53 protein-coding genes and 2 pseudogenes (2 of these 55 cut by a window edge) are annotated in these 57671 nt (G+C 68.7%); 43 read left to right on the top strand and 12 right to left on the bottom strand.

Annotated features, from left to right (window positions below):
* Together QQZ11_RS00555 and QQZ11_RS00550 are read left to right on the top strand one after the other, a co-directional pair.
* On the top strand, positions 1–114 hold the 3' portion of the coding sequence (locus QQZ11_RS00555) for an NfeD family protein (protein ID WP_284548122.1). The gene continues 345 nt to the left of window position 1, outside the view; 114 of the gene's 459 nt are visible here — the last part of the coding sequence; its start codon lies off the left edge, out of view; the stop codon is at positions 112–114.
* A 79-nt stretch (positions 115–193) separates the two neighbouring features.
* Positions 194–1280: pseudogene (locus QQZ11_RS00550) on the top strand (SPFH domain-containing protein); the annotation flags it as partial.
* Positions 1281–1523: 243 nt separating this feature from the next.
* Here QQZ11_RS00550 and QQZ11_RS00545 read toward each other — a convergent pair.
* A complete protein-coding gene (locus tag QQZ11_RS00545; protein WP_446698794.1) occupies positions 1524–2582 on the bottom strand; it encodes a bile acid:sodium symporter family protein in 1059 nt (352 codons plus the stop codon).
* A gap of 63 nt (positions 2583–2645) precedes the next feature.
* Here QQZ11_RS00545 and QQZ11_RS00540 point away from each other — a divergent pair, with 63 nt between their 5' ends.
* A complete protein-coding gene (locus tag QQZ11_RS00540) occupies positions 2646–3470 on the top strand; it encodes a TrmH family RNA methyltransferase (RefSeq protein WP_284548121.1) in 825 nt (274 codons plus the stop codon).
* Positions 3471–3499: 29 nt separating this feature from the next.
* Here QQZ11_RS00540 and def read toward each other — a convergent pair whose 3' ends face one another.
* From def to QQZ11_RS00525, 3 genes are read right to left on the bottom strand one after another with little or no spacing between them, the layout of a single operon-like run.
* Positions 3500–4138 carry a peptide deformylase gene (gene def / locus QQZ11_RS00535; RefSeq protein ID WP_284548120.1) on the bottom strand — a complete coding sequence of 213 codons (639 nt, stop codon included), beginning with the start codon at positions 4136–4138 and terminating at the stop codon, positions 3500–3502.
* Positions 4135–5379, bottom strand: coding sequence for an amidohydrolase (locus QQZ11_RS00530; RefSeq protein ID WP_284548119.1), 1245 nt, complete (start codon positions 5377–5379; stop codon positions 4135–4137). Before QQZ11_RS00530 ends, def begins: the two co-directional genes overlap by 4 nt.
* A gap of 18 nt (positions 5380–5397) precedes the next feature.
* Positions 5398–6432: a lactonase family protein gene (locus tag QQZ11_RS00525; RefSeq protein ID WP_284548117.1), complete on the bottom strand. Its 1035-nt coding sequence runs from the start codon at positions 6430–6432 to the stop codon at positions 5398–5400.
* 35 nt (positions 6433–6467) lie between these two features.
* Between QQZ11_RS00525 and QQZ11_RS00520 the strand changes: the two genes are divergently transcribed.
* Positions 6468–7385 carry a tyrosine recombinase XerC gene (locus QQZ11_RS00520; RefSeq protein ID WP_284548114.1) on the top strand — a complete coding sequence of 306 codons (918 nt, stop codon included), beginning with the start codon at positions 6468–6470 and terminating at the stop codon, positions 7383–7385.
* Between the two features lie 30 nt (positions 7386–7415).
* Here QQZ11_RS00520 and QQZ11_RS00515 read toward each other — a convergent pair whose 3' ends face one another.
* The gene (locus QQZ11_RS00515; protein WP_284548113.1) at positions 7416–8402 is read right to left on the bottom strand and encodes a M23 family metallopeptidase; all 987 of its coding nucleotides are present in this window, start codon (positions 8400–8402) and stop codon (positions 7416–7418) included.
* A gap of 310 nt (positions 8403–8712) precedes the next feature.
* On the opposite strand from QQZ11_RS00515, the gene rpsB reads away from it, so the two are divergent.
* From rpsB to rlmN, 6 genes are all read left to right on the top strand, one after another.
* Positions 8713–9672 carry a 30S ribosomal protein S2 gene (rpsB, locus tag QQZ11_RS00510; RefSeq protein WP_284548112.1) on the top strand — a complete coding sequence of 320 codons (960 nt, stop codon included), beginning with the start codon at positions 8713–8715 and terminating at the stop codon, positions 9670–9672.
* A 48-nt stretch (positions 9673–9720) separates the two neighbouring features.
* Positions 9721–10533: a translation elongation factor Ts gene (tsf, locus tag QQZ11_RS00505; RefSeq protein WP_284548110.1), complete on the top strand. Its 813-nt coding sequence runs from the start codon at positions 9721–9723 to the stop codon at positions 10531–10533.
* Between the two features lie 141 nt (positions 10534–10674).
* Positions 10675–11388, top strand: coding sequence for a UMP kinase (pyrH, locus tag QQZ11_RS00500; protein ID WP_022909832.1), 714 nt, complete (start codon positions 10675–10677; stop codon positions 11386–11388).
* A 50-nt stretch (positions 11389–11438) separates the two neighbouring features.
* Positions 11439–11993 (top strand): ribosome recycling factor, encoded by a 555-nt coding sequence (gene frr, locus QQZ11_RS00495; RefSeq protein WP_026377855.1) that lies wholly within the window; start codon positions 11439–11441, stop codon positions 11991–11993.
* 45 nt (positions 11994–12038) lie between these two features.
* Positions 12039–12920, top strand: a complete 882-nt coding sequence (locus QQZ11_RS00490; RefSeq protein WP_026377856.1) for a phosphatidate cytidylyltransferase — start codon at positions 12039–12041, stop codon at positions 12918–12920.
* Between the two features lie 88 nt (positions 12921–13008).
* Complete coding sequence (gene rlmN / locus QQZ11_RS00485) at positions 13009–14166, top strand: 23S rRNA (adenine(2503)-C(2))-methyltransferase RlmN (RefSeq protein WP_051139709.1); 1158 nt, start codon at positions 13009–13011, stop codon at positions 14164–14166.
* A gap of 18 nt (positions 14167–14184) precedes the next feature.
* On the opposite strand, the gene QQZ11_RS00480 is transcribed toward rlmN, so the two are convergent.
* The 3 genes from QQZ11_RS00480 to QQZ11_RS00470 all read right to left on the bottom strand — a co-directional run bounded on the left by QQZ11_RS00480 (position 14185) and on the right by QQZ11_RS00470 (position 17364).
* Positions 14185–14733: an NUDIX hydrolase gene (locus QQZ11_RS00480; RefSeq protein ID WP_284548108.1), complete on the bottom strand. Its 549-nt coding sequence runs from the start codon at positions 14731–14733 to the stop codon at positions 14185–14187.
* On the bottom strand, positions 14730–15872 hold the full coding sequence (locus QQZ11_RS00475) for an LOG family protein (RefSeq protein WP_284548106.1): 1143 nt from the start codon (positions 15870–15872) through the stop codon (positions 14730–14732). The genes QQZ11_RS00480 and QQZ11_RS00475 overlap by 4 nt, the downstream gene beginning before the upstream one ends.
* Before the next feature lie 82 nt (positions 15873–15954).
* Complete coding sequence (locus tag QQZ11_RS00470; RefSeq protein ID WP_284548105.1) at positions 15955–17364, bottom strand: serine hydrolase domain-containing protein; 1410 nt, start codon at positions 17362–17364, stop codon at positions 15955–15957.
* A 238-nt stretch (positions 17365–17602) separates the two neighbouring features.
* On the opposite strand from QQZ11_RS00470, the gene QQZ11_RS00465 reads away from it, so the two are divergent.
* The 10 genes from QQZ11_RS00465 to QQZ11_RS00420 all read left to right on the top strand — a co-directional run bounded on the left by QQZ11_RS00465 (position 17603) and on the right by QQZ11_RS00420 (position 30869).
* Positions 17603–19033: a purine-cytosine permease family protein gene (locus tag QQZ11_RS00465; protein WP_284548104.1), complete on the top strand. Its 1431-nt coding sequence runs from the start codon at positions 17603–17605 to the stop codon at positions 19031–19033.
* Positions 19030–20268 (top strand): 1-deoxy-D-xylulose-5-phosphate reductoisomerase, encoded by a 1239-nt coding sequence (gene dxr / locus QQZ11_RS00460; RefSeq protein WP_284548102.1) that lies wholly within the window; start codon positions 19030–19032, stop codon positions 20266–20268. Before QQZ11_RS00465 ends, dxr begins: the two co-directional genes overlap by 4 nt.
* On the top strand, positions 20268–21548 hold the full coding sequence (locus QQZ11_RS00455; protein WP_284548100.1) for a M50 family metallopeptidase: 1281 nt from the start codon (positions 20268–20270) through the stop codon (positions 21546–21548). The genes dxr and QQZ11_RS00455 overlap by 1 nt, the downstream gene beginning before the upstream one ends.
* 123 nt (positions 21549–21671) lie before the next feature.
* A complete protein-coding gene (locus QQZ11_RS00450; RefSeq protein WP_022909842.1) occupies positions 21672–21806 on the top strand; it encodes a hypothetical protein in 135 nt (44 codons plus the stop codon).
* Positions 21803–22951: a N(5)-(carboxyethyl)ornithine synthase gene (locus QQZ11_RS00445; RefSeq protein ID WP_022909843.1), complete on the top strand. Its 1149-nt coding sequence runs from the start codon at positions 21803–21805 to the stop codon at positions 22949–22951. Before QQZ11_RS00450 ends, QQZ11_RS00445 begins: the two co-directional genes overlap by 4 nt.
* Positions 22952–23104: 153 nt before the next feature.
* On the top strand, positions 23105–25750 hold the full coding sequence (locus tag QQZ11_RS00440) for an ExeM/NucH family extracellular endonuclease (RefSeq protein ID WP_284548099.1): 2646 nt from the start codon (positions 23105–23107) through the stop codon (positions 25748–25750).
* A gap of 332 nt (positions 25751–26082) precedes the next feature.
* On the top strand, positions 26083–27225 hold the full coding sequence (ispG, locus tag QQZ11_RS00435; protein ID WP_284548098.1) for a flavodoxin-dependent (E)-4-hydroxy-3-methylbut-2-enyl-diphosphate synthase: 1143 nt from the start codon (positions 26083–26085) through the stop codon (positions 27223–27225).
* Between the two features lie 157 nt (positions 27226–27382).
* Positions 27383–28216 carry a GNAT family N-acetyltransferase gene (locus QQZ11_RS00430; RefSeq protein ID WP_284548097.1) on the top strand — a complete coding sequence of 278 codons (834 nt, stop codon included), beginning with the start codon at positions 27383–27385 and terminating at the stop codon, positions 28214–28216.
* 117 nt (positions 28217–28333) lie between these two features.
* A complete protein-coding gene (locus tag QQZ11_RS00425; protein WP_022909846.1) occupies positions 28334–30079 on the top strand; it encodes a proline--tRNA ligase in 1746 nt (581 codons plus the stop codon).
* Positions 30080–30083: 4 nt separating this feature from the next.
* Complete coding sequence (locus QQZ11_RS00420; RefSeq protein ID WP_284548096.1) at positions 30084–30869, top strand: sulfite exporter TauE/SafE family protein; 786 nt, start codon at positions 30084–30086, stop codon at positions 30867–30869.
* Positions 30870–30896: 27 nt separating this feature from the next.
* On the opposite strand, the gene QQZ11_RS00415 is transcribed toward QQZ11_RS00420, so the two are convergent.
* The gene (locus QQZ11_RS00415; protein ID WP_284548095.1) at positions 30897–31877 is read right to left on the bottom strand and encodes a DUF4439 domain-containing protein; all 981 of its coding nucleotides are present in this window, start codon (positions 31875–31877) and stop codon (positions 30897–30899) included.
* A 109-nt stretch (positions 31878–31986) separates the two neighbouring features.
* Here QQZ11_RS00415 and rimP point away from each other — a divergent pair, with 109 nt between their 5' ends.
* The 7 genes and pseudogenes from rimP (at position 31987) to QQZ11_RS00380 (ending at position 39715) form a co-directional block, all read left to right on the top strand.
* On the top strand, positions 31987–32613 hold the full coding sequence (gene rimP, locus QQZ11_RS00410) for a ribosome maturation factor RimP (RefSeq protein ID WP_284548093.1): 627 nt from the start codon (positions 31987–31989) through the stop codon (positions 32611–32613).
* Positions 32613–33584 (top strand): transcription termination factor NusA, encoded by a 972-nt coding sequence (nusA, locus tag QQZ11_RS00405; RefSeq protein WP_284548091.1) that lies wholly within the window; start codon positions 32613–32615, stop codon positions 33582–33584. Before rimP ends, nusA begins: the two co-directional genes overlap by 1 nt.
* A complete protein-coding gene (locus QQZ11_RS00400) occupies positions 33545–33859 on the top strand; it encodes a YlxR family protein (protein ID WP_284548090.1) in 315 nt (104 codons plus the stop codon). The genes nusA and QQZ11_RS00400 overlap by 40 nt, the downstream gene beginning before the upstream one ends.
* Positions 33860–34088: 229 nt before the next feature.
* Positions 34089–37193 carry a translation initiation factor IF-2 gene (gene infB, locus QQZ11_RS00395; RefSeq protein ID WP_022909852.1) on the top strand — a complete coding sequence of 1035 codons (3105 nt, stop codon included), beginning with the start codon at positions 34089–34091 and terminating at the stop codon, positions 37191–37193.
* An 82-nt stretch (positions 37194–37275) separates the two neighbouring features.
* A pseudogene (gene rbfA / locus QQZ11_RS00390) lies at positions 37276–37698 on the top strand (30S ribosome-binding factor RbfA); the annotation flags it as partial.
* Between the two features lie 104 nt (positions 37699–37802).
* Positions 37803–38690 (top strand): tRNA pseudouridine(55) synthase TruB, encoded by an 888-nt coding sequence (gene truB / locus QQZ11_RS00385; RefSeq protein WP_284548086.1) that lies wholly within the window; start codon positions 37803–37805, stop codon positions 38688–38690.
* Between the two features lie 83 nt (positions 38691–38773).
* Positions 38774–39715: a bifunctional riboflavin kinase/FAD synthetase gene (locus QQZ11_RS00380; protein ID WP_284548085.1), complete on the top strand. Its 942-nt coding sequence runs from the start codon at positions 38774–38776 to the stop codon at positions 39713–39715.
* Positions 39716–39773: 58 nt separating this feature from the next.
* On the opposite strand, the gene QQZ11_RS00375 is transcribed toward QQZ11_RS00380, so the two are convergent.
* A complete protein-coding gene (locus tag QQZ11_RS00375; RefSeq protein WP_022909855.1) occupies positions 39774–40262 on the bottom strand; it encodes a GNAT family N-acetyltransferase in 489 nt (162 codons plus the stop codon).
* A gap of 252 nt (positions 40263–40514) precedes the next feature.
* Between QQZ11_RS00375 and rpsO the strand changes: the two genes are divergently transcribed.
* On the top strand, positions 40515–40778 hold the full coding sequence (gene rpsO / locus QQZ11_RS00370; protein ID WP_022909856.1) for a 30S ribosomal protein S15: 264 nt from the start codon (positions 40515–40517) through the stop codon (positions 40776–40778).
* Between the two features lie 208 nt (positions 40779–40986).
* On the opposite strand, the gene QQZ11_RS00365 is transcribed toward rpsO, so the two are convergent.
* On the bottom strand, positions 40987–41943 hold the full coding sequence (locus QQZ11_RS00365) for a type IV toxin-antitoxin system AbiEi family antitoxin domain-containing protein (protein WP_284548083.1): 957 nt from the start codon (positions 41941–41943) through the stop codon (positions 40987–40989).
* 514 nt (positions 41944–42457) lie between these two features.
* Between QQZ11_RS00365 and QQZ11_RS00360 the strand changes: the two genes are divergently transcribed.
* The 3 genes from QQZ11_RS00360 (at position 42458) to QQZ11_RS00350 (ending at position 46291) form a co-directional block, all read left to right on the top strand.
* Complete coding sequence (locus QQZ11_RS00360; RefSeq protein WP_022909858.1) at positions 42458–44677, top strand: polyribonucleotide nucleotidyltransferase; 2220 nt, start codon at positions 42458–42460, stop codon at positions 44675–44677.
* Positions 44678–44772: 95 nt separating this feature from the next.
* The gene (dapB, locus tag QQZ11_RS00355; RefSeq protein ID WP_284548081.1) at positions 44773–45510 is read left to right on the top strand and encodes a 4-hydroxy-tetrahydrodipicolinate reductase; all 738 of its coding nucleotides are present in this window, start codon (positions 44773–44775) and stop codon (positions 45508–45510) included.
* Positions 45511–45520: 10 nt separating this feature from the next.
* The gene (locus tag QQZ11_RS00350; protein ID WP_157438890.1) at positions 45521–46291 is read left to right on the top strand and encodes a hypothetical protein; all 771 of its coding nucleotides are present in this window, start codon (positions 45521–45523) and stop codon (positions 46289–46291) included.
* 36 nt (positions 46292–46327) lie between these two features.
* On the opposite strand, the gene QQZ11_RS00345 is transcribed toward QQZ11_RS00350, so the two are convergent.
* Positions 46328–46951: a GNAT family N-acetyltransferase gene (locus tag QQZ11_RS00345; protein ID WP_284548080.1), complete on the bottom strand. Its 624-nt coding sequence runs from the start codon at positions 46949–46951 to the stop codon at positions 46328–46330.
* Positions 46952–46990: 39 nt separating this feature from the next.
* Here QQZ11_RS00345 and QQZ11_RS00340 point away from each other — a divergent pair, with 39 nt between their 5' ends.
* From QQZ11_RS00340 to smc, 12 genes are all read left to right on the top strand, one after another.
* Entirely contained in the window at positions 46991–48673 is a 1683-nt protein-coding gene (locus QQZ11_RS00340; RefSeq protein WP_284548079.1) for a ribonuclease J, read from the top strand.
* Between the two features lie 300 nt (positions 48674–48973).
* Positions 48974–49159 carry a 50S ribosomal protein L28 gene (gene rpmB, locus QQZ11_RS00335; protein WP_022909863.1) on the top strand — a complete coding sequence of 62 codons (186 nt, stop codon included), beginning with the start codon at positions 48974–48976 and terminating at the stop codon, positions 49157–49159.
* A gap of 13 nt (positions 49160–49172) precedes the next feature.
* Entirely contained in the window at positions 49173–49337 is a 165-nt protein-coding gene (locus QQZ11_RS00330) for a hypothetical protein (protein ID WP_284548077.1), read from the top strand.
* On the top strand, positions 49304–51562 hold the full coding sequence (locus tag QQZ11_RS00325) for an ATP-dependent DNA helicase RecG (RefSeq protein WP_446698822.1): 2259 nt from the start codon (positions 49304–49306) through the stop codon (positions 51560–51562). Before QQZ11_RS00330 ends, QQZ11_RS00325 begins: the two co-directional genes overlap by 34 nt.
* Complete coding sequence (gene rsmD / locus QQZ11_RS00320; protein WP_284548074.1) at positions 51559–52182, top strand: 16S rRNA (guanine(966)-N(2))-methyltransferase RsmD; 624 nt, start codon at positions 51559–51561, stop codon at positions 52180–52182. The genes QQZ11_RS00325 and rsmD overlap by 4 nt, the downstream gene beginning before the upstream one ends.
* Entirely contained in the window at positions 52179–52667 is a 489-nt protein-coding gene (gene coaD, locus QQZ11_RS00315) for a pantetheine-phosphate adenylyltransferase (protein ID WP_284548072.1), read from the top strand. The genes rsmD and coaD overlap by 4 nt, the downstream gene beginning before the upstream one ends.
* 218 nt (positions 52668–52885) lie before the next feature.
* A complete protein-coding gene (locus tag QQZ11_RS00310; protein WP_022909868.1) occupies positions 52886–53431 on the top strand; it encodes a YceD family protein in 546 nt (181 codons plus the stop codon).
* A 49-nt stretch (positions 53432–53480) separates the two neighbouring features.
* Entirely contained in the window at positions 53481–53672 is a 192-nt protein-coding gene (rpmF, locus tag QQZ11_RS00305; RefSeq protein WP_026377862.1) for a 50S ribosomal protein L32, read from the top strand.
* Positions 53673–53728: 56 nt separating this feature from the next.
* On the top strand, positions 53729–54376 hold the full coding sequence (rnc, locus tag QQZ11_RS00300) for a ribonuclease III (RefSeq protein ID WP_084707700.1): 648 nt from the start codon (positions 53729–53731) through the stop codon (positions 54374–54376).
* A 6-nt stretch (positions 54377–54382) separates the two neighbouring features.
* Complete coding sequence (gene mutM / locus QQZ11_RS00295; protein ID WP_022909871.1) at positions 54383–55261, top strand: bifunctional DNA-formamidopyrimidine glycosylase/DNA-(apurinic or apyrimidinic site) lyase; 879 nt, start codon at positions 54383–54385, stop codon at positions 55259–55261.
* 66 nt (positions 55262–55327) lie between these two features.
* Entirely contained in the window at positions 55328–55921 is a 594-nt protein-coding gene (locus QQZ11_RS00290) for a GtrA family protein (RefSeq protein WP_084707701.1), read from the top strand.
* On the top strand, positions 55921–57671 hold the 5' end (the start) of the coding sequence (gene smc / locus QQZ11_RS00285; RefSeq protein WP_284548070.1) for a chromosome segregation protein SMC. It continues 1822 nt past the right edge of the window; the window shows 1751 of its 3573 coding nt (coding positions 1–1751); the start codon lies at positions 55921–55923; its stop codon lies off the right edge, out of view. The genes QQZ11_RS00290 and smc overlap by 1 nt, the downstream gene beginning before the upstream one ends.

Raw genomic sequence — 57671 nt, 5'->3', positions numbered from 1 at the left:
ACCTGGACCGCGCGCAGTTACGACCCCAAGGTCACCATCGAGGTGGGCGAACGCGTCGAGGTGTACGAGGTGGACGGCACCACCCTCGTGGTCTACCCGGCCGATCGCCCATGACGACCGATCGCCAGTGAAGACCGAGTGCCGGTGAAGCCCGATTGCCAGTGAACAGGTTCGACGAGGAACGAGGAACTCCATGGAATACGTGATCGCCATCGTGCTGATCGGCGTGCTGCTGATCGTGCTGGCGCAGTCGTTGAAGATCGTGGGGCAGCAGCGCGTTGCCCTGGTGGAACGCATGGGCAAGTTCCGGGCAGCCCTCGAGCCGGGGCCGCACCTGATCGTGCCGATCATCGACCGAGCCAAGTACACCCTCGACATGCGTGAGCAGGTGCAACCCTTCCCGCCGCAGGGGGTGATCACCGAGGACAACCTGATGGTCTCGATCGACTCGGTCATCTACTTCCAGATCGTCGACCCGGTGCGCGCCGCCTACGAGGCGCAGAGCTACCACGTTGCCATCGAGCAGCTCACCATGACCACGCTGCGCAACATCATCGGCGGCATGGACCTGGAGGCGGCCCTGACCAGCCGTGAGGAGATCAACCAGCGTCTCCGTGCCGTCCTGGACGAGGCCACCGGCAAGTGGGGCATCAAGGTCAACCGGGTGGAGCTGCGGGCCATCGAGCCGCCGGCAACGATCCGGGACGCCATGGAGAAGGGCGCCAGGGCCGAACGCGACAAGCGCGCCCAGATCCTGATCGCCGAGGGCCAGCGGCAGTCGCAGATCCTCTCCGCCGGGGGTGACCGCGAGTCGGCCATCCTGCGAGCCCAGGGTGAGCGGGAGGCGCAGGTGCTGCGTGCCCAGGCCGATCGACAGGCCCAGATGCTGCGGGCCGAGGGTGAGGCCCAGGCCATCACCACCGTCTTCAACGCCATCCACGCCGGCCAGCCCGACCAGGGCCTGCTGGCCTACCAGTACCTGCAGATGCTGCCGACTCTGGCCCGAGGCGACTCCAACAAGATGTGGATCGTGCCGTCGGAACTCAACGACGCCCTCAAGGGTCTCGGTCAGGTGATGGGTGGCGGTTCGTCCGGTGAGAACCCGGCCGTGGGCGGGGTGCCGGCCGCGGCTCCGGTGAAGGCCTCGGGACCGTTCACCGCACCGGAGAAGATTGACGTCTTCGCCGAGATCGAGCAGCAGAAGGCCGATGAGAAGCAGCGCTCCGACGAAGCGGTGCAGAAGGCCATCCGCGAGGCTGCGGAGTTGGAGAACCCGAACGCGATCCGCCGGGGTGCGCAGCGCCGTCAGCCGGCGGCGGTCCAGCCGTCGCAGTCACCCGAACAGCTCACCCAGTCGAGCGAGCCTGCCGACCAGAGCCTGGTGCAGCACGACATGGGACATGTCGATCCCGATCCGTTCTCCAGCCACGGGCCCCAGTTCCAGGAGCAGCCCTCCGACTACCAGGGGCGGCAGGCCTACCAGTCGAGCCCGCAGAATCCGTGGGCCCAGCCCGGGGCACAGATCAGCGAGCAGCAGCCGGGTCAGCCGATCCCGCCCCGTCAGGACGAGCCGCGTCAGGACGAGCCGGGTCAGGGCTGACCGTTCCAGCGGCGACGTGTGCCCTGGCCAGTCGTCCGGCGATGGCTCCACAGGCCATCAGCTGGGCCTGGTGGAAGACCATCAGGGGCAGCACGATCAGGCTGGCCGGCGTCTGCGTGCCCGCGAACAGCACGGTCGCCATGGGCAGCCCGGAGGCCAGCGACTTCTTCGTCCCGCACATCATGATGGCGATCCGGTCGGGGCGGCTGAACTTCATCCAGCCCGAGCTGTACCAGGTGAGCGACAGCATGCCCGCCAGCACGACCAGACTGACGAACAGCACCGCCAGCAGGTCGATCACCGAGACCTGCGACCAGATGTGCTCGCGTCGACCGGCCGAAAAGGCGTTGTAGACCACCAGCACGATGACGCCTTGGTCAACGAACTTCAGTGCCTTCTTGTTGCGGTCGACGAACCCTGCCGTCCAGCGACGGGAGAGTTGCCCCACCACGAACGGCACCAGGATCTGCAGCACGATGTCGAGGATCGAGGAGGGGTCGATGTGAAGGCCGCCCGCCCCCATCAGCAGCAGGACCAACGCGGGGGTGAGCACCACGCCGATCAGGTTGGACGCCGAGGCCGCGACGACGGCACCCGCGACGTTGCCGCCCGCGACCGAGGTGAAGTTGATGGACGACTGGACCGTCGACGGCACCAGCGTCAGGTAGAGCAGCCCCATGGCCAGGGCAGGGGTGGTGAACGTCGGCGCGATCGCATGGATCGCCAGACCCAGCAGCGGGAACAACACGAAGGTGAATCCGAGGATCACCGAGTGCAGCCGCCAGTGCTTGAGCCCGGCGATGGCCTGCTCGGGGTGCAATCGGGCGCCGTAGAGGAAGAACAGCAGGGCGATCAGCGCTGTGGTGCCGTGGTCGAACAGGGGCACGGCCACCCCCCGAGCGGGAAGCAGGGTGGCGATCACCGCCGAGGTCACGATGGCGAGCAGGAAGGTGTCGAGCCGGAGGCGCTTGAGCAGGTTCATCGTCGACCGAGCCTACGCCCCGCCGCGGTGGCTGGCCCAGCCCGAGTCGATAGCCTCGTCCGGGTGGCGACCTATCAGGAACTGACCGACCCCGACGATCCCCGTCTGGCTGACTACGTGAGTCTGCGCGACACCCAACTGCGCAAGAGCCTCGAGGCCGCGAACGGCTTCTACATCGCCGAGGGGCACAAGATCATCCGGCGGGCGATCGAGTCGGGTCACCATCCGCGCTCGGTGGTGCTGGCGCCCCGCTGGATCGAGGGTCTGCGCGATGTTCTCGACCCGATCGACGTGCCCGTGCACGTGGTCACCGAAGCCCTGGCCGAGCAGGTGACCGGATTCCACGTGCACCGTGGGGCCCTGGCCGCGATCGAGCGGCCCACCGGACACGACGACCTGGCGGCCCTGCTGCACCAGGTGCAGTGGGGTGCCGGCCCTCGCTCCCGGATCGCCGTGCTCGAAGACCTCGTCGACCACTCCAACGTGGGGGCGGCCTTCCGCAGTGCGGTGGCGCTGGGGGTGGATGCCGTGGTGGTCACCCCACGCTGCGCCGACCCGTGGTACCGCCGCTCGATCAAGGTCTCGATGGGTGCGGTCTTCCAGGTGCCGTGGGTGCGCGCCGATCCGTGGCCGTCGGGCATCACGCAACTGAAGGAGGCGGGCTACTTCGTGGCGGGCATGTCGTTGGGGGAGGGCTCGATCAGTCTGGATGAACTGGTGGCCCAGGACCACTCGCGGCTCGTGATGATCTTCGGCAACGAGGGGCACGGTTTGACCCCGGCCACCGACGCCCTCATCGACGCGCGGGTGACGATCCCGATGATGGGTGGGATCGACTCCCTCAACGTGGCGGCCTCATCGGCCGTCGCGTTCTACGCGACTCGGTAGATGCCCCCAGGTGGCGGCGCCACCTTCCCTCAGACGGTGTCGTGCACCTCGTGCGGGGCGAGTTTCGGGTTCACGGGCCAGTCGTCGGGGTAGCGGTCGGCGAGGTCGTCCTTCTGCTGGTCGAGCAGCCGCCGCGAGCGAGCCGACAGGCGGTCACCGAAGACCGTGCCGAAGCAGTGGTCCGACTCGTGCTGCAGACAGCGCGCGAACAGTCCCGTGCCGACCAGCGTGACGTCCTCACCGAAGGCGTCCTGGCCGGTGCAGGTCGCCCGATCCGGACGAGCCAGCGGCTGGTAGGCGCCCGGCCAGGACAGGCATCCCTCCTCGGTCGACTCCAGCTTGCGGTCGCGTCCCTCGGGGAGGGTGACCGACGGGTTGCACACGACACCGACGTGGCGGACGCCGTCATCGTCGGGGCAGTCGTAGACGAAGACGGCCAGGTCGACGCCCACCTGGGTGGCGGCCAGACCGACACCTTCAGCGGCTTCCATGGTGGCGAACATGTCACGGAGCAGGGCGTGCAGGTCGTCGTCGAACTCGGTGACCGGACGAGTCCTGGCGTGCAGCACGGGCTCGCCCCACCGGGTGATCCGCCGGACGGACCCTCCGGTGAGGAGGTCCTCCAGGGTGCGCGCTGTCGCTGAGTTGGGGACGGGTTCGGTGCTCATCGGCGTCCTCGCTGCGGGGGCTTCACGGTGCTGCCCAAGGTCGAATAGGGGTCGAGGGTGACGCCCTCGGCGGTCTCGTCGTCCCAGGTGTAGACCTGCCGGCCGTCGACCCACACGGTCTCGACCCGGCTGTAGATGTCGAGCGGGTCACCGCTCCACAGCGCCAGGTCGGCATCCTTGCCGGTCTCGATCGAGCCGACCCTGTCGTCCAGCCCGAGGATGCGGGCCGGGTTGATGGTGACCGACTCGATGCCGGTGCGCCGGTCGAGGCCCTCCTTGACGGCGAGGATCACCTGGTAGATGAGGAAGTTGATGGGGATGACGGGCGCGTCGGTGGTGATCGCGATCTGCACCCCGGCCCGGGCGAGATGGCCCGGGTTGGCCAGAGAGCGCTGGTTGACCTCCCACTTCGAGCGCGACGTCATCAGCGGTCCGATGACCACGGGAAGGTTCCGCTCGGCGATCAGGTCGGCGAGCAGGTGGGCTTCGGTGCCGTGGTTGATGACGAGTTTGTAGCCGAACTCGTCCGCCAGCCGGATGGCGGTGGCGATGTCGTCGACCCGGTGCGTGTGCTGGCACCAGGGCAGACCGTTCTCGAGCACCTGCACCAAGGTCTCGAAGGTGAGGTCGCGGTCGAAGGGCTTGCCCTCGGACTCCGCATGCTTCTTGCGAGCCGAGTAGTCCTGGGCCTTGGTGAAGGCCTCGCGCAGCACGGCCGCGACACCCTGACGGGTCGTGGGCAGCACCTTGCGCTCCTGGCCGTGGAAACGCTTGGGGTTCTCGCCCAGGGCCGACTTCACCGAGACGGGCTGCTTGAACACCATCTCGTCGACCATTCGCCCCCAGCACTTGATCGCAACCGTCTGGCCACCGATCGGGTTGGCCGAGCCCGGCTTGACCACCATCGAGGTGACCCCACCCGACAAGGCGTCCCGGAACCCCTCATCCGAGGGATGGATGGCATCGAGGGCGCGGAACCGCGCTCCGTTCACCTCGGTGCCCTCGTTGGTGTCATTGCCGGCCCAGCCGATGCCCTCCTCGTGGATGCCGACGTGGCCGTGGGCCTCGACCAACCCGGGCAGCAACCACCGACCCCCGGCGTCCACCACCTCGGCGCCCTCGGGCACCTGCACGTCAGTACCTGAGGCGGAGATCTTGCCGTTCTCGACGATCACAGTGCCGTCGAAGGGTTCCCCCACGACAGGCACCACATGGGCATTGGTGATGGCGATGACACTCATGGGACCAACCTAGCCAAGTCAGCGGAACAGCAGCGCGCCCGGAGCCTCCACGGACGTCCGCGAGGCGAGGCGCCAACTGCAGGTCTCGGAGTCCAGCCCTCGCCGGGTGAAGCAGCACACGTCACCCGTGCCCTGATTGGCCACCCAGATGTCTCCTTCGTGGACGACGACGTCGCGTGGGTGGTCACCCCCGCAGTCGAACTCGTCGGCCAGCACCAGTTGTCCCGACTCGTGCCACTCGAGCACGCCGAGGGTGTTGATGCGACGGTTCGCGACCACCAGGGTCTGCTCGTCGAGCAGGCGCAGGGCGGATGGTTGGGCCTCCCCGACCAAGGTGCCCTGCACCTGTGAGACGCGCTCCCAACCCGTCGTCCAGTCCGGGGAGCCGCCAGTACCGTCGTGATGCCGATAGGAGGCGACGTTGCCATCCAGTTCGCCGCCGACGGCCACCTGGGTCTGTGCGCCATGCGGGCCGTTCACGCGTCGGACGACCAGGTGCCGCGGCCCGAAGCCGGGAGTCGTGGTGATCTTGCCCACCTGCCTGAGGTGACCGTCGAGCCAGCTCACCACCCGGATGGCGTCGGCGCCGAGGTCGCACACCAGCAGGTGTTCCTCGTCGAGCCAGACGGCCTGATGGGCATGCGGGGCCTCCTGCCGGTCGGGGACCACACCTGACTGGCCGCCGAAGCGCACGACGGTCGCGTCCCCCCAACCGCCCTCGACCAGGGGGACGACGGCGAGCGACCCCGAGCTGTAGTGGGCGATGGCGACCGCGGAGCCGTCGGGGGACAAGGAGGCATGGCAACCGTCCAGTCCCGACGTGTCGCGACGTGATCCCACGGTGATGCCGTCGGCGTTGACGTCGAGTCGCACCAGGGGCGAACCCTGGGTGTGAGAGGCGGCCACCACATGGTCCCCGGCCTCGACCAGCCAAGTCGGGGAGGGCACCGCGGCCTGCGCGATCGGGGTGAGCTGGTGTCCGTCCACCCCGAACAACTGCAGGCCGCCGACCCCGGACTCGTCCGTGAAACAACCCACCAGCAGCGTGCTCATGCGCCCAACCTAGCCCGATTGGGCACACTGGACCGGTGACTGTGCCCGCTTCGCTCGCCGACGGTCTGGCCGAGTTCGACACCTGGCTGCGGATGGACCGTCAGCGCAGCGACCACACCCGCCGCGCCTATGGGGGAGACCTGGCCGCGCTGGCACTGTGGCTGCACGAACGCGAGCTCAGCGACTGGTCGGCGGTCGAGCTGCGGGACCTGCGTGCCTGGCTCGCCGACCAGGTCGCGGACGGGGCCGCGGCAGCCACCCTGCAGCGACGGTCAGCGGCCGTCCGGGTGTACTTCCGGTGGCTGCACGCCGAGGGCATCGTGGCCCTCGACGTGGCCGCCGGACTGAAGTCACCCAAGGTGCCCCGACGGCTTCCCCCGGACGTGAGCATCACCGAGCTCAGCCAGTTGTTCGAGGCGGCCATCACACACGCCGGTGAGGAACCGGGACCAGGGACGGCTCGCGACCTCGCCCTGCTCGAGGTGCTCTACGGCTCGGGGATCCGGGTCGGTGAGCTCTGCGGGCTCGACGTGGACGACCTGGATTCCGATCGCGGAACCCTGCGAGTGCTCGGCAAGGGGAACAAGGAGCGCACGGTGCCGCTGGGTGAGCGGGCCGGGCGCGCGGTGCGCGCATGGCTGGCGGTGAGGGGCGAGTGGGCCGTCGCTGCCTCGGGCCCGGCACTGTTCCTCGGTCGGCGCGGCGCCCGGCTCGACCCTCGCGTGGCCCGACGTGTCGTCCATCGCGCCTTCGAGGCCATCCCTGACTCGCCCAACCTCGGCCCGCACGGTCTGCGTCACGCCATGGCCACGCACCTGCTCGAGGGAGGAGCGGATCTGCGCAGCGTGCAGGAGATGTTGGGTCACGCATCCTTGGCCACCACGCAGCTCTACACCCACGTCACCTCCGAACGGTTGAGGGCTGCCTTCCGGCAGGCGCACCCGCGCGCCTGAGCGCAACCACCTCCGCTGCGGTGCCGGGCGTCACTGTGGGGTCACCAGCCAACTGGGATCGACCAAGGTCTGCTCCCGCCAGGCCATGACGTGCAGGTGGCAGCCCGTCGACCAGCCGGTCGTCCCGACCAGTCCGACCTGCTGCCCCGCCTCGACCCGCTGGCCGACGGCGACGTTGACCGCGGCCAGATGCGCGTAGCCCGTGCGGGTGCCCCCATGGTCGACGATCACCCGATTGCCGTAGGCCACGTGACGTTCGGCCACCAGCACGGTGCCGGCCAGCGCAGAGCGCGCCGGCGCCCCGCAGGGGGCGCCGATGTCGACCCCGTCGTGCAGCTTCCACACGTGCAGCACGGGGTGCAGGCGCATGCCGAAGCCCGAGGTCACCGGACCATCCGCCGGGCGGGTGCTGCCCCTGGCCAGCCACGGCAGGCCGACCGGCACGGGTGTCACCACCGCCTCCTCCGCCCACGCCGCCCCGTCCGTCTCCACCGGGCGAGGTGTCGCGCCCGCGGGCAACAGACGGACCTGATTCGGCCGCACCGGGGCGGGGGCGCCCCGACTGTGGGACAGGGGGTCGAGGTAGGTCTCACCTTCGATGAGTCCCCAGTGCAGACCGTCGTGGCGGTCGACCACAGCTTGCACGCGACCGATCACCTGGCCTCGGCGGACGCGCTGACCCGCGCTCACCACGGCCTCCACCGGCTCGTAGGTGGTGCGCAGCCTGGTGGCGGGCTGATGGGTGATGGCGACGACGCCTCGGCCGGCGATCGTCCCTCGGAAGGAGATCACCCCATCGGCTGAGGCACGCACGGGTTCGCCCGCTGCGGCTGACAGGTCGACCCCCCGGTGCCCCGCGCCCCAGCGCTCACCGGGTGGGGCGAACCCTCGAGTGACCCGCCCCCCGACAGGGTGGTCCAGGTCGATCGCCGGTGCGGCAACCGCAGCGGAGCCGCCGGCGGCCCCCAGAAGGATGGCGGAGAGCAGGACGAGCACGATTCGATGACGGATTCCCACGCCCCAGTTGTGCCCATCGAGAGGCCAGACGTCCCGGTGGGACGACCCGCCTGTGGACAACGCCTGGGGGTCGATCAGGGCTGTGGACAACCCCTCCTCGCCCGATTGGCGCACCCGACGGCCACGACCTAGAATGGCCGAGGCGATCGGTGCCTCGGCACCGCTCGACTTCACGTGCAGACCACCAGTCCTGGCCGAGGTCCCCGCTCGCGGGGTGGCCGTTGCTGCTGCACCAGGCAGTGTCGAACAGTTCGACACGGTGAAACCGAACCGGGCGCAGTCACCGCTGTGCCCACAGAAAGGACCGGCCATGGCCGTCGTCACCACCCGCCAGCTGCTCGAGAGCGGCGTTCACTTCGGGCACCAGACCCGTCGTTGGAACCCGAAGATGAAGCGCTTCATCTTCACCGAGCGCAACGGCATCTACATCATCGACCTGCAGCAGTCGCTCACCTACATCGACAAGGCCTACGCCTTCGTGCGTGAGACCGTCGCCCGCGGCGGCCAGGTGCTGTTCATCGGCACCAAGAAGCAGGCCCAGGAGGCCATCGCCGAACAGGCGACCCGTGTGGGCATGCCCTACATCAACCAGCGTTGGCTGGGTGGCATGCTGACCAACTACCAGACCGTGATCAAGCGCGTGCAGCGCCTCAAGGAGCTCGAGGGCATGGACCTCGACACCCAGACCTCGGGTGGACTCACCAAGAAGGAGAACCTGGGCCTGAAGCGCGAGCGCGACAAGCTCTCGAAGACCCTCGGTGGCATCCGCGACATGGCCCGCACTCCTCAGGCGGTGTGGATCGTCGACACCAAGAAGGAACACCTGGCCGTCGACGAGGCTCGCAAGCTGCACATCCCCGTGATCGGCATCCTCGACACCAACTGTGACCCTGACGAGGTCGACTTCCCGATCCCCGGCAACGACGACGCGATCCGCTCGGTTGCGCTGCTCACCCGCATCATCGCCGACGCCGCCGCCGACGGCCTGATGGCGCGTTCGGGCCAGGGCGCCTCCGGTGAAGAGGCCGAGCCCATGCCCGACTGGGAGCGTGACCTGCTCGCTGGCGAGACCAACCGCGAGGGCTCCGTCGAGTCGCCCGCGCAGGCCGAGGTCGCGGACCCGCAGGCCGGTCAGCTGAACGCCGACGTGGCCGAGGCTGCACCCGCTGAGGAGGCTCCCGCCGCAGACGAGGCTGCCGCCGCCGACGAGGCTCCTGCCGAGGAGACCCCCGCCGACGAGGCCGCCACCGACGCTCCCGCCGAGGCCTGATCACACCGGTTCACCGGTACACCCACAACAGATAGGGACACATCGCACATGGCTATCACTGCCGCTGATGTCAAGAAGCTCCGCGACGCCACCGGCGCGGGCATGATGGACGCCAAGAAGGCCCTCACCGAGGCGGACGGCGATTTCGACAAGGCCATCGAGATCCTGCGTGTCTCGGGACAGGCGAAGGCTGCCAAGCGTTCCGACCGCGATGCCTCGAACGGGCTCGTTGCCGCCACCGGCACCACCCTCATCCAGCTCGCCTCCGAGACCGACTTCGTGGCGAAGAACGAGGAGTTCGTCGCCTTGGCGAACCAGATCGTCGCCGCCGTCGACGCCGCCAAGGTGAACGGCAAGGAGGCGGCCGGTCAGGTCAAGCTGCCTTCCGGCCAGACCGTGGACGAGGCCGTGCAGGCCCTGGCCATCACCATCGGCGAGAAGCTCGAGTTGGCCGAGGCCGTGCACTTCGAGGGTGACTCGCACATCTACCTGCACCGTCGTGCGGCCGACCTGCCCCCGCAGGTCGGGGTGATCGTGGAGTACACCGGCGATGAGGCCATCGCCCATGGTGTCGCCCTGCACATCGCCGCCATGAGCCCGGTCTACGTCACGCGTGACGAGGTGCCCGCCGAGACGGTCGAGAACGAGCGCCGTATCGCCGAGGCCACCGCTCGCGAGGAGGGCAAGCCCGAGGGCGCCCTGCCCAAGATCGTCGAGGGTCGCGTCAACGGCTACTTCAAGGACGTCGTCCTGGTCGACCAGGAGGCCACCGTGACCGAGGACAAGAAGTCCATCGGCAAGTACCTGCAGGAGAACGGCACGGGCGTCTCACGCTTCCGCCGTCTGGCTGCCGGCGCCTGATCGTCCGCAGTTCCCGGTCCTGCCCCGCCCCCGCCCAGGGGAGCGGGGCAGCTCCGTTTCTGCCGCGGCAGGCCACTCGCGCTAGGCTGGTCGCCGCCTGCCGGACTGCATCCACCTCTCCCGAGGTCAGCTAGGAGAACCATGACCAACCCGTACAAGCGCGTGCTGCTGAAGCTCTCCGGAGAGGTCTTCGGCGGTGGCCAGTTGGGGGTCGACCCACGGGTCGTCGCGTCCACGGCGCAGCAGATCGCCGAGGTGGTCAAGTCCGGCGTCCAGGTCGCGATCGTGGTCGGGGGCGGCAACTTCTTCCGCGGCGCCGAACTGCAGCAGCTGGGTATGGAGCGCGACCGCGCCGACTACATGGGCATGCTCGGCACCGTGATGAACTGCCTCGCACTGCAGGACTACTGCGAGAAGGCCGGCATCGACACCCGCGTGCAGACCGCGATCACCATGGGTCAGGTGGCCGAGCCCTACATCCCTCGCCGCGCCGAACGCCATCTCGAGAAGGGTCGCGTGGTCATCTTCGGTGCGGGTTCCGGGATGCCCTACTTCTCCACCGACACGGTGGCCGCCCAGCGCGCCCTCGAGATCGGGGCCGACGTCCTGCTGATGGGCAAGCAGGGCGTCGACGGTGTCTACGACTCCGACCCGAAGACCAACCCCGATGCGGTCCGGTTCACTGACCTGAGCTTCGACGACTACCTCAGTCGAAACCTGAAGGTGGCCGACGCCACGGCCATCAGCCTCGCCCGCGACAACGGCCTCGAGATGATCTTCTTCAACCTCGACGTGCCCGGGAACATTGCCCGCGCCGTTGCCGGCGAGAACATCGGCACCGTCGTCCACCGCTGACCGAATCGGCCTTTCAACCCCTAGCCAACGCAACGAAGGAAGCTGACGTGATCGCTGACATCCACAAGGACGCCGAGCAGAAGATGGACTCGGCCATCGAGTTCGCTCGTGACGAGTTCGGTGCCATCCGCACCGGGCGCGCCCACCCGTCCATGTTCAACAAGCTGATGGCCGACTACTACGGCGCCCCCACCCCTCTGCAGCAGCTGGCCACCTTCCAGGTGCCCGAGGCGCGGGTGGTGCTGATCACTCCCTACGATCGCTCCGCCATGAACGCAATCGAGCGGGCCATCCGCGACTCCGACCTGGGCGCCAACCCCTCGAACGACGGCAACATGATCCGCCTCGTGCTGCCCTCCCTGACCGAGGAGCGACGCAAGGAATACATCAAGATGGCGCGCAACAAGGCCGAGGAGGCCCGGGTCTCGGTGCGCAACGTGCGTCGCAGCGCCATGGACCAGGTGAAGAAGTTGGTCAAGGACAAGGAGATCGGCGAGGACGAGGCCAGCCGGGCCGAGAAGGCCCTCGACGAGGTCACCAAGAAGCACACCGACCAGATCGACGACCTGCTCAAGAGCAAGGAAGCCGAGCTGCTCGAGGTCTGAGCCGAGCCCTGTGCTCGGTTCGGCCCGTCAGCGACCCGGTTACCCATGACTCACGTGACGCCGACGTCAGCGGCGACCCCCACACCCCACAGTCGGGCTGGCCGCAACCTGCCCTCAGCCATCGGCGTGGGCGTTGCCCTGTCGGGCGCCGCCCTGATCACCCTGCGTTGGTTCCACTGGGGGTTCGTGGGCATCACGGCCCTCGCGCTCGCGCTGGGTGCGGTCGAGGTGAACCGGGCGATGTCGCGGATCGGGATGACGGCTGCGGTCAAGCCGATCGTCGCGGCCGCCTTCCTGATCCCGCTGGGCAGCTACTGGGCCGCCAGGCACCCGGAGAGCGGCTTGAGTTCCAATGCGCTGTTGTTGGCGATGCTGGCCCTGACGGTGCTGGTGGCCCTGGTGTGGAGACTGCCGGGTGGGCCGCAGGGCTTCGTCAAGGACGCCGCCGCCTCGGTCTTCATCATCGGCTACCTGCCGCTGCTCGGCTCGGCCGTGGCGCTGATGCTGGCCGGTGACCTGGGTGCCCAGCGCATCGTTGCCTTCCTGTTCTGCGTGATCGCGAACGACACGGGCGGCTACCTGTTCGGGGTGCTCTTCGGACGCACCCCGATGGCGCCCACCATCAGCCCCAAGAAGACCTGGGAGGGGTTCGCGGGGTCGGTGATCTCCGGCGTGGCGGTGGGCGTGCTGATGGCGACGTGGTTGCTGCACGTCGACTGGTGGGTGGGGGTGGTGCTCGGGGTGACGATGGTGGCCTTCGGTACGGCCGGCGACCTGATCGAGTCGATGATCAAGCGCGACGTGGGCATCAAGGACATGTCGAGCTTCCTCCCGGGCCATGGTGGCATCATGGACCGTCTCGATTCCTTGTTGGTCGCCGCCCCGGTGGCCTGGCTCGTGATGTACCTGTTCGTGCCGGGAGGCTGACGTGACCGATCTCGACCGTGATGTGGACGCCGTCGTGCCCGACGAACGCAACCGGGCTCGTCCGGGTCGCAACCATGCCGCCCCGCCTCTGCCCGCCGAACCCCTGGCGGAACCGGGCAAGGCGCTTCCGCTGGTCTTCACCGCCCCGAAGAGGAACAAGCCGGCCCGGCACTGGATCGACCTGACCGCCGACGAGCGCACCCAGGCTGTGGTGGACCGAGGGCACAAGCCGTTCCGCGCCAAGCAGCTCAATCACCAGCTGTTCGAGAAGCACAACACCGACCCGGCCGCCTGGACCGAGATCCCCGCGGCCGCGCGGGACCAACTCGCTGCCGACCTGTTCCCCTCACTCCTGACCGAGGTCAGCACCCAGACCGCCGACCAGGGCGCCACCGTCAAGACCCTGTGGCGCCTCCACGACGGGTCCCTGGTCGAGTCGGTGCTGATGCGCTACGCCGCCACCGACACCTCGTCCGGTCGCTCCACCCTGTGCGTGTCCTCGCAGGCCGGTTGTGGCATGGCCTGCCCGTTCTGCGCCACCGGTCAGGGTGGGTTGCAGCGCAACATGTCGAGCGGCGAGATCGTGGCCCAGGTGATCGACGCCGCCGGGCGCCTCGGCCGCGGAGAGGTGACCGGCGGGCCAGGGCGACTCAACAACGCCGTGTTCATGGGCATGGGGGAGCCGCTGGCCAACTACAAGGCCGTGATGGGGGCCGTCCGCACCATGACCACCCCCGGTCCCGATGGCCTGGGCATGAGTGCCCGCGGGGTGACCGTCTCGACGGTCGGCCTCGTGCCCCGCATCCACCAGCTCGGCGACGAGGGCATCCCCGTGACCCTGGCCCTGTCGCTCCACGCACCCGACGACGAGCTCCGCGACGAACTGGTGCCGATCAACACGCGCTGGAAGGTCGACGAGGTGGTGGACGCCGCGTGGGACTACGCCCGACGCACCAAGCGCCGCGTCAGCATCGAGTACATCCTGATCAAGGACATCAACGACCAGGCCAGCCGGGCCGACCTGCTCGCCCAGGTGCTGAAGAAGCGGGGCGACTGGTCGTGGGCGCACGTGAACCTGATCCCGCTCAACCCGACTCCCGGGTCGAAGTGGACCGCCAGCCGCAAGTCGGACGAGCGCGAGTTCGTCCGCCGGTTGGAGGCGCGAGGCGTGCCCGTGACGGTGCGTGACACCCGGGGCCGCGAGATCGACGGCGCCTGCGGGCAGCTGGCGGCCAGCCAGCGCTGAGCCTGCGGCGGCCCGTGATCAGGTGAGGGAGGCGCGGGCGCGCTCCACCAGCCGGGCCAGGTGGCGGAGTTCGTCTGCCGCGTCGTCCAGGTGGAACCAGGCGACGTCGGTGGATTCCTCCGAGACGGTTGGCACGGCATCCCCCGGCACCAGGGTGGCGTAGCGCACGTCCAGGTGCTCCTGGCAGACGCCGAACGAGCCCACCAACAGGTGCGCGTCGAGTTCGACGGGCACCAGCGGCCTCTCGAGCACGAGCCCTGACTCCTCCGACCCCTCCCGGCGGGCGGCGGCCTCCAGTGAGGGATCCTCCTCCTCGAGGTGGCCGCCGAACTGCAGCCACTGGCGGGCCCGCCGGTGGTGGGTGAGCAGCACCCTCTCGAGGGTGTCGTCGAGCACCAGCACCGAAGCGGTCAGGTGGGCGGGCAGGACGCCCTTGACGAGGGCTCGCTGCCCTTCACTCGCCAGCAGGGCGAGGTAGCGGGTGCGCAGCTGTTCCTGCTCCAGGTCGCCCCTCGGCCAGTCCTCCAGCGCTCGCACCACGTCTGTGGTCACCGTCGCCCAGCTCATCCGTGATCCTTTCCCAGCAGCACCTCGGCCGCCTCCTCGATGGTGTCGACCAGATGGATGTGGCCACCCATGGCCCGACCGTCCCCCAGCGACTGGAGCAGGGGCCACGCCGGCAGGGTCCTGGTCCAGTGTTCGACGCCGACGAGAACCATTGGTGAGGGCCGGGTCTCGTCGGCCGCGTAGTAGTTCCCGGTGGCGGCCTGGAAGATCTCCTGCACGGTGCCCGCGGCACCCTCGAGGTAGATGAGACCGCGGCGGCAGTGGGCGAGCAGCGTGTCCTCGCGCAGGGCGTTGGAGAAGAACTTCGCGATGTGGCTGGCGAAGGGGTTGGGCGGCTCGTGTCCGTAGAACCAGGTGGGCACGCCGATGCTCGTGCCGGTCGCGTCGAACCGCTCCCGCACCTCGAATGCCGCGCGCGCCCACGCGGTGATGCCCTGCCCGCCTTCGGCACGGGGGCGGAAACTGGGGACCCTTCCCAGGTCGTCCACGGCCGCGTCGATCCGGTCGTGCGGCACGGGGTCGCCGTTGGTGATCAGCGAGGCACCCAGGTTGGCGGCCTCCATCGCGCCGGGTCCACCGCCGGTGAGCACCGTCAGACCCGCCCGGGTGAGTTCGGCCGCCAGATGGGCTGCCGCACGGTAGGACCCGGACCCGCGTTCGGAGGCGTGCCCGCCCATGATCCCCAGCGTGTTGGCGGGGGAGAGGGTCGCCTCGAGTTCGTTCAGTGCGTCAGAGATCGCGTGGTCGTGCAGCGACATCGCCAGCGTGTTCGCCAGCGCTTCAGCGGCGGGACGCTGCTGCCACGCGTACACGAGGGCATCGGGGGTACGTGAGTAGTGCTCCTGCAGCCCGGAGTAGAGCTCCTCGGGGGTGTAGAGGGCTCCCCGATAGGGACGAAACGGCAGCCGGGGCAGCTCGGGGAAGACCAGCGCGCCCCTGGCCCGCAGGTCGGCGTCGGCCTCGGGGGTGAGCTGGCAACCGAGGAACACGGCGTGGTTGACGGGGCGCTCCGACAGCTGCTGGGTTCGCTCGCGCAGGTCGATGCCCTGCAGGGCGACGCGGCTCAGACCTCGGGGAGGCATGGCCGCAAGCCAGCTGTCGAAGTCGTCCAAGGACTGCAGTTCCACCAGATGGGGCATGGCGCCACCCTAGTCAGCCCGCCGGGCGGTCACCCCGGGGCCACTCGACCGGACCACAACCCCCCCGGGCCCATGACCGCCCTCAGCGGTCCCAGCCGTCGGGCAACGAGATCCCCTTCAAGGTGTCCTCTCCCAGCGGTTGGGCGTTCCACGAGAAGCTGCCGCGGTCCGTGTCGCCGGGGAAGTCGAGCAGGGCCGTGTGCGGCGTGTTGAGGCAGGCGAGCCTCACCCGCAGCACGCCCGACTCGTCGACGGCGCCCGCAGCCGAGACATCGAGCGATGACCCGTCCCAGCGCATCACCGAGTCACGCCAGTGCCCATGGCCGACCGGGATCCGGTGGTCGACCCCGTCGAGGTCGCTCCACCCGATCAGCCAGCCGTCACCGTCGCTGGCCACCCGGGCTGCGCCTCGGTCGGCGATCGTCCCCGACCAGGCCGCGAAGTCGGCTGATCCGGTGGGGACCGGGACGATGGCCGCGGGCTCGGGTGCCTCGAGCGAGTCGAGGGCGGGCAGCAGGATCTGACGCACCTGGTCGATGGTGACCTGCATGTCGCCGACGAGGCTGGTGATCACCACCGCCAGCTTCTGGTCGGGCCAGATCAGTCCGTACTGACCGTAGGCACCGTCGGCACGGTGGCCGCCGTCGCGCCCACGCCACACCTGCCAGCCGTAGCCCTGGGCCCAGTCACTGTCGGGTGAGGGGTTGGCGGCGGCGTTCTCGACCCTCTTGATCGCGTACTGGTCGATCCAGCCCTGGGGCAGCAGCTGCTCCCCGTCGTGGGCGCCGCCGACAGCGACGCCGCCGTTGGCGACCAGCCCGATGAAGCTCGCCAGTGTGCGCGGCGAGACATGGTTGCCCGAGAACCCGAAGGCGTTCCCGTCGGGGTCGCTGGCCCACCAGCTCGGCTCGCAGTCGAGCTTGTCGAGTACTTCACGGCGCATCAGGTCGTGCACGCTCGTCCCGGTGGCACGGGCGACGGCCAGGGCAACCGTGTAGGTGCACAGCTGGTTGTAGCAGAAGGTCTCGCCGGGGGTTCCGTCCGGCTCGTGGCGCAGGAACTCACCGATGCCGGAGGAGTCCAGCGTCCAACGGCCGTTGAACAGCTCGATGGTGTCGAAGGTGTGCCCCGAGGCCATCGACAGGCAGTGACCCAGCGTGATCGTGCGAGCCTTGGGGCCCACCCTGTCGTCCAGGTGTTCGGGGAACAGGTCGATGACGAGATCGTCCTCGCTCAGCAGTCCGCGCTCACGGGCGATGCCGAAGGCGGCCGAGGTGAACGTCTTGCTCATCGAGTACACCAGGCTGGCCCGATCCAGGGTCCAGGGGGCGACCCCGAACTCGACGAGCCTGACTCCGTCCTTCACGACCGTGAGCGAGTGGAGCTCACATCCGGCCGCCTGCTGCGCATCCCTGAACTGCTGAATGGCGGGGACGTGCTGGATGGCGGGGACGTGCTGCTGGGCGGGGGACTGCTCGATCGGATCTGACATGCCCCCATCCAACCGGTATCCGTCCGCCCGGGCACAGGGGACCACCGGTTGGGCGTGTCGGGTTCGGCACACGCGGTCGCTGGGACGAATCCTTGCGCTCGGCCCGCTGGTGGCAGGATCTGAGTCCATGGTCACCACTGTCCCCGAGCCGTCCACCACGGAACCGTCCGCTGCAGGGTCGTCCACTGGGTCGTCCACTGGATTGTCCACTGGGGACGCCTCGACCGGGGCGTCCTCCGTGCCCAGTCGGCACCGCATCGAGATGCAGGGCATCGACGTCATCGCGGAAGCCGACCGGCACGGGTCACCCCGGTCGCTGTTCTGGCCGTGGTGCGCCGGGAACATCTCGGTGCTCTCGGTCTCCTGGGGTGCCTACCTGTTCGACTTCGGCATCTCCTTCGGTCAGGCCCTGCTGGTGACGCTGGTCGGGGTGATCGGCTCGTTCCTGCTGGTCGGGCTCGTCTCGCTGGTGGGGCAGCGAGGGTCGGCCCCGACGATGGTGCTCTCCCGTGCGGTGTTCGGGGTGCACGGGAACATCCTGCCGGGCATCGTCAGCTACCTGTTGCTGCTGGGGTGGGAGATCGTGCTCACCTCGATGGCGGTGCTGTCGAGCCAGACGGTCGCCGACAGGCTCGGTCTCGGCGGCGGGGGGGTGGCGAAGGTTGCCGTCTTCGCCGTGGTGGTCGCCGTGACCGTCGTGTTGGGCGTGATCGGTTTCGACGCCGTCATGAAGGCACAACGATGGATCACGGTCGCCACCCTGGTCATGACCGCGGTGTTCATGGCCATGACCCTCGACCACATCAACCTGTCCCAGGTCACCTCGCACCCGGCCGGAGGGGCGGCGGCTGTGCTGGGCGCGGCCATGATGGTCTTCGCGGGGTTCGGGGTGGGCTGGACGAGCGCGGCGGCCGACTACTCGCGCTACCTGCCGCGACACACCTCGGGTCGCTCCATCGTCGGATGGACGACCTTCGGCGGCTCCTTGCCCGTGGTGGTGCTGATCGGCTACGGACTCCTCCTGTGCGGGTCCGACCCGACGCTGTCGAAGGCCTTGGCGAGCGACCCGATCGGCGCCCTCACCTCGGTGCTGCCGACCTGGTTCGTGGTGCCCTTCTGGCTGGTGGCGCTCACCGGTCTGGTGGCGGGCACCATCATGGACCTGTACTCCTCGGGGCTCGCGCTGGTGGCGATCGGCCTGCCCATCAAGCGGTGGGTCGCCGCGGGTGTCGACGGGGTGCTGGTCACGTTGGGCACCATCTACGTGGCCTGGTTCGCCTCCGACTTCCTCACCCCGTTCCAAGGGTTCCTGATCACCCTGGCCGTGCCGCTGGCCGCATGGACCGGGATCTTCTGCGCCGACCTCGTCAATCGATGGCGCGAGGGCTATGACGAGTCCAGGCTGTTCGACTCCGGCCCCACCGGCTACGGGTCGGTCCGCTGGTTCCCGGTGGCGTGGCTCGTGCTCACGTGTGGGGTCGGCTTCGGGCTGGTCACCAACTCCAACGCCAACTGGCTCAGCTGGCAGGGCTACCTGCTCGCCCCGTTCGGTCTGGGTGGCAAGGACGGGCCATGGGCCTACGCCAGCCTGGGGGTGCTGGTCGCACTGGCGCTGGGCTTCCTGGGGCAACTGGTGTGGATCAAGCTGCGTGCCAGACTGGTGGGGTGACTGCTGCACTCCGCCGCGTGACCATCCTCGGTTCCACCGGGTCGATCGGCACCCAGACCCTCGACGTGATCCGCACGCGCCGCGACCGGTTCGTCGTCCACGGGCTCTCGTCGGGGGGTTCGGACATCAAGACGCTCGCCGCGCAGGTGCTCGAGTTCTCACCGGCAGTGGTGGCCGTTGCGCGGGCCACGGTCGTGCAGGACCTTCAACTGGCGCTGTACGCGGAGGCGAGCCAACGCGGCTGGAACGCCGGTGAGCTGAGACTGCCGAAGATCATCGCTGGCCCCCACGCGTCGACCGAACTGGCCGCCGAGCCCGTCGACGTGGTGGTGAACGCGATCACGGGCGCCGCGGGCCTGCGTCCCACCCTGGCGACCCTCGGGGCTGGCACCACCCTGGCGTTGGCCAACAAGGAGTCTCTGGTGATCGGCGGTCGGCTCGTCACCCGGGCGGCCGCGCCCGGGCAGATCGTCGCGGTCGACTCCGAGCACTCGGCCTTCGCCCAGGCTCTGCGGGCAGGACGCAAGGACGAAGTGCGCAGGCTGGTCCTCACCGCCTCGGGAGGTCCGTTCCGGGGTCGCACCCGCGAGGAACTCGTGCACGTCACCCCCGACGAGGCGATGGCGCACCCGACCTGGAACATGGGCCGGGTGATCACCATCAACTCCTCGACCCTGGTCAACAAGGGTCTCGAACTGCTCGAGGCCGGCCTGCTCTATGACGTCGACCTCGACGACATCGTGGTCACCGTGCACCCGCAGTCGATCGTGCACTCGATGGTCGAGTACTGCGACGGGTCGACCATCGCCCAGGCCTCACCACCCGACATGCGCCTGCCGATCGCGCTCGGACTGACCTGGCCCGACCGGGTCGAGGGCGCCGCCGCTCCCTGTGACTGGACGACCGCCGCCACCTGGACCTTCGCGCCGTTGGACGACGAGGCCTTCCCCGCCGTGGCGCTCGCCCGCCGCGTCGGCACGCTGGGTGGCACCGCCCCCGCCGTCTACAACGCCTCCAACGAGGTGCTGGTCGATGCCTTCTGCGCGGGTCGGATCGGCTTCCTCGACATCGTCGACACCATCACCGAGGTCGTGGACGAGCACCTCTCGGCCCAGGAGCTGCCTGCCGCCCACGTGGCTGACACCGACCTCAGCGTCGAGGCGGTGCTGGCTGCCGACGGCTGGGCCAGGCAGCGAGCCGCTCGCCTGGTGCAGGAGAGAGCAGCGGTGCACTGATGGAGGTGCTCGTCATCATCGCGGGGGCGATCGGGTTCTTCGCCCTGATCATGGCCTCGATCGCCCTGCACGAGGTCGGGCACCTCGTGCCCGGCAAGATCTTCGACGTCAGGATCAGCCAGTACTTCGTCGGCTTCGGCAAGACCCTGTGGTCGTTCAAGCGGGGCGAGACCGAGTACGGCGTGAAGGCGATCCCGCTGGGCGGCTTCGTCCGGTTGCTGGGCATGTACCCTCCGGCGCGGCCGCAGGCTCGTCCGACCTGGTTGACCAGGCTGGCGGACACTGCCCGCGAGGCCGAGTACGAGCAGATCACCCCGGCCGACGAGGGGCGGTTGTTCCACCAGAAGAAGACCTGGCAGAAGCTGGTCATCATGGCCGGCGGTCCGCTGATGAACATCCTGCTGGCACTGCTGATCTTCACCGGCGTGAACGCGCTGCACGGCCAGTACCGGGCGCAGCTCTCGATCGCCAGTGTCAGCGAGTGCATCGTGCCGGCCGGACGAGCGGCCCAGACCTGCCAGCCCGGCGACCCAGCCACCCCGGCGGCCCGCGCCGGCCTCGAGGTGGGTGACGTGGTGCAGAGTTTCAACGGCACCGCGGTGACCTCGTGGGCGCAGTTCTCCGACCTGATCAGGGCGAACCGTGACCGTCGAGCAACCATCGTCGTCATGCGCCACGGCCAGCCGACCACCGTGACGACGAACACGGTGATCACCGGTGTCGTTGATCGGATCGACCCCTCCCGCACCGTTGAGGCGGGTTTCCTGGGAGTGGGACCCACCTACCGTCTCGAGCGATCGGGCCCGGTCACCGCCGCCCGTGACCTGTGGCAGCTGACGAAGCAGTCGACGGTGGCGTTGGCCAGCTTCCCGCAGCGCGTCTGGAACGTCGCGGTCGACATGGTGACGGGTCGTCCCCGGGACGAGAACGGTCCGATCTCCATCGTCGGAGCGAGCCGGGTCGCCGGTGAGATCGCCGCCGCCGACCAGGTACCGGCAGGCGATCGGGTGGCGTCCTGGTTCACCATGTTGGGGTCGGTCAACCTGTTCGTGGCGCTGTTGAACCTGGTCCCGCTGATGCCCTTGGACGGCGGCCACATGGCCGGTGCCGTGTGGGAGTGGGTGCGCCGACTGGCGGCCCGGGTGGCTCGACGTCCTGACCCCGGTCACGTCGACACGGCCAAACTGCTCCCGGTGGCCTACGTGGTGGGTGGCTTCCTGGCCCTGTCGGGTGCGGTGCTGATCATCGCCGACATCTTCTTCCCCGTCCGCCTGTTCTGAGCAGACTGCCTGAGAGCGTCCGCGCCCCGACCTCGTTGGCGCTGCCGGAAGCCCACCAATCGACCCGGACGGCGTAGGGTCACAGGACGGAGCCATTCAGGCTTCCTCCCAAAGGACAGTCCCATGAGCGACAAGTCGCCGCGGCAGAGCATGACCAAGAAGACCGGTAAGTCCATCAAGGAGAAGCGCGCAGCCAAGCGCAATCCGGCAGGTGAGGAATTGGTTGCTGACAAGGTGCAGCAGTCCAAGAAGAAGTGACCCTGCTGACGTTGGGTCTGATCTCGACGTCGTCCATGGAGAACGAGCGACGTCTGCCAGTCCACCCTGAGCACCTGTCCGGGCTGGATCCGGATCTTCGCGCTGCCATCACCCTGGAGCACGGCTACGGAGCCCGCTTCGGTGTCCGTGATGAAGCCCTCGCCGACCAGGTGGCGGGGTTCGCCTCCAGGGATTGGCTCCTGGCGCACTGCGACGTCGTGCTGCTGCCGAAACCCCAGCACAGCGATGTCGCGGCCATGGGTCCCGGGCAGGTGCTGTGGGGCTGGCCTCATTGTGTGCAGGACCCGGTCATGACCCAGTTGGCCATCGACCGAGGGTTGACCCTGATCGCGTTCGAGATGATGAACCACCGCACGTCGGAGGGCGCCATGGGGGTGCACGTCTTCCACAAGAACAACGAACTCGCGGGCTACTGCTCCGTGATCCACGCCCTGCAGTTGGCCGGGGTGACGGGTGACTACGGACGGCCGCTGAGGGCGGCGGTCATTGGCTTCGGGGCGACGGCGCGCGGTGCGGTGACCGCCCTCAAGGCGCACGGCGTGAACAACGTCACGGTGTTGACCAACCGCGAGGTGGCGGCGGTGGGGTCGCCGATCCACTCCACGACGATCCGCCGCTTCGAGCACGGTGCCGAGGGCACCCACCACGTGGTCACCGAGCACGGGCAGGAGCCACTGGCCGACCTCTTGGCGCGCACCGACGTCGTCGTCAACTGCACCCTGCAGGACCCGGCCCATCCCTTGGTGTACCTCCACTCCGAGGACCTGGCGACCTTCCGCCCCGGCAGTGTGATCGTCGACGTCTCCTGTGATCTGGGAATGGGTTTCAGCTGGGCTCGGCCCACCACCTTCGACGCTCCCACCTTCGTGGTCGGCGAGAACGTCCTCTACTACGGGGTTGACCACAGCCCCTCCTACCTGTGGAACGCGGCGACCTGGGAGAACAGCATGGCCCTGTTGCCGTTCCTGCGGCCCGTGCTCCGAGGAGCCGTCGGTTGGGATGGGGACGAGGTGCTCCGCCGCGCCATCGAGATTCGGGACGGACGTGTGGTCAATCCCGCGATCCTGGCCTTCCAAGGACGAGCGGCCGACCCCCCTCACGACAGGTCGGGCAGCATCCGGTGAACTTCGGGTGAACCGCTCCCGCCGCGCGCGGGGATGGCCCGAGCCCGTGGTTGGGTGAGGCTGCAACCAGCCGATCCAGTCCACCCGGTTCAGTCCGCCCGATTCAGTCCCCCCCGATGCAGTCCCCCCGATTCAATCACTGGGAGCCACGCCATGCAGCCCTCCGCCCGCGCGGGAGTCGGCCTCGTCCTGTTCGCCACCGCGCTCGTCGGTGTCATCCAGGCCGTGCCGGCCCGCGCCGCCGCCGACCACCTGATCATCAACGAGGCCCACCTGCGGGGCGGTTCCAGCAACCAGCCCTACACCCACAAGTTCGTCGAGATCCTCAACCCCACCGGTTCGCCGGTCGTGCTGGACGGACTGACCCTGCAGTACCGATCGGCCACCGGAACGAGCAACGCGACCACGGTCGTCCCGCTGACCGGAACCCTGGCCTCGGGGGACCTCCACGTCGTGCAGGGGGGATCCAACGGCACCACCGGCACGGCCCTGCCGGCCGGGGTCGTCGACCAGGTGGCCAGCGGACTCAACCCCAGTGGCACCACGGGGACGATCTACCTGGTGCAGGGCAGCAGCGCCACCCTCCCGGATGCGTCCTCGGTGGTCGACAAGCTCGGTTACGGCACGTCCAACTCCCCCGAGGGAACGGCCGCGACCTACACCGGCGCCAACTCCGACCCGGGAGCACTGGCCCGCACCACCACCGACGACACCGGCAACAACGCGGCCGACTTCGCGTTCACCACGGACATCACCCCAGGGGCGGCGAACCCCGGACAGTCCGCCGATGGGGGAGCACCGAGCACCCCCCCTACCAGCACACCACCAGCCCAGTCGCGCACCATCGCCGAGATCCAGGGGACGACCGACACCAGTCCTCTGGTCGGGCGGCAGGTGACCACGCGAGGTGTGGTGACGGCCGTCTATCCCACGGGTGGCTTCAACGGGTTCTACCTGCAGGCCCCCGGATCGGGTGGCGTGCCCAAGACCGCGAGCGACGCCTCGGACGGTGTCTTCGTGTACGGACGAACCGGTGTGTCGGTCGGCAACTGCCTCGACGTCAGCGGGACGGTCGTCGAGTACGGAGGGCTCACCGAACTCTCGGGCGTGACGACCACCGCCGTGGACGACTGTGCGCCGGTCGCCGTCACCGGGTTGGCCACCCTTCCGGTGACCGATGCCGACAAGGAGGCCTACGAGGGGATGCTGGTGCAGCCGCAGGGCACCTACACCATCACCAACAACCATGCGGCGAACCAGTACGGTCAACTCGACCTGGCCGTGGGGGACGAGCCGCTCTACACGCCAACCGACAAGGTGCCCCACACCGAGGCCGCTGCCTACGAGGCCCAGCAGGTGCGCAAGCTGATCACCCTCGATGACGGTTCCTCCTGGAACCTCCTGACCAACTCCACGGCCAAGAACTCCCCCTTGGCCTACCTGTCGGGCGCCACGCCCATGCGCACCGGATCGCACGTGTCCTTCACCGGGCCGGTGATCCTCGACCACCGCTTCCAGTGGAACTACCAGCCCACCCGCCAGGTGGTGGGGGCGGAGGTCGACTTCCTGGCCAGCGAGAACGATCGTCCGACCTCGGTGCCCGCCGTGGGGGGTGACGTCAAGCTCGCCACCTTCAACGTGCTGAACTACTTCACCGACCTCGGTCAGGACGAAGCTGGCTGCAAGGCATACACCGACCGCTCGGGCACCCCGGTCGGGACCAACGGCTGCCAGGTGCGGGGCGCCTACACGCCCGCCGCCTTCGCCGACCAGCAGGCCAAGATCGTCTCGGCCGTCAACGGGCTCGACGCCGACGTGGTGGCGCTGATGGAGATCGAGAATTCCGCCAACTTCGGCCACGACCGCGACCAGACGCTGGCCAACCTGGTCGACGCCCTCAACGCCGCCGACCCGGGCAAGGGCTGGAGGTATGTGCCGACCAGTCCCGCGCAGGTGCCCACCGGCGAGGACAACATCCGGCTGGCCTTCATCTACCGCGCGGGCACCGTGGCGCCGGTCGACGGCTCGGTGATCCTCAGCGACCCGGCGTTCGCCAATGCACGCCAGCCGCTGGGCCAGAAGTTCGAGGTGCGCGGGACCAAGACCTCATTCGTCGCCGTCGCCAACCACTTCAAGTCGAAGGGTTCCGGAGCCGACGACGGCACCGGACAGGGCCTGTCCAACCCCTCCCGCAAGGCGCAGGCCACCGCGCTCACCTCCTGGGTGGGCCAGGTGTTCGCCGACCAGCCGGTGTTCCTGCTGGGCGACTTCAATGCCTACTCCAAGGAGGAACCGGTGCAGATCATCGAGTCCGCCGGCTTCAGCAATGTGGTCACCAGCGATGACACCACCTACCAGTTCGGCGGACGACTGGGTTCACTCGACCACGTGTTCGGCAATGACCGGGCCCGGCAGTTGGTCAGCTCGGGCGCCGTCTGGAACATCAACGGCGACGAATCGGTCGCGTTCCAGTACTCCCGCCGCAACTACAACGTGACCGACCTCTACGCCGCCGACCCCTTCGCGTCGTCCGACCACGACCCGGCGGTCGTCGGCATCGTGGCGGTCAAGGTCGTCGACGTCGCCATCAAGGGCAACCGGGTGGGTGTCGAGACCGCGGGGCTGCCCCTCGGTGCCACCGTCACGGTGTCCGCCGTGCTGGACGACGGCAGCACCCGCACCTTCACGGCCACCGTCACCGGATCGGCCCTGTCGTTCAAGGCGCCAAGCGTCAAGAGCGCAACCGTCGAGGTCACCAGCGGTGGCCACGTGGTCGGGTCGGGTTCGGCCCTGAAGTGAGGTGCGGTCCGGCCCCCACGTGAGCCGCGGTTCGGCCGCTCACGGCTGATCCGAACCCAGCGCCCGTCGTCCTGCCATGGATGGCGGGCGCTGTGGCGTGTCGGGAGTCGCCGTGCCCGAAGTTCCACGCGAAACGGGGCAGGTGAGCGGCCTTCTCGTCAGCTGGCGTGACGAACACCGCGCTGGCGTGCCCCAACTGGCGCGGAATGTTCGGCGCGGATACCCGGCGTGCCCCGCCTGCTGGATCGCTCCACGACGCGCTCACGCCCTGGGCGCACCGCTCGGCGCCCGGTGGGGCGCTCCGGCGTTCCTGCGCGCGGTAATCTGGCCCCATGAGCGTCAATCTCGGTCTGCCCGCCATGCCCCCGCCCGTGCTGGCCCCCCGTCGCAAGACCCGTCAGATCAAGGTCGGCAAGGTGATGGTCGGTGGCGACGCCCCCATCTCGGTGCAGTCGATGACCACCACCAAGACCACCGACATCAACGCCACCCTGCAGCAGATCGCCGAGCTCACCGCCACAGGCTGCGACATCGTGCGGGTCGCGGTTCCCTCGCAGGACGACGCCGAGGCCTTGCCGGCCATCGCACACAAGTCGCAGATCCCCGTGATCGCCGACATCCACTTCCAGCCGAAGTACGTCTACGCCGCCATCGACGCCGGGTGCGCCGCCGTCCGCGTGAACCCGGGCAACATCCGGGCCTTCGACGACCAGGTCGCCGGCATCGCCAAGGCAGCCGCCGACGCTGGTGTCTCCATCCGCATCGGCGTGAACGCTGGATCCCTCGACAAGCGACTGCTCGAGAAGTACGGGGCTCCCACCCCGGAGGCGCTGGTCGCGTCAGCCCTGTGGGAGGCGAGCCTGTTCGAGGACGTGGGTTTCCACGACTTCAAGATCTCGGTCAAGCACCACGACCCCGTCGTGATGGTGCGCGCCTACGAGATGCTCTCCGAGAAGTGTGAGTACCCCCTGCACCTGGGCGTGACCGAGGCCGGTCCCGCCTTCCAGGGCACCATCAAGTCGTCCGTCGCCTTCGGTGCACTGCTCGCTCAGGGCATCGGTGACACCATCCGAGTGTCGCTGTCGGCCCCGCCCGTCGAGGAGGTCAAGGTCGGCATCAAGATCCTCGAGTCGCTCAACCTTCGTCCGCGCCACCTCGAGATCGTCTCGTGCCCCTCGTGCGGACGTGCCCAGGTCGACGTCTACACCCTCGCCGAGAAGGTGACCGAAGGTCTCGAGGGCATGACCGTACCCCTGCGCGTGGCCGTCATGGGCTGTGTTGTCAACGGCCCGGGAGAGGCTCGTGAGGCCGACCTCGGTGTCGCCTCCGGCAACGGCAAGGGGCAGATCTTCGTCAAGGGTGAGGTCATCAAGACCGTGCCCGAGTCGGAGATCGTGCAGACCCTGATCGAGGAGGCGAATCGGATCGCCGCCGAGACGACCGAGATCGGTGCCCCTCAGGTCTCGGTCGGCTGAGGTCTGGGCGTGCCACGGCGCGGCCGTTCGACTCCGAGCAGTCGGCAGGCGTGCGTGACAGACTGAGCGGCGTGCCAGCCGTTGTCTCCTCCACTCGTCAGCTCCCCGTGAGCTCCATGGGCACCGCGTCGAGCCCGGCCGTCCCGGGGTCCGCTGGATGAGCACACGACTCAGGGTGCTGGGCAATGCCGATGTGGCGGCCGCCCTGGAACTGCTTCGTCCCGAGCCCATCTCGAACCTGTTCCTGCGGGCCCGATTCGCCCACCACGGTCTCGATCGGGTCACCCTCGGCTGCGAGGTGCTCGGGTTCGAGCGCAACCGCCAGCTGGTGGCCTTGTGCCACGTCGGCTCCAACCTCGTGCCCGCCGGGGACGACACCGAGGCCCTGGCCGCCTTCGCTGCCAAGATCGGGGCACGCAGGCATTCGTCCTCGATCATGGGGCGAGCACCCCTGGTGCGAGGACTGTTCGACCACCTCGTGGAGCGACACCAGAGCTGGGGCCACCCTCGCGAGCTGCGGTACCACCAGCCGCTGATGGTGATCGACCATGACTCCCCGTTCGCGGGTGATCCCCGCGTGCGCCAGGTCACGCTGCAGGAATTCGAGCCCTACTTCGACGCGGCGGTGAAGATGTACACCGAGGAGGTCGGCGTCTCACCGCTCGACCCCTCCGGCGGGTACCGCTCGCACATGCGACGGCTGGTCATGGACGGGCAGTGCTACGCGATCATCGAGGACGGCAGGGTGCTGTTCAAGGCCGACGTGGGTACGGCCTACGGCACCATCTGCCAGATCCAGGGCGTCTGGCTCGCCCCCGAACTTCGGGGTCAAGGCCTGTCGGTCCCCGCCATGGCGAAGGTGATCGAACTCGTGCGTGAGCGGTACCCGGTGGTCTCGCTGTACGTGAACGACTTCAACACCCGCGCCCGCAAGTTGTACGAGCGCTGCGGGATGCGCACCATCGATGCCCTGGCGACCGTCCTGTACTGACCGCGGGACCACCAGCCGCGCCCCGTCCGGAAACTGGTGCCGGGGTCAGGGGTCTGCACCGATAGGCTGAGCGGCGTTCCCCATCGCCGCCAGAGAGGCCCCAGCGTGATCACCAGGATGTCGCAGTTGTTCGTCCGCACCCTGCGAGAGGACCCTGCCGATGCCGAGGTGCCCAGCCACCGCTGGCTGGTGCGTGCCGGTTACATCCGTCGTGCCGCTCCCGGTGTCTACAGCTGGCTGCCGTTGGGGTTGAAGGTGCTGCAGAAGGTCGAGGCCATCGTCCGCGAGGAGATGGACGCCATCGGCGCGCAGGAGGTGCGCTTCCCGGCGCTCCTGCCGCGCGAGCCCTACGAGGCGACCGACCGGTGGACCGAGTACGGCGACAACCTGTTCCGCCTCAAGGACCGCAAGGGTGCCGACCTGCTGCTGGGGCCGACCCACGAGGAGATGTTCACCCTGCTGGTGAAGGATCTCTACAGCTCGTACAAGGACCTGCCGCTGTCGCTCTACCAGGTGCAGACCAAGTACCGGGACGAGGCGCGTCCCCGTGCGGGGCTGCTGCGCGGCCGCGAGTTCGTGATGAAGGACTCCTACTCCTTCGACGTGGACGAGGCCGGTCTCGAGCTGAGCTACCAGCAGCACCGTGAGGCCTACATCAAGATCTTCGACCGTCTCGGGTTCGAGTACGTCATCGTCAAGGCCGACGCCGGCGCCATGGGTGGTTCGGCGTCCGAGGAGTTCCTCGCGATTGCCGCCAACGGGGAGGACACCTTCGTCCGTTCGCCGGGTGGCTACGCCGCCAACGTCGAGGCCGTCGAGCGTCCGCTCGCCGCTGAGGTGGACGCCTCGTCGGTGGGTGCGAGCAGGGTGGTCGACACCCCCGACAGCCCCACCATCGAGTCGCTGGTCGCGCTCGTCAATGCCGAGCACCCGCGTCCCGACCGTGTCTGGACGGCCGCTGACACCCTCAAGAACGTGCTCTTCGTGCTGCACCACCCCGACGGTTCGACCGAGCCGCTGGCCGTGGGGCTGCCGGGCGACCGCGAGGTCGACCCCAAGCGCCTCGAGGCAGCCGTGGGTCCGGCCGAGGCGGTGCCGTTCGGCGAGGAGGACTTCGCGGCGTACCCCACCCTCGTCAAGGGGTACATCGGCCCCCGCGCGCTGGGCGCGGAGAGCCCGAGCAAGGTGCGCTACCTCGTCGACCCCTCCGTGGTGTCGGGGACGGCATGGGTGACCGGTGCCGACGAGGCGGGCCGTCACGTCATCGACCTGGTGGTCGGTCGCGATTTCACCGCGGACGGGCACCTCGATGTCGCCGAGATCCGGGAGGGCGACCCGTCGCCCGACGGTTCGGGACCGCTGACGTTGGCGCGCGGCATCGAGATGGGCCACATCTTCCAGTTGGGTCGCAAGTACGCCGAGGCCCTCGGGCTGAAGGTGCTCGACCAGAACGGGAAGCTGGTCACCGTCACCATGGGTTCCTACGGCATCGGCTGTTCACGCGCCGTGGCCGCCGTCGCTGAGGGCACCGCCGACGAGAAGGGTCTGTGCTGGCCGCGCAACCTCGCCCCCTACGAGGTGATGGTGCTCGCGACCGGCAAGGGTGACGAGGTCTCCGCCTTCGCCGAGAAGCTGGCCTCTGAGTTGGACGATGCCGGGGTCGCGGTGCTCCTGGACGATCGCAAGGCCTCGCCCGGGGTCAAGTTCGCCGATTCGGAGGTGCTCGGCATGCCGACCTCGGTGGTCGTCGGACGAGGCCTGGCTGACGGGCTCGTCGAGATTCGCGACCGCGCCACGGGCACCGCCCGCACGGTCGCCGTCGAGGATGCCTTGGCCGAGGTGCTGCGCGAGCTCGAGAGCTGACCTCGTGGAGCTTGCGCTTCACGTCGTCCTGCTGCTGGTGCTCGCTGCCTTCGTGGCGGGCTGGGTCGATGCCGTGGTGGGCGGCGGAGGGCTGATCCAGCTCCCCAGCCTGCTGATCGGTCTGCCCGCCGACACCTCGGTGGCGGCCATCTCCGGCACCAACAAGGTGTCGTCGGCGGCGGGAACCCTGGTGGCGACCACCACCTACCTGCGCAAGGTCCGCGTGGACTGGTGGATCGCGGTCCCGCTGATGGTGTTCGCCTACCTCGGGTCGACGTCGGGGGCGAGACTGGTGAACTTCCTGCCCAAGCAGTGGTTCACCCCGATCGTGCTGGTCGCTCTCGTGGGAGTGGGCCTCTACACCGTCCGCAGGCCCACCCTCGGACTGCACCATGAGGTGAGGCGTCATGGTTGGGCCGCGGCTGCGACGGCCGCCGGCATCGGCGCCGTGGTGGGGCTGTACGACGGCTTCCTGGGGCCCGGAACTGGGTCGTTCTTCGTGATCGCCCTCGTCGGGCTGCTGGGTTACGGCTTCCTGCAGGCCAGCGTTCTGGCCAAGCTGGCCAACCTCACCACGAACGTGGCAGCGATCTCCGTCTTCTCCATCCAGGGAGTGATCATCTGGAAGTTGGCGCTCGCCATGGCGGCAGCCAATCTCAGTGGCGGGTTCATCGGCGCCCAGATGGCCGTGCGCCACGGTTCCGCGTTCGTCAGGCGGGTCTTCCTGGTGGTGGTGGGGATCCTGATCCTCAAACTCGGCTGGGACAGCCTGCGGATCTTCATCGGCTGAGGCCGACGGCACGCCCTTCCGGGTAGATCACACCCAGCCCGGGAACCAGCTGACGCCGGTCCATCGGGTCACCTGGGGCAGCTGTGTGAGCCAGGCGGCGTGTGCTGCGGTGCGTGCTTCGTCCGTCGCGGGTGTGGCGCAGAACACCCCTGCTGCCGCGTTGAACAGGTCGGTCTCGATCGTCGCCATCACCGCAGCCACCGTGCCCGCGGCCGGGCGAATCGGGAGTTCGTAGCCGGGTTCGGGCGGGGGAGGGGTTGCACCGGCCGCCCGCATCGTCGCCTGCAGGTCGACCCGCTGCTGCACCAGCAGACCCCTCCGCTGGGCCAGTTGGGTCCGCAGGCTGCCCGGACGAAGGGCCCCGACCAGCGCGGCCAGGGCTTGGTCAGCACGGAAGAGGTGTTCGACCAGGACTGACTGGGCCGAACCCAGGGATTCGGACTCGAACGAGAAGGGGACGACCCCGTGGTCGACGGGTGGATGGGGCGCTGGCTGGGCGCTGGCGCTGGCGAAGACCGACAAGGATCCCCAGAGCAGGGCGTCCGGGCCGGTTTCGGCGCTGAGCGCGACGGTCAACAGTGTGGCCGCCTCAGCCGTCGCGAGGGTCGCCAGTTCGTCCGTGGCCCGGACGGCGGGCACGCGAGCCCCAGTCGTACGTGGGGAGCCGGATGCCATGGGGTCGTCCCCCAGGGCACCGCTCAGGGGATCGGGTCGGAGCAGCACGCGCCGCTGCAGCTGCAGAGCGCGTTGTACGGCGGTCGTCCACGCCACTTCGGCGGGCGTGGCGCCGGTCGCGGTGCGCAGTACCTGCAGTGCGGCGGTCAGCGACTCGTTGCCCGCGAGGGCATTCACCTGGGCCTGCTCGGGGGTCGGGCTGGGTCTGGGCAGGTTGCGGACAGCGGATCCGTGAACAGTGGGGTCGAAGAAGGAACACCCGGACAGCGGCGTCGCCACCAGCGCCAGACCCGCCGTGAGCCCGAAGGCGCGGCGACTGAGCGGTGTGGGCATGCCCCCAGCGTAGGGCCCGGCACCAGCTCGCGATCGGCGCTCGGGTCGTGCCGGCTGGACTACACTTGTGCGGCACAACAGGACTGCACAACAGAAAGAGGCCAGAGAAGTGAATGACACACGATTCAGTGATGTCGTGGAGCCCGTGCTGGCCACCCACGGACTCGAGCTCGACGAGCTCGAGGTGATCCCCGCCGGACGTCGTTCGGTGCTGCGGGTCACCGTGGACGGTGACGGCCCCCACGGGCGAGGCCCCCTGCTGGACGACATCGCATCCGCCACCCGTGACATCTCGGACGCCCTCGACGCGATCGACGCCATGGCAGGTGCCTACACTCTCGAGGTCTCGAGCCGCGGCATCGGCCGCCCGCTCACCGAACCCAAGCACTTCCGCCGCAACCTCACCCGTCTGGTCAAGGCCACCCTGGCCGACGGCACCTCCCTGGTCGGTCGCATCGTCGCCGTGGAGGGCGACCGGCTCACCCTCGAGGTGACACCCGAATCCGTGAAGGGCAATCGCAACCCCAAGCCCGTCAGCCACGACCTGCTGATCAGTGACATCACGAAGGCCCTGGTGCAGGTCGAGATGAACCGCTCCATCGATGACTACGACGTGGACGACATCCCAGACGAGGACGACCCCGACGAGGACGAACCCGACGAGGACGATCTGGACGACGACGATCTGGACGACGACGACCTGCACGGCGACGTGGACGAGGAGGAGGATCACTGATGGATGTCGACATGGCCGCCCTGCGGCAGATCGAGCGCGACAAGGGGGTCTCCCTGGACTACGTCGTTCGCGCCCTTGAGGACGCCCTGCTCAACGCCTACGAGAAGACCCCGCTGCACATGTCCCACAGCCGGGTCGAGGTCAACACCAAGACCGGGCAGGTGCACGTCTGGGCCCCCGAACTCGACGCGGAGGGGCAGAAGATCGGCGAGTACGACGACACCCCCGACGGCTTCGGGCGCATCGCCGCATCGATGGCCCGGCAGGTGATCTTCCAGCGGTTGCGTGAGGCCGAGGACGAGCGCAAGTACGGGCACTTCCTCGCCAAGGAGGGCGACATCCTCACCGGGGTCGTCCAGCAGGACCGTGACTCCCGCGTCGTGAGAGTCAACCTCGGCGAGATCGAGGCGATCATGCCGCCGGCCGAACAGTCGCCGGGCGAGGTCTACTCCCACAACAAGCGACTGCGGGTCTACGTCGTGGCCGTGCGCAAGGAACTCCGGGGGCCCCAGGTGGTGGTCTCCCGTACCCATCCGAACCTGGTGAAGAGGCTGTTCCAGCTCGAGGTGCCTGAGATCGAGCAGGGCATCGTCGAGATCAAGGAGGTCGCCCGTGAGGCCGGCCACCGCACCAAGATCGCCGTCGTCTCCAAGAACCCGCAGGTGTCGGCGAAGGGCGCGTGCATCGGACCCATGGGCCAGCGTGTCCGAGCCGTCATGCACGAGCTCAACGAGGAGAAGATCGACATCATCGACTGGTCTGAGGACCCGGCCGAGTTCGTGGGCGAGGCCTTGTCGCCTGCTCGGGTCAGCTCGGTCACGGTCGTCGATGCCCAGGCCCGCGCCGCCCGGGTGGTCGTCCCTGACTACCAGCTGTCGCTGGCCATCGGTCGTGAGGGCCAGAACGCGAGGTTGGCCGCGAGGTTGACGGGGTGGAGGATCGACATCCGCTCCGACGCCGCTCCCGAGTGATGCTCCCCAGCGCGGCTCCGGGTGTGGGGGGCTCGGGCGGCGACGGCCCGATCCGCACCTGTGTGGGTTGTCGCAGGGTCGCCGGCCGCGACGAGTTGGTGCGCCACGTCGTGGTCGACGGGGTGGTGGTGGTCGACCCGGGTCGCCGGTTGCCCGGACGGGGCAGCTGGCTCCACCCCGATCCGGCATGTCTGGCCGCTGCCGTCAAGCGGGGCGGCTTCGCCCGCAGCCAACGTCGCCCGGCCGACCCCTCCGGGCTGCTCTCGCAGAGGTGAGCTGCGCCCCGCGGATCATTCGGTTCGCGCCGCCCGCCGTGACTGGCTAAACTTGAACCCGCGTGTCCGCTCGATCCACGAGCGTGACCTCCGTCCTGCCCCGCCGACTACGGGTGCCGCGTTTCAGAAAGTGGGCTGACGCTCATGACCACTCGATGAGTACTCACCAATGAGCATGGACAACAACTAATTGGTTCGGCCGAGTCACGACCGGACCTGAAGGAGACAAGTGGCCAAGGTCCGCGTCTATGAGCTCGCCAAGGAGCTCGGACTCGAAAGCAAGGATGTTCTGTCGAAGCTGAACGACATGGGCGAATTCGTCCGGTCGGCTTCGTCCACCATCGAACCGCCTGTGGTGCGCAAACTGCGCGAACAGGCCAAGACCGGCGGCGGTTCAGCCCCGGACAAGTCAGGTGACAAGTCAACGGGTGCACCCAAGCCGGGTGGCACCCCCGCTCCGCGTCCGGCCGCACGGCCGGGTGCCCGTACGACCGATGCTCGTACGACCGATGCCGGCTCGGTGGCCAACGCCCCCAGCCCGGCAGCGACCGGCTCCGCGCCGACCAGCCCGGCGCCGTCCAGTGCGGCACCAGCCAGCCCTGCGCCCCGTCCCGCTCCTGCCCAGGCTCCGGCAGCCGCGACGGCCGACGCGCAGGCGCCCGCCGCCGGATCGGCCACCGACCGTTCGGACGCCGCGCGATCTGATGCTCCCCGCTCCGAGGCCCCGCGCCCCGGTGGGGCGGCACCTCGTCCGTCCACGAGCGCCTCGGCGCCCGCGGGCCAGTCGGCACCCCGCCCCAGTGGCGCGCAAGCGCCTCGCCCGGGTGGTCCTCGTCCGTCGGCGGCCGCTCCCGGTGCTCGGCCGGCCTCCAGCGCCTCTCGCACGGGCGGTACCCCCGCCGGTGCTTCAGGTGCGCCGCGTCCCGGGGCTCCTCGTCCCGGTGCCGCCCCCGGCGCCCGACCGGGCGGTGCTCGTCCGGGTGGCTCCGGTGGTCTGCCCAGCGGTCAGGCCGGTGCTCGTCGCACGGGAACCCCGCGTCCGGGCAACAACCCCTTCGCTCCTTCGCAGGGCATGGGAACGGCTCGTCGGCGCCCCGAGGGTGCGCCCGCCCAGGGTCGTCCGGGCCAGGTCAGCCGTGAGGGACGCCCCGCGGGCACCTCGACGGGCATGCCTCGTCCCGGTGGCACCAGTGGGATGCCTCGCCCCAACCCGGCGATGATGCCCAAGCAGCAGTCCGCCCAGGTCGGAGCCCCGGCCAGGGCCGGTGGCCGTGGTGGCCCCGGCGGCGCCCGTCGCGGAGGCCCCGGTGGTCCCGGACGCGGTCCGGGTACCGGTGGCTTCGGTGGCCCCGGTGTCGGTGCTCCCGCTGGCGGTGGTCGTGGTGGTCGCGGTGGTCGTGGCGGATCGGGCACCCAGGGTGCCTTCGGTCGCGGCGGTGCCGGTGGCAGGCGCGGACGCAAGTCGAAGAAGCAGCGCAGGCAAGAGTTCGACCAGATGGAGGCGCCGCTGATCGGTGGCGTGCGCGTCCGTCAGGGTGACGGTTCCACGGTGCGTCTGCGCCGTGGCGCCTCGCTGACCGACCTTGCCGAGAAGATCGGTCTGGAGCCGGCATCGCTGGTGCAGGTGTTGTTCAACCTGGGCGAGATGGTGACCGCGACCCAGTCCGTGTCGGACGAGACCCTCGAGGTGTTGGGCGCCGAGCTCAACTACTCGATCCAGGTCGTCTCTCCCGAGGACGAGGATCGTGAGCTGCTCGAGAGCTTCGACCTGGAGTTCGGCGAGGACGAGGGCGACGAGTCCGATCTGGCCCCGCGCCCGCCGGCCGTCACCGTCATGGGTCACGTCGACCACGGAAAGACCAAGCTGCTCGACGCGTTGCGCAAGTCGAACGTCGTCGCCGGCGAGGCCGGTGGCATCACGCAGGCGATCGGTGCCTACCAGGTCGAGACCACGGTCGACGACGTGGACCGCAAGATCACCTTCATCGACACCCCGGGCCACGAGGCGTTCACCGCCATGCGTGCCCGTGGTGCGAAGGCGACCGACATCGCGGTGCTGGTCGTGGCCGCGGACGACGGTGTGATGCCCCAGACGATCGAGGCGCTGAACCACGCCAAGGCGGCCGATGTGCCCGTCGTGGTGGCGGTCAACAAGATCGACAAGCCCAGTGCCGACCCCGAGAAGGTGCGCGGACAGCTCACCGAGTTTGGTCTGGTGCCCGAGGAGTACGGCGGCGACACGATGTTCGTCAACGTCTCGGCCATCACCGGTGAGGGACTCGACCAGCTGCTCGAGGCGGTCGTGTTGACCGCCGACGCGGCTCTCGACCTGCGGGCCAATCCAGACATGGACGCCCAGGGTGTCGCCATCGAGGCGCACCTCGACAAGGGTCGTGGTCCGGTGGCCACCGTGCTCATCCAGCGCGGAACGCTGCACATCGGTGACTCGATCGTCGCCGGTTCGGCCCATGGCCGCGTCCGTGCGCTGATCAACGACCGCGGCGAGACCGTCACCGAGGCGCCGCCCTCGATGCCGGTCCAGGTGCTCGGTCTCACCAGCGTGCCCGGCGCCGGCGACAACTTCCTGGTCGTCGAGGACGACCGGATGGCTCGTCAGATCGCCGACAAGCGCGAGGCGCGCATGCGTGCCGCGGCCCAGGCGGCCGGTTCCCGTCGCAAGACCCTCGACCAGCTGTTCGAACAGCTCGAGAAGGGCGAGACCCAGGAACTGCTGCTCATCCTCAAGGGCGACGGCGCAGGTTCGGTCGAGGCCCTGGAGGACGCACTGTCGAAGATCGACGTCGGCGACGAGGTGTCGCTGCGTGTCATCGATCGCGGTGTCGGTGCCATCACCGAGACCAACGTCTCGCTGGCTGCTGCCTCGAAGGCCGTCATCATCGGGTTCAACGTCCGGCCCACGCCGCACGCCACCCAGATGGCCGACCGCGAGAACGTCGACATCCGCTACTACTCGGTCATCTACTCCGCGATCGACGAGATCGAGGCAGCCCTCAAGGGCATGCTCAAGCCGATCTTCGAGGAGAAGACGCTCGGACAGGCAGAGATCCGCGAGATCTTCCGCTCGTCCAAGTTCGGCACCATCGCCGGTTGCATGGTGCTGTCGGGTCTCATGCGACGCAACGCCAAGGCGCGTCTGCTGCGTGACGGGGTCGTGCTGGCCGAGACCACCATCGCGTCCCTGCGGCGCGAGAAGGATGACGCCACCGAGGTCCGTGAGGGCTACGAGTGTGGTCTGACGCTCGGGAACTACTCCGACGTCAAGCAGGGCGACATCATCGAGACCTACGAGATGGTCGAGAAGCCGCGCGACTGAGTGCGCACACATCACCACATCGGCAGCGGCGGAGGGCATCAGCGCTCCGCCGCTGTCGGCATCACTGAAGGGACACCCCCCCATGCCCAACCCCCGCGTGGCCAAGCTGGCTGACCAGATCAAGGTCGTGGTGGCCGAGACCCTCGAGCGGCGCATCAAGGACCCACGGCTGGGCTTCCTGACCGTCACCGACGTCCGACTGACCGGCGACAGCCGCGACGCGTCCATCTTCTACACGGTCTACGGCACCGACGAGGAGCGTGTCGGCACCGCAGCGGCGCTGGAGTCGGCCAAGGGTCTGCTGCGCTCGACCGTGGGCAAGCGGCTGGGTCTGCGCTTCGCCCCCACCCTCACCTTCCACCTGGACGCCACCGAGGAGTCCGCCCGTTCGATCGAGGACCTGCTGGTGCAGGCCAAGCGTCGCGACGCCGAGTTGGCCGCCCAGGCGGCCACTGCCCAGTTCGCGGGGGAGGCCGATCCCTACCGCCACGAGGATGACGACGACTGGGACGAGGACGACCAGTCCGAGGCCGTTGAGGACGACGAGCCCGACGTTGCTGGGGCCGAGGAGTCCGAGGCGGTCGACGACGAGGACGAGAACACTCCTCGATGAGCCCCCAGGACTCGTCCGGCATCGTGCTGGTCGACAAGCCCCAGGGCTGGACCTCCCACCAGGTGGTGGGCCGGATGCGACGGCTGCTGGGCACGCGCAAGGTCGGGCATGCCGGCACGCTCGACCCGATGGCGACCGGGCTGCTCATCATCGGCGTCAATCGCGCGACCCGGCTGCTCGGCCACCTGGCCGGCCATGACAAGACCTATCTGGCGACCATCCGGCTGGGGCAGTCCTCCTCCACCGATGACGCAGAAGGGGAGTTGTCGCCGGTGGTCCCGGCGGCCCACCTCGAGGACGGGGCGATCGAGACCGCCATGGACGACCTGCGCGGTGACATCGAACAGGTGCCCTCGAGCGTCTCGGCCATCAAGGTCAACGGCCAGCGGGCCTACGCCTTGGTTCGGGGTGGGGAGCAGGTGACGCTCCGCGCCCGCCCCGTGACGGTGGCGCGCTTCGAGGTCATCGGTCGCAGGACCGAGGGCGACCTGCTCGACCTCGACGTGGTGGTCGACTGTTCCTCAGGCACCTACATCCGTGCGCTGGCCCGTGACCTGGGTGCGGAGCTGGAGGTCGGCGGGCATCTGACCAGTCTGCGACGGACCAGGATCGGCGGCTTCGTCCTGCCCGAGCTGACGGTTGACCTCATCGGGGACGAGGCCCCTGCCCTGACCTCCATGGGCGAGGTGGGTCGGACTGCCTTTGCCCATCTGGACGTTTCGGCCGAGCAGGCCGATGACGTGCGCTTCGGCCGGGCACTCGAACTGGACCTGTCACCGGATGTCCCGACGGCGTTGATCTCCGCCGACGGTGACCTGCTGGCCCTCCATGAGGCCAACCCCGATCGTCCGGGGTGGACGAAACCGGTCGCCGTCTTCGTCTGAGCGGGCTCGCAGCGACCCGAGCCCCCCGGGGTGGGCTGTGGCTGCATCGCTCGTCCGGGCCAGTGGTGTCTAGACTCGGGCGCGTGCAGAATCCAACGGTCGTCGTGATCGGCAACTTCGATGGCGTGCACCGCGGGCACCGTGAGTTGCTCGCCCACGCCCAGAGCCAGGCTCCCGGACTGCGTCTGGTGGCCGTCACGTTCTGGCCCCACCCCCAGGCCGTCATCCACCCCGGGTCGGAACCCCAACTCCTGACCGGACTCGACGATCGCATCCGGCTGCTCAAGCAGGCCGGCGCGGCCGAGGTGCGGGTGGTGCCCTTCACCCGCGACTTGATGGCCTGGTCACCGGAGCAGTTCGTCGACCAGGTGCTGGCCCCGCTGCACCCCGAGGTCGTCGTGGTGGGCACGAATTTCACCTTCGGCTCGCGGGCCGCAGGCAGTGTCGAGACCCTCGCCGAACTGGGCCGTCGTCCGCAGAGCAGGTTCCGGGTCGAGCCCTTGTCCCTGCTCGCGACCGACCAGCAGATCACCTGCTCATCCCTGATCCGGGCCTCGATCGAGGCGGGCGACGTCGAGACGGCCGAGGAGCACCTGGGTCGCCCGCACCGGTACGTGGGCACCGTGGTGATGGGCCACCAGCGCGGACGAGAACTCGGCTACCCCACGGCCAACCTGCCGGTGGAGGCGTGGCACCTGGCGCCCGCGGACGGTGTCTACGCGGGTTGGTTGACCAGACTGGACGAGCCCGACCCGACCCCGATGCCCGCGGCCATCTCGGTCGGTACCAATCCCACCTTCGATGACGTGCCCGATCGTGTGGTGGAGGCCTATGTGCTCGACCGCTCCGACCTGGAGTTGTACGGGGTACGGGTGGCCGTCGACTTCGTGAAGCGGCTGCGTGGGAACGTGAAGTTCACCGGGCTGGAGACGCTGGTCAAGCAGATCGCCGCAGACGTCGACCAGACCCGTCAGGTGCTGGGCCTGGCCGCGCTCGCTCCCGCGAGCCACGACGCCGCCGAATAGGGGACCGGCCCGGCACCCCCGGGTCCGCAGCGAGTCCTCGGTGAAGCCCGCTGGGGCTTCAGCGCATGGTCAGTGACTTGCGATAGACCGCGTAGTAGTTGCTCACCTGGCTGGGGTGGGCCACCTGTTCCGCGTCGGGGTCCTCGACGAACTTGTGGTCGCCGGTCGCGGAGTAGCCCAGGTCGATCGCCAGCGGGATCGCCTTCTCGTTGTTGGGGTCGATCGCCATGTGACAGGCGAGGTAGCCCTGCTTGCGCGCCTCTTCCTCGAGGAACTCGGTGAGTTGCACACCCAGACCCTTGCGTCGCGACCCGGGCACCACGTACAGCAGTTTCACCTCGGGCTGCAGATCGGACTCGCGCAGGTCGAGCACACCCGATCCCTGCACCTGGCCGTCGACGAGCGCCACGGCGAAGATCGCCTCCCCCGCGCGCTGGCCAGCGAAGACGTCGTCGGTGAGGTGAAGTTCGGGACGGGTCTCCATCGAGCGCAGCACCTCGAGATCCGCCTCGGTCGCGGGGCGGACGAGGATCGTGGGGTCGGCCATGGGATCTCCTTCTCGACTCGGCAGAGGCGGCCGAACCCGGCCTGGGGCCGGATCGACGAGCATCCCCAGTCAATCATGCCGGGGGCCTCAGTGGGAGGGGGGCCCTCGCTGTGCGACCTCCACCCGGGGTCCGGTTTGGTCGAGGTCGCGACCACGCGTACTGTTGACCCTTGGCGTCAGACGCCCGCGGACCAAGAGAGTCACCCGATCAGGGCCCGACACCGCGCAACGGACGAAAGGAGCACCACACTGATGGATGCCGAGACCAAGAAGCAGATCATCGAAGAGTACGCGACCACCCCAGGCGACACCGGTTCTCCCGACGTCCAGGTTGCGCTTCTCACCAAGCGCATCGCGCACCTGACGGAGCACCTGAAGGAGCACAAGGGTGACCACCACAGCCGTCGTGGATTGCTGCTGATGGTCGGCCAGCGCCGCCGTCTGCTCAACTACGTGGCCAAGCAGGACGTCGAGCACTACCGCGAGCTGATCGCTCGCCTCGGCCTGCGTCGATGATCTGACCTCTCCGGCACGTACTTCGCCCCGGTTCCCTCGTGGAGCCGGGGCGAAGTCATGTCCGAGGGTCATGTGCCACCGACTCTTGTTGCCCCGGGCCTTGTTGCGCCGCCCTTGTTGTTCTGGCCCCGTCCATGTGGCTGGCGCTGTTCCCGATGGCTGCTGTCGACAGCACAAGCCACGAGGAGTATCGCCAGCCACGCTGGGCTCACGGCCGGCCCTGCAGTGCCGAGCTGAGGATCCGTGCGAACCGGGCGGGGTGGTGCAGGTCGCGCACCATCCACCGGACAATACGCCACCCCTCGTCCGCCAATCGGCGCTCCCTGTCCCGCTCGGCCGTCACGGCATCACTGGGACGACCCCCATGGCGTGGTTGGTCGTACTTCACCCTGCCGTCGCACTCGCCAATGAGGCGCTGGTCCCGCCAACCGAAGTCACCGCGTCCCACCAGACGTCCCCGGCTGTCCCAGACCTCCACTTGTTCAACGGGTCTGGGCAGCATGAGTTGGTGCATCCGCAGACGGGACACGGACTCGGCCGGGCTCTCGGCCAATCTGCTCGCGAGTTCGACGGAGGTCCTGGCGGCTCGGACCCCGGGCCGACGTGCCTGCAGACCCAGGACGTCCTGGAGTTCTCGCGGGTCGAGTCCTGCGTGTCGAAGGGCCCAGTCGGCGGCGACGACGCCTTGGTCGGGCCCGAAGCGGCGTGCCAAGTCCAGCACGGTGCGCGCGAGCGTGGTCACCGGGAGGCCATCGACGGCGGTGACCTCGTGCGGGGTCAACGGGCAGTTGTTGGCGTGGATCGGGCCGCGCACGTAGCCGCGGGTGGTGTTCGACCGTGTCACCCAGACCTGGGTCCCCGGCTCCAGCTCCCAGAGCGGGATCCCCCAGAGCACTGCCGCCGACAGGTGGGAGAGGACGACGCCTTCCCCCATCCATTCCGCCGAGGCTTGAACCAGCGTCCGGTGTGCCTCGGTCAGCGGGACTGGTGGGTTCCCGCCCGTACCGGTTGCTGCGTACACACCACGCCTCAATCGGACGAGGGCACCGTCCCGCGTCGCCCGACGGATGGTGTTGGCGCTCCAACCAAGGCCGACGAGTTGGGACGAGGTCCACGATTCGCCGAAGGGTGTCGTGGAATGCAGGAGTGATGGCGGAGGAGTCATGCCTCGAGCCCACCATCCCGGGCGGCTGCGCAACAGGGGAGAGGTGTTGGCCGAATGTTGTCGCCATGTTGTCCGGGGCCACGGGCATTCAGTGGTCCGGACGACCGCTCATCCGCCAACCGTATCGACGTGGCTGGCTTTCTTCCTCCTGGCTGCTGTCCACAGCACAAGCCACGTAAAGGATCGCCAGCCACGTGGTCCGTGGCGTGGCTGGACTCCGGCCGGACGACCTTCATCGGACGACCCCATCGGACGACCCCAACCGCTCGCCGACGAGCGCGAAGCGACCCACCCCGCTAGACTGGGCTGCGGTTCGAAGAATGAACCCTGCCAGCGCAGCTCGAGAACGCGGTCTGGTCCTCGGTAGTGACCTTCAGGTGGTAACCCCTGCGGGTCTCGATCGAAGACCGGCTGGTTCGTGAGTGGCCCGCCGACGGCCCCGGGGGAATCGTCCCGCACGGAGCCCTGATCGAGGCGCGCCCGCGCGGCAGTCCAACCCCAAGAGAGGTATCCCGTGGAGGGTCCTGACATCCAGTTCGCCGAGGCCGTGATCGACAACGGTAGCTTCGGCAAGCACACCGTCCGTTTCGAGTCCGGCCTGCTGGCCCAGCAGGCTGACGGCGCCGCCGTCGTCTACATCGACGAGGACACCATGCTGTTCTCGGCGACCACCGCCGCCAAGTCGCCCCGCGACTCCATCGACTTCTTCCCCCTGACGGTCGACGTCGAGGAGCGCATGTACGCCGCGGGTCGCATCCCCGGCTCGTTCTTCCGCCGTGAGGGTCGCCCGTCCGAGGGCGCCATCCTGGCCTGCCGCCTGATCGACCGTCCGCTGCGTCCCTCGTTCGTCAAGGGACTCCGCAATGAGGTGCAGGTCGTCGTGACCATCATGGCCCTCAACCCCAACGTGCTCTACGACGTCATCGCGATCAACGCGGCCTCGATGTCGACCCAGATCGCCGGGCTTCCCTTCTCGGGACCCATCGGTGGTGTCCGCATTGCCCTGATCGACGGCCAGTGGGTCGCCTTCCCGACCGTCGAGCAGCTCGAAGGAGCCGTCTTCGACATGGTCGTGGCCGGACGGGTGCTGCCCGACGGTGACGTCGCCATCATGATGGTGGAGGCCGAGTCGACCGAGACCACCTTCGAGCAGGTGCGCGCGGGTGCCCAGGCCCCGACCGAAGAGGTCGTCGGCGAGGGCCTCGAGGCGTCGAAGAAGTTCATCAAGGCCCTGTGCGACGCGCAGGCCGAGCTGGCTGCCAAGCTGCCGAAGGAGACCTACGACTTCCCCGTCTTCTCCGAGTACGGCGACGACGTCTACGCCGAGGTCGAGCGCCTCGGTCAGGAGAAGCTCACCGGCATCATGCAGATCGCCGGCAAGCAGGAGCGCGACGACGCCAGCCACGAGCTGCGCAAGTCGATCGCCGACGAGCTGACCCAGAAGTTCGAGGGTCGCGACGGCGAGATCTCGGCGGCGTTCAAGTCGCTGACCAAGAAGATCGTGCGCCGCCGCACCCTCACCGACGGTGTCCGCATCGACGGTCGTGGGGTCGAGGACATCCGCACCCTGTCGGCCGAGGTCGGAGTCATTCCGCGCGTGCACGGTTCGGCACTGTTCCAGCGTGGTGAGACCCAGATCCTGGGTGTCTCCACCCTGAACATGCTGGGTCTGGAGCAGAAGCTCGACACCCTGGCGCCCGAGAACCACAAGCGCTACATGCACCACTACAACTTCCCGCCCTACTCGACCGGTGAGACCGGTCGGGTGGGTTCGCCGAAGCGTCGTGAGATCGGGCACGGAGCACTGGCCGAGCGCGCGCTCGTCCCGGTGCTGCCGACCCGCGAGGAGTTCCCGTACGCCATCCGTCAGGTCTCGGAGGCCCTCGGGTCGAACGGATCGACCTCGATGGGTTCGGTGTGCGCCTCGACCCTGTCGCTGCTGAATGCCGGTGTGCCCCTCAAGGCCCCCGTCGCCGGTATCGCGATGGGCCTGATGAGCGAGCAGATCGACGGCAAGACCCACTACGTGGCGCTGACCGACATCCTGGGAGCCGAGGACGCCCTCGGCGACATGGACTTCAAGGTCGCCGGCACCTCGGAGTTCGTGACCGCGCTGCAGCTCGACACCAAGCTCGACGGCATCCCCGCCGACGAGCTGGCCAAGGCCATGCTGCAGGCCCGCCGTGCTCGTCACACCCTGCTCGAGGTCATGAACGAGGCCATCGACGCACCTGACGAGATGAGCCCCTACGCCCCGCGGATCCTCACCCTGAAGATCCCAGTCGACAAGATCGGCGAGGTCATCGGCCCCAAGGGCAAGATGATCAACCAGATCCAGGACGACACCGGTGCCCAGATCACCATCGAGGACGACGGCACCATCTACGTCGGTGCTGATTCGGGCGAGGCCGCCGAGGCTGCCCGGTCGACCATCAATGCGATCGCCAACCCGACCATGCCTGAGAAGGGCGAGCGCTACCTGGGCACCGTGGTGAAGACCACCGCCTTCGGAGCCTTCATCTCCCTGCTCCCCGGCAAGGACGGCCTGCTGCACATCTCGAAGATGCGCGACCTGGCCGGCGGCAAGCGCGTCGAGAACGTCGATGACGTCGTCAGCGTCGGTCAGAAGATCCAGGTCGAGATCTCCGAGATCGATGACCGCGGCAAGCTGTCGCTGGTCCCGGTCATCGAGGGCAAGGACGACAAGTCGGACGAGGCTCCCTCGGCCGAGTGATCGACCAGTACGTGGCGCGACCCCGGTTCCTCGGAGCCGGGGTCGCCCCATGTCTGGGCCAAGTCGTGTCACCGCACCCCGGTAGGCTCCCCTCCATGACTCGAGTGGCTGTGTTCGGAGCTGGCGGCAAGATGGGGGCCGAGGTGTGTCGTGCGGTGGAGCGTGCGGGGCATGAGCTCGTGGCTCGCATCGACGTGGGGGACGAACCCTCGTCCGCCCTCGGCGCCGATGTGGCCGTCGACTTCACCCACCCTGACGCGGTGATGGACAATCTCAAGTTCTGCATAGACCACGGCATCCACGCCGTGGTCGGTACCACCGGGTTCACCCCGGAGCGACTCGACACAGTGCGCACCTGGCTGGGGGAGGAGCCCACGACCGGGGTCGTGGTGGCCGCCAACTTCTCCATCGGGGCGGTGCTGATGATGGCGATGTCCAAGAAGGCCGCTCCGTTCTACGAGTCGGTGGAGGTCATCGAGTTGCACCATCCGAACAAGGCCGATGCGCCCTCCGGCACCGCCACCGTCACGGCCCATGGCATCGCCGAGGCACGCCGAGCCGCAGGACTGGGTCCGGTTCCCGATGCCACCCAGCAGGAGGTCGACGGGGCACGCGGCGCCGACATCGACGGCATCGCCGTGCACAGCGTCCGCCTGCGTGGGCTGGTGGCCCACCAGGAGGTGCTCTTCGGTGCCGAGGGAGAGACCTTGAGCATTCGCCACGACTCCCTCGACCGGGTCTCGTTCATGCCGGGCGTGATCGCCGCGGTCGAGGCGGTGCCTTCACGGCCCGGACTCACCGAGGGCATCGAAGCCATCCTGGGTCTCGACTGAGGTGGGGGCTGTGACTGAGGCGGGGGCACACGCCCGCGGCCGGAGCGTCGGCGCTCGCCGGTCCACGACGCGGGCGGGCGGCTGCCTGCGGATCCTGGTGCTCGGCCTCGTCCTCGTCGTCGTGCTGGCCGTCGTCGCGGTCGTCGTGGGGGACCGATTCGTCCGGTCCGAGGTCGAACAACGGGTCGGGACGTCGGTCTCGAAGAGCCTCGGCGGTCCCACGACCGTCACCATCGACGACCGATCGGTGCTGCTCGCGCTCGCCCGGGATCGGTTCGCCACCGTGCGTGGGTCCGCGCCCACCGCGAAGTTCAGCCAGGGTACGGGAGCATCGGCGCAGACCCTGCACGTCACCGACCTGACCTTCACCGCCTCCGGGGTCACCCACCTACGCTCGGGGGACACCCTCGACGTCGAACACCTCCGAGCGGGTGCAACGGTCAGCTACGCCGAACTGAGCCGACTCGCCGGCACACCCGTGGGTTCGGCCGGAGCAGGACGGGTGAAGCTCACCCAGACGGCATCCGTGTGGGGGGCCAGCGTCACCATCGAGGTCACGGCCAAGCCGGGGGTCAAGGGCGATCGCCTGACCCTCGACGACCCCGCAGCCACGGTGTCGGGCGTCGACGTGCCGCAGTCGTTGCTTCGTCCACTGCTCGCCCGTGTCACGGACCAGGCAGCCCTGCCCCCGATCAACGGCATGGGCTACGACTCGCTGACTGCCGGTGCCGCTGGCGTCGTGGTCACCCTCAGCGGGGAAGGCGTCGCGCTCCCTCGCTGACTGCGGGACGAACCCGGGCCCGACACAGACCGGTGGTCACTGCCCGTCGGACGAGATGTCCGTGTGCAGCCTGACCTGCTTCACCCGGACGACGCCGTCCTCGGTGCCGAGTTCCTGGTGCCCGCCGTCGGGTGCCCACCCGGTGCCCACCAGCAGCGCGCGGAAGTCGTCGTCGGTGGAGCGCACCCAGCAGGTGGCCCGGGTGAAGCGATCCGCCCGCAGGGTGTCGACAGCTGCGTTCAACAGCCTTGAGGTGTGCCCCCTGCCCCGGGCCATGGGGTCGACCCGGAAGTAGGACAGCTCACCGTCGTGACCGGTGGCGTCCTCGTCCTGGGCAGGTCCCACCACGGCGAACCCCACCACCCTGGAGGCCAGCTGGGTCTCGTTCTCCCGGCCCGTCGCACGCGGGGCGCCTTCGGGTTCGGTGGCCACCAGCACGCGCATGCTGGCCAGGGGTGGCCGGGTGATGGAGGTGTGCCAGATCTCTGCCATCTGCTCCAGGGTGGTCTCATCGAGGAACCGCCTCATGAGCGGGTCGTCGGTCCACTCCCGGCGCTGGATCTCGGCGAGTTGCCAGGCCTCGACGGGCATGGCCAACCTGACCCCCGGGGCCACCTGTGGAGTCGGTCCGGGGTTCACCAGCGGCAGCTCACGCGTCATGGGGCGAGAATAGTCAGCGACCCTCGCTAGGGTGGAATCGTGACTGGTTCCTCTCTGCGTACCCCGCCCAAGCTCTCCCCCGACACCCTGAGGGTGATCCCACTGGGGGGTCTGGGTGACGTGGGCCGCAACATGGCCACCCTCGAGCTGAACGGAAAACTGCTGCTGATCGACTGCGGCGTGCTGTTCCCCGAGGACCACCATCCCGGTGTCGACCTGATCCTGCCCGGCCTCGACGCGATCGACGACCGCTTCGACGACGTGGTCGGGCTCGTGCTCACCCACGGCCACGAGGACCACATCGGCGCGGTGCCCTACCTGCTGCGCCGTCGGCCCGACATCCCCATCTTCGGGTCGAAGCTCACCCTCGCCCTGGTCGAGTCGAAGATCCGTGAACACCGCATCAAGAACCCCATCCTGCGCCGCGTGGTCGAGGGCGACCGACTCGACGTCGGCGAGTTCGACCTCGAGTTCCTGGCGGTCAACCACTCCATCCCCGACGCCTTGGCCGTGTTCGTCCGCACCAGCGCCGGCACGGTGCTGCACACCGGTGACTTCAAGATGGACCAACTGCCCCTCGACGGCCGCATCACCGACCTGCGTGCCTTCGCCCGGCTGGGCGCCGAGGGAGTCGACCTGTTCATGTGCGACTCCACGAACGCCGAGGTGCCCGGATTCGTCCCGAGCGAGAGAGAGATCGAGCCCGCCATCGCGCGCGTCTTCGCCCAGGCCAGGCAGAAGCTGATCGTGGCCTGCTTCGCCAGCCACGTGCACCGCGTGCAGCAGGTCCTCGACATGGCGGTCCAGCACGACCGCAAGGTGGTCTACGTGGGCCGCTCGATGGTGCGCAACATGCAGGTGGCCCGCGATCTCGGGTACCTCAAGGTGCCCGAGAACACCTTGGTCGACATCAAGGACATCGAGCACCTGCCCGACGACAAGGTCGTGATCATCTCGACCGGGTCGCAGGGCGAACCGCTGTCGGCGCTGGCTCGCATCGCCAACCGCGAGCACCCGGTCGTCAGCCTTGGCCCGGGCGACACCGTGCTGCTTGCCTCGTCGCTGATCCCCGGCAACGAGAACGCCGTCTACCGCGTGATCAACGGCCTCACGCGGCTCGGCGCGAACGTCGTCCACAAGGGGAATGCGCTCGTGCACGTCTCGGGCCACGCCGCCGCGGGAGAACTGCTCTACTGCTACAACATCCTCAAGCCGCGCAACGTCATGCCGGTGCACGGCGAGGTCCGTCACCTGGTGGCCAATGGCGCACTCGCCATCAAGACCGGCATCGCCCCGCATAACGTGATCATCACCGAGGATGGGGGAGTGGTCGACCTCGCCCGACGCCAGGCGCGGCTGGTCGGCAAGATCGACGCCAGCTACATCTTCGTCGACGGCTCGAGTGTCGGCGACATCACCGAGTCGCAGCTGACCGACCGTCGCATCCTCGGCGAGGAGGGATTCATCTCGATCGTGGCTGCCGTCAACCTGCACGACCGCTCGCTGGTGTCCGGTCCCGAGATCACCGCTCGTGGTTTCGCCGAGGACGCCGAGTTCGACGCGATCATCGAGGAAGTTCGTGGGGTGTTGCTGCGAGGACTGAAGGACGGCGCTGAGGACGCCTACCAACTCCAGCAGCAGGTTCGCCGCACGGTGGGCCGCTGGGTGAACCAGAAGCACCGACGCCGCCCCATGATCGTCCCGGTCATCGTCGCGATTTGATTCGCGGGGGATGACCCCCTGCACCCCCACCCCCGCACCCCACGCGGGGGATGACCCCCTGCACCCCCACGCGGGGGATGACCCCCTGCACCCCCACGCACCCTCGACCTCGCGGGGATGACCCCCTGCACCCCCACGCACCCTCGACCTCGCGGGGATGACCCCCACCCCCAGCCTCCCCAGCCGATTTTGGACGGATCGCCCCCCTCGGCTACGATTGACAGGTTGCTGCGCGCCGCAAGACGCCAGCCGCTCACTCTCGCGCCTCTCGGCGCACCACCAACTAACGAGGAGATTCCCATGGCTGCCGTGTGCGACATCTGCGCCAAGGGCCCGAGCTTCGGACACAACGTGCCTTGGTCGAAGAAGAAGACCAACCGCCGCTGGAACCCGAACATTCAGCGAGTCCACGCTGTCGTCCAGGGCACCGCGAAGCGCCTCAACGTGTGCACCGCGTGCATCAAGTCCGGCAAGGTCACCCGCTGACCCTGTCGCGAGCGTGACCACGGTCACCACGCGCGTCCTGTACTGCATCGAAGGCCCGCTCCCCGGGGAGCGGGCCTTCTGCTGTGCCCACCCCCGGGTCGACGTGACCGGTGAGGTGCGCCGCCGCGGGTTGGTGGGGCGAAACTGTCACGACCTGCCGATACGCTCCCTGATGTGACTCGCTGGCAGACCACCACCTTCGCGCGGCTCAACCAGCCCGTCGCCAAGGTGATCGGCGAGAAGTCGGCGAAGGCGTTCGCAGCCCTCAAGGTCCGCACCGTCGGAGACCTCCTGAGGCATGTGCCCCGGCGCTACCTGCTGGGCACCGAGAACTCCGACCTGCGTGACCTCCCCGTCGGCGAGGAGGTGGCCATCATCGCTGAGGTGGCCGACGTCCGGGGCCCACTCGGGCAGGAGCCCCGAATGCGCATTGAGGCGACGCTCACCGACGGCAGCGGACGGGTGACCGCGACCTTCTTCGGCAAGAAGCACCACTGCGCGTACTGGGCCATGAACCTGAAGGCGGCGACCAGGGGCATCTTCGTCGGCAAGGTCAGCACCTTCAACGGCAACCTCCAGTTGGCCCACCCCACCTTCGTCATGTTCGACTCCAGCGGCAAGGTCGTCGGCAAGGCCGACCAGGCCGCCGAGATCGCCGAACAGGTGACCCGATCGGGACTGGTGGGTCTCTACCCCGCCACCTCCAAACTCCCCACGTGGACGATCGGCGCCACCATCGACCTGGTGCTCGACAGCATCGGCGACCTGTCCGAACCGCTGCCCGCCTGGGTGCTGGAGGAGACCGACCTGCCCACCCTGCAGGCTGCCTACACCGGCGTCCACCGCGCCTCCACCAAGGAGGAGGCAGCGCGCGCCCTCGAGCGCCTGCAGTTCGACGAGGCGCTCGCCCTGCAACTGGTGATGGCACGACGACGCGCCGACAACACCCACCTGCGCGCACCGGTGCTGACGTCGCGCGACGGCGGACTGCTCACGGCCTTCGACCGTCGCCTGCCGTTCGCACTCACCCGTGGGCAACTCGAGGTGTCGTCCCAGATCTTCGACGACCTCGCCCGCGAGGTGCCCATGCAGCGACTGCTGCAGGGAGAGGTGGGCTCGGGCAAGACCTTGGTGGCGCTGCGGGCCATGCTCGCCGCGGTCGACTCCGGACACCAGGCAGCGCTGCTGGCACCCACCGAGGTGCTCGCCGCCCAGCATCTCAGCACCATCATCGACCTCCTGGGCGACCTCGGCCAGGGCCGGGTGCTCGGGGCCCCGGACGAGGCCACCCAGGTCGTCCTGCTGACGGGGTCCCAGTCCGCCGCCGAGCGCAAACGCGCCCTGTTCGCAGCTGCCAGTGGTGAGGCAGGCATCGTGATCGGCACCCACGCCCTGCTCGCGGACCGCGTGCAGTTCGCCGACCTGGGCCTGGTGGTGGTCGACGAGCAGCACCGTTTCGGCGTCGAACAACGGTCTGCCCTGACCCAGAAGGCCGAACTCAGCCCGCACGTGCTGGTGATGACGGCCACCCCGATCCCACGCTCCGTCGCGATGACGGTCTTCGGTGATCTGGAGACCAGCCTGCTCACCGAGATCCCCGCCGGACGAAGCGACGTGCAGACCACTGTCGTCGATGCCGGCGCGAACCCCGCCTGGGTCGAGCGGGCCTGGCAGCGGGTGACCGAGGAGGTGGCCGGCGGCAGGCAGGCCTTCGTCGTCTGCTCGACGATCACCGCTGCCCAACGCGAGGACGTGCCCGACGAGATGACCGTGGACGAGGACCCAGCACCGGTCCCTCCGGTGGCGGTCGAGGACCTGTACGCCGAGCTCTCGTCCGGCGCCCTGAAGGGACTCTCGGTCGGCATGCTCCACGGTCGGATGAGTGCCACCGACAAGGACGAGGTGATGGGCCGGTTCGCGGCCGGCGAGATCGACGTGCTGGTGGCGACGACGGTGATCGAGGTCGGGGTCAACGTGCCCAATGCGTCGGTGATGGTCGTGATGGACGCCGATCGCTTCGGGATCAGTCAGCTGCACCAGCTGCGCGGGCGCATCGGACGAGGCGAGCACCCCGGCCTGTGCCTGCTGCTCACCCATGCTCGGCCCGACTCCCCAGCCCGCACCCGTCTCGACGCCGTGGCCGGAACCCGCGACGGATTCCTGCTGGCCGAGGCCGACCTGGCGGCGCGGCGGGAGGGCAACGTGCTGGGGGCCAACCAGTCGGGCACCCGCTCGACCCTGCGACTGATCCGCGTGCTGGAACATGCCGACCTCATCGTCACCTGCCGCGACATCGCAGCCAAGCTGGTGGCCGACGATCCCGACGCAACCAACCCCCACCTCAACGACATCGTCACCCAGGCCGAACTCGACGCCGCCGGTGACTGGCTGGAGCGAGCATGAGCCGCATCATCGCCGGACGAGCCGGGGGCCGCCGGTTGCAGACGCCCGCCGGGGACAGGACCCGTCCGACCACCGACCGGGTCCGGGAGGCGTTCTTCTCGTCCCTGGCAGCGTGGAACGGCACCGGTGACGGACCCGCCCAGACACACCTGTCGGGTCTCGCCTTCCTCGACCTGTTCGCTGGTTCGGGGGGCGTGGGCCTGGAGGCCGCGAGCAGGGGAGCGGGTCCGGTCGTCCTCGTGGAGTCCGATGCCCGCACCGCCCACCTCATCCAGCGCAACGCCAAGGACGTGGGACTCGACGTGACCGTGCGCGCGGCCAAGGCCGAGACGTACCTCGCCGGCACCCCTCCTCACCGGTTCGACGTCGCCTGGGCCGATCCTCCCTACTCCCTACCCACTGACCACCTGGAGGACCTGCTCGCCCGGGTGCGGGACGAATGGTTGCTCCCCGACGGTGTCATGGTGGTCGAACGCGCCCGACGGTCGTCCGTGCCCCAGCTCGCCGGTTGTGAGACCTGGACCCGCCCCTACGGCGAGACCACCCTGGTGTGGATCGCCCCGCTCGAAGCCGCAGACGCCACAGAGCCCTCCCCACCAGCAACCCAGGAGACCCCATGAAGGCCGTCTGTCCCGGCACCTTCGACCCCATCACCCTCGGTCACGTCGACATCATCCGGCGGGCGGCCAGGCTGTTCGATGAGGTGATCGTGGCCATCGGCACCAACTCGACCAAGTCGACCCTGTTCACCCTGGACGAACGACTCGCGCTCTGCCGGGAGGCGATGACCGAGTTCCCGGCCGTCACCGTCGGCGTGATCGACGGTCTGCTCGTCGACTTCTGTCGGGAGCACGACGCACCCGTGGTAGTGAAGGGTCTACGTTTCGGCTCCGACTTCGACTACGAACTGCAGATGCACCACGTCAACCACACCGTGGGTGGCATCGAGACGGTGCTCCTGCCCGGTGGCCGGGAGTTCGGGACGATCTCGTCGACCCTGATCCGCAACGTCGCCTCATTCGGCGGCGACGTCTCCATGTTCCTCAGCCCCGACGTGAACGATGCGCTGGTCGAACGGATGGCGGAGCGCAGGGCTGCGCGGTGAGCGTCCGCAGCTGCCCGGCCGCCAAACTCTCACGCTCGGGGCAAACTCTCGCGCTGGAACGGGGGCGGAGTCAGGGGGAGTGTGTCCGAACGGCGAGAGTTTGTGGGGATCGGCGGCTCCAGGTGACGGGTCTGGTCGGTTTGGTCGCCAGTCACGGGAGACGGTAGAGTTGTCCCTCGGTCATTGACACCGTCAGGCTGCCATGAGGAGGTTCGGTCGTGAACTCCCTGTCGCGTTCCGCAGATGCCCGTTCACCGTTGGTCTTCGACGTCCACGAGATGAGCAGGCAAGCCGGCACGATGAAGGAGATCTCGCGTTCGGTGCCCGCTCCGGCGGACCTGGGGGTCGAGATGATGCGGGTGCCCGAGGGCTCCCCGATCGCCTTGGAGCTTCGCCTCCAGTCGGTGGTCGAGGGGATCTGGGTGTCCGGAACCGCTGACGTCGAGTTGGCCGGTGAGTGCTCGCGCTGCCTCACTCCGTTGGAGGACGAGGCGTCCTTCGACTTGGAGGAGTTGTTCGTGCATCCCGACCGCGAGGCGGATGAGGATGCCACCTTCGTGGTCGACGAACGGATCGACCTCGAACCCGCGCTGCGGGATGCAGTGGTGCTCGATCTTCCGTTCACCCCGCTGTGCCGGGAGGATTGCGCCGGTCTGTGCACCATCTGTGGTGCCAACCTGAACGACGATCCCGAACACACGCATGGAGAACAGGTCGACCCCCGGTGGTCGACCCTCCTCCGCGTCGACACCGACGACAACTGAGTTTTGACCCCGTCCGGCACCCAGCCGGGTGATTCATGAGGAGAAGACCGTGGCAGTTCCCAAGCGGAAGATGTCCCGCAGCAACACGCGCCACCGCCGTTCGCAGTGGAAGGCCGCTGCGGTCAACGTGGTGACCTGTGTGAACCCGGCATGCCGTCAGCCCCACCTGCAGCACACCGCTTGCCCCGCCTGCGGCCAGTACGGCCCCAAGGGTGAGCGTCGCCAGGTTCTCGAGGCCTGAGCGCGCCAGCGGTGACGAGCCGCTTCACTGAGCTGCTCCAGGAGCTGGGTGTCCCGATGGACGCTCAGCTCCTTGAGCTTGCCCTGACCCATCGTTCCTGGGCGTACGAGAACGGCGGCGTGGCCAACAACGAGCGCCTCGAGTTCCTCGGCGACGCCGTGTTGGGAGTGGTGGTCACCGAGCACCTCTACGTTGCGTACCCGGACGAGCCCGAGGGCCGTCTGGCGAAGATTCGCGCCGCCACGGTGAACGCCAACACCCTCGCCGACGTCGCCCGAGGGTTGCAGTTGGGTCCCCTGATCAAGCTGGGCAAGGGGGAGATCGCCACCGGTGGCGACGACAAGACCTCGATCCTTGCCGACACCATGGAGGCGTTGATCGGGGCTGCCCTGCTGTCGGGAACCCGGGAGACAGTCGAACGGCTCGTCCGGCACCTGTTCGTGCCGATCGCCGACCAGGCCAGCACCATGGGCGCCGGACTGGACTGGAAGACCTCCCTGCAGGAACTGGCCGCCCGCAGCGGCTGGACGGTGCAGTACGAGGTGACCGAGACCGGACCCGACCACAACCGTCAGTACTCCGCTGCCGCCGTCATCCACGAGACCACCCACCCCGTGGCCACCGGACGATCCAAGCGTGAGGCCGAGATCGGGGCCGCCCGGCTCGCCTATCTGGCCCTCAACACCCCGGCCATCAGCAGCTGAGTCGCCATGCCCGAACTTCCCGAGGTCGAGTCGGTGCGCCGCGGCCTCGACGCGGTGGCAACCGGCCGCACCATCACCGGGGTCACGGTGCTGCATCCCCGTCCGGTCCGCAGCCATCTGGCCGGACCCGATGACTTCGCCCACCGCCTGCACGGCCGCACCTTCGGCAGGCCCGGACGCCGCGGCAAGTTCCTGTGGTTGCCCTTGACGGGCGGTGAGGCGCTGATGGCCCATCTCGGCATGAGCGGTCAGTTCAGGGTCGACGATCCCGCTGCGCCCCTGGTGCGCAACACCAGGGTGTTGATCGACCTGGACGACGGTCGCCAGTTGCGGTTCGTCGACCAACGCATGTTCGGTGGACTGTCGATATCGCCGATGGACCCGGGCGACGCCACCCACCCCGCCGACGAGGTGCCTGCCGAAGCCGCCCATGTCGCCCGGGACCCGTTCGACCCCCTCTTCGACGCCGACAGTGTCGTCCGGCGCATGAAGCGCTCGGTCTCGGGTGTCAAGAGCCTGTTGCTGAACCAGACGATCGTCTCGGGCTTCGGGAACATCTACGCGGACGAGGCGCTGTGGCGAGCCGGCTTCCACCACCTGCGCACCGGTGACCGCATGACCCTCACGGCGCTGCGAGACCTGCTGGACCACGGTCGCGTGGTGATGGCCGAGTCCTTGTCGGCCGGCGGCACGAGCTTCGACGCCCTGTACGTCAACGTGAACGGCGAATCGGGTTACTTCGCCCGCTCACTCCATGCCTACGGGCGCGAGGGTCAGCCCTGCGACAGGTGCGGAGCCCCGATCGTTCGGGAAGCCTTCGCCAATCGGAGTTCGTTCTCCTGCCCCGTCTGCCAGCCCCGCCCGCGGCGCCGACGGGCTGTCTGAGGCCCCGCACAGCCGGGTCACTGTTCCCCGCCGGGGCCGCCCAGCTATCGTGAGCGTCCTATGACCATGAGTTCCCGGCTGTGGCGAACCCTGCGCCAGTTCGTCCGATTCGGCATCGTCGGTGGCAGCGGGGTGGTCGTCAACCTCGCCGTGGCGGTGGTGATGCACAAGCTCCACGGAGGCACCCAGCACGGCAACGACCCCGTCTGGCCGATTCCGGGCACCGACTTCCACGTGCGCTTCCGACACGTCGTGTGGATCGTTGCCTTCCTGGTCGCCAACCTGTGGAACTTCCAGCTGAACCGGTCCTGGACCTTCAAGTCGTCGAGGCACTCGACCTGGTGGCACGAGTTCTGGCCGTTCCTGGCAGTGGGCAGCGTGGCTGCGGCGGTCGGACTGTTCATCCTGACGGCGTTCACCCACCCCGGCTCGGCGGTCTACCTGCCCGACCCGTTCTTCAACGAGACCAAGGGCATCCACTCCCGCGAGTACTGGGCCCAGTTGCTGACCATCGTGGTGACCATGCCCATCAACTTCCTGGTCAACAAGGTCTGGACCTTCCGCGCCGTCCGCGGTCACCACCCCGAGCTCGCCACGGTTCCACCGGTGCCCGAGGTGGTCACCGGAACAGACCGGGAGATCGAGACCACGGGCAGCTGATGTACCTCAAGTCGCTCACCCTGCGAGGGTTCAAGTCCTTCGCCTCGGCCACGACCCTGAACTTCGAACCCGGCGTGACCTGCGTCGTCGGCCCCAACGGGTCGGGCAAGTCCAACGTGGTCGATGCCCTGAGCTGGGTGATGGGCGAACAGGGAGCCAAGAGCCTGCGCGGCGGCAAGATGGAGGACGTCATCTTCGCGGGCACCTCGGGACGGGCGCCCCTAGGGCGCGCGGAGGTGGTGCTCACCATCGACAACAGCGATGGGGCCCTTCCGATCGACTACACCGAGGTCACGATCTCGCGCACCATGTTCCGTTCCGGGGGTTCGGAGTACGCCATCAACGGCGACCCAGCCCGACTGCTCGACGTGCAGGACCTGCTGTCGGACTCGGGGATCGGCCGCGAGATGCACGTCATCGTCGGTCAGGGCCAACTCGACACGATCCTGCAGGCGACTCCCGAGATCAGGCGAGGCTTCATCGAAGAGGCAGCGGGTGTGCTCAAACACCGCAAGCGCAAGGAGAAGGCGCTGCGCAAGCTCGAGTCGACCGCCGCCAACCTGCACCGACTCAACGACCTCATCTCAGAGATCCGACGCCAGCTCAAACCCTTGGGCAGGCAGGCCGAGGTGGCGCGCAAGGCGGCCCTCATCCAGGCGGAGGTGCGCGACTCCCGCGCCCGACTGCTCGCCGACGATCTCCATCAGCTGCAGGAGGCCCTCGCGTCCGACCTCGCCGACGAGCAGGCCGCCGAGCAGGCCAAACAGGCCGCTGAACTCGCCCACCAGCGCGCCCAGCGAGCCGAGGCGCAGGCCGAACAGGCGGTGGCGGAGGCCAGCCCCCGTCTGGCCGCCGCCCAGGAGAACTGGTACGCACTGGCCGCACTGCGGGAGCGGTTTCAGACGACCATGTCGATCGCGGCCGAACGGATGCGCAACGCGGACGCTCAGCCCGAGCTGGGCCGCGGTGGACGCGACCCCGAGACCCTCGAGATCGAGGCCAGGCAGGTTCGCGACGAGGAGTCGTCCCTGCGTGAGGAGGTCAGCAGGCTGACCGATCAGCTCACCTTGGCGACCACCCGCAGGACGGGGGCCGAGGCGGCCCAGGCGGAGGCTGATCGCGCCTGGAACGCGCAGTTGCGAGCGATCGCCGATCGACGCGAAGGGGTCGCACGGCTGGCGGGGCAGGTGAACGCCATGCAGTCGCGCCTGCAGGCCTCGTCCGAGGAGATCTCGCGGCTGGTTACACGCCGACAGGAGGCGACCCACCGCGCCGACGCGGCCCGCACGGAGTACGCCCGTCTGGAGCAGCAGTTGGCGGGTCTTTCCGACGGGGAGTCGGGGCTCGACGTCGCGTATGAGCGCGCGGCGGAGGAAGTCGACGATCGTCAGCGGGTGGTCGACGACCTACGGGAACGAATCGCACAGCTGACCCAACAACGACACTCCCATCAGGCCCGGCTCGAGGCGCTGCGCCTGGGCCTCGAGCGCAAGGACGCCCACGCCGCCCTGATGGCTGCTGGAGATGCCGTCACTGGTGTCATCGGCCACGTGGCGGCCCTGCTCACTGTTGCGCCGGGTTGGGAGGCGGCCGTGTCGGCAGCCCTCGGGCAGATGAGCGAGGGTGTCGCCGTGAGTGGCGTCGAGGCGGCCGTCGACGCCGTCGTCCACCTCAGGGACGAGGACCTCGGACGCGCAGGACTGCTCGTCGGCGGCGCCGACGCTGACCGTTCGGCATGGCCGCCGTTGCC

The organism is Aestuariimicrobium sp. T2.26MG-19.2B (assembly GCF_950101875.1).
GTDB lineage: Bacteria > Actinomycetota > Actinomycetes > Propionibacteriales > Propionibacteriaceae > Aestuariimicrobium > Aestuariimicrobium kwangyangense.
The sequence above is the reverse complement of the archived record's forward strand: the minus strand, read 5'-3'. Positions and strand labels throughout refer to the sequence as shown.

What these genes read in the sequence shown, in the direction of transcription:
- QQZ11_RS00545 (WP_446698794.1), bottom strand. Translation starts at nt 2,582, where the DNA reads ATGAACCTGCTCAAGCGCCTCCGGCTCGACACCTTCCTGCTCGCCATC.
- def (WP_284548120.1), bottom strand. Translation starts at nt 4,138, where the DNA reads ATGAGCACCGAACCCGTCCCCAACTCAGCGACAGCGCGCACCCTGGAG.
- QQZ11_RS00530 (WP_284548119.1), bottom strand. Translation starts at nt 5,379, where the DNA reads ATGAGTGTCATCGCCATCACCAATGCCCATGTGGTGCCTGTCGTGGGG.
- QQZ11_RS00525 (WP_284548117.1), bottom strand. Translation starts at nt 6,432, where the DNA reads ATGAGCACGCTGCTGGTGGGTTGTTTCACGGACGAGTCCGGGGTCGGC.
- rpsB (WP_284548112.1), top strand. Translation starts at nt 8,713, where the DNA reads ATGGCCGTCGTCACCACCCGCCAGCTGCTCGAGAGCGGCGTTCACTTC.
- tsf (WP_284548110.1), top strand. Translation starts at nt 9,721, where the DNA reads ATGGCTATCACTGCCGCTGATGTCAAGAAGCTCCGCGACGCCACCGGC.
- pyrH (WP_022909832.1), top strand. Translation starts at nt 10,675, where the DNA reads ATGACCAACCCGTACAAGCGCGTGCTGCTGAAGCTCTCCGGAGAGGTC.
- QQZ11_RS00490 (WP_026377856.1), top strand. Translation starts at nt 12,039, where the DNA reads ATGACTCACGTGACGCCGACGTCAGCGGCGACCCCCACACCCCACAGT.
- QQZ11_RS00480 (WP_284548108.1), bottom strand. Translation starts at nt 14,733, where the DNA reads ATGAGCTGGGCGACGGTGACCACAGACGTGGTGCGAGCGCTGGAGGAC.
- QQZ11_RS00475 (WP_284548106.1), bottom strand. Translation starts at nt 15,872, where the DNA reads ATGCCCCATCTGGTGGAACTGCAGTCCTTGGACGACTTCGACAGCTGG.
- QQZ11_RS00470 (WP_284548105.1), bottom strand. Translation starts at nt 17,364, where the DNA reads ATGTCAGATCCGATCGAGCAGTCCCCCGCCCAGCAGCACGTCCCCGCC.
- QQZ11_RS00455 (WP_284548100.1), top strand. Translation starts at nt 20,268, where the DNA reads ATGGAGGTGCTCGTCATCATCGCGGGGGCGATCGGGTTCTTCGCCCTG.
- QQZ11_RS00450 (WP_022909842.1), top strand. Translation starts at nt 21,672, where the DNA reads ATGAGCGACAAGTCGCCGCGGCAGAGCATGACCAAGAAGACCGGTAAG.
- QQZ11_RS00440 (WP_284548099.1), top strand. Translation starts at nt 23,105, where the DNA reads ATGCAGCCCTCCGCCCGCGCGGGAGTCGGCCTCGTCCTGTTCGCCACC.
- ispG (WP_284548098.1), top strand. Translation starts at nt 26,083, where the DNA reads ATGAGCGTCAATCTCGGTCTGCCCGCCATGCCCCCGCCCGTGCTGGCC.
- QQZ11_RS00430 (WP_284548097.1), top strand. Translation starts at nt 27,383, where the DNA reads ATGAGCACACGACTCAGGGTGCTGGGCAATGCCGATGTGGCGGCCGCC.
- QQZ11_RS00425 (WP_022909846.1), top strand. Translation starts at nt 28,334, where the DNA reads ATGTCGCAGTTGTTCGTCCGCACCCTGCGAGAGGACCCTGCCGATGCC.
- QQZ11_RS00415 (WP_284548095.1), bottom strand. Translation starts at nt 31,877, where the DNA reads ATGCCCACACCGCTCAGTCGCCGCGCCTTCGGGCTCACGGCGGGTCTG.
- nusA (WP_284548091.1), top strand. Translation starts at nt 32,613, where the DNA reads ATGGATGTCGACATGGCCGCCCTGCGGCAGATCGAGCGCGACAAGGGG.
- truB (WP_284548086.1), top strand. Translation starts at nt 37,803, where the DNA reads ATGAGCCCCCAGGACTCGTCCGGCATCGTGCTGGTCGACAAGCCCCAG.
- QQZ11_RS00375 (WP_022909855.1), bottom strand. Translation starts at nt 40,262, where the DNA reads ATGGCCGACCCCACGATCCTCGTCCGCCCCGCGACCGAGGCGGATCTC.
- rpsO (WP_022909856.1), top strand. Translation starts at nt 40,515, where the DNA reads ATGGATGCCGAGACCAAGAAGCAGATCATCGAAGAGTACGCGACCACC.
- QQZ11_RS00365 (WP_284548083.1), bottom strand. Translation starts at nt 41,943, where the DNA reads ATGACTCCTCCGCCATCACTCCTGCATTCCACGACACCCTTCGGCGAA.
- dapB (WP_284548081.1), top strand. Translation starts at nt 44,773, where the DNA reads ATGACTCGAGTGGCTGTGTTCGGAGCTGGCGGCAAGATGGGGGCCGAG.
- QQZ11_RS00345 (WP_284548080.1), bottom strand. Translation starts at nt 46,951, where the DNA reads ATGACGCGTGAGCTGCCGCTGGTGAACCCCGGACCGACTCCACAGGTG.
- rpmB (WP_022909863.1), top strand. Translation starts at nt 48,974, where the DNA reads ATGGCTGCCGTGTGCGACATCTGCGCCAAGGGCCCGAGCTTCGGACAC.
- rsmD (WP_284548074.1), top strand. Translation starts at nt 51,559, where the DNA reads ATGAGCCGCATCATCGCCGGACGAGCCGGGGGCCGCCGGTTGCAGACG.
- coaD (WP_284548072.1), top strand. Translation starts at nt 52,179, where the DNA reads ATGAAGGCCGTCTGTCCCGGCACCTTCGACCCCATCACCCTCGGTCAC.
- rnc (WP_084707700.1), top strand. Translation starts at nt 53,729, where the DNA reads ATGGACGCTCAGCTCCTTGAGCTTGCCCTGACCCATCGTTCCTGGGCG.
- mutM (WP_022909871.1), top strand. Translation starts at nt 54,383, where the DNA reads ATGCCCGAACTTCCCGAGGTCGAGTCGGTGCGCCGCGGCCTCGACGCG.
- QQZ11_RS00290 (WP_084707701.1), top strand. Translation starts at nt 55,328, where the DNA reads ATGAGTTCCCGGCTGTGGCGAACCCTGCGCCAGTTCGTCCGATTCGGC.